The organism is Janthinobacterium sp. TND4EL3 (assembly GCF_900156175.1).
Taxonomy (GTDB): domain Bacteria; phylum Pseudomonadota; class Gammaproteobacteria; order Burkholderiales; family Burkholderiaceae_D; genus Janthinobacterium.
On record NZ_FTMV01000022.1, the window covers coordinates 1 to 56,044 of the forward strand.

53 protein-coding genes are annotated in these 56,044 nt (G+C 65.1%); 29 read left to right on the forward strand and 24 right to left on the reverse strand.

The genetic code is table 11. The features are described from left to right. Window positions 1-341: 341 nt before the first annotated feature. Window positions 342-1,820 carry an MFS transporter gene (locus BXA07_RS25485; protein WP_280175078.1) on the reverse strand — a complete coding sequence of 493 codons (1,479 nt, stop codon included), beginning with the start codon at window positions 1,818-1,820 and terminating at the stop codon, window positions 342-344. 128 nt (window positions 1,821-1,948) lie between these two features. Continuing rightward, the gene (locus tag BXA07_RS25490; protein ID WP_076572113.1) at window positions 1,949-2,533 is read right to left on the reverse strand and encodes a GNAT family N-acetyltransferase; all 585 of its coding nucleotides are present in this window, start codon (window positions 2,531-2,533) and stop codon (window positions 1,949-1,951) included. 118 nt (window positions 2,534-2,651) lie between these two features. On the opposite strand from BXA07_RS25490, the gene BXA07_RS25495 reads away from it, so the two are divergent. The 3 genes from BXA07_RS25495 to BXA07_RS25505 are packed head-to-tail and all read left to right on the forward strand — an operon-like array spanning window position 2,652 to window position 4,311. Further along, entirely contained in the window at window positions 2,652-3,512 is an 861-nt protein-coding gene (locus tag BXA07_RS25495) for a LysR family transcriptional regulator (RefSeq protein WP_244556405.1), read from the forward strand. Window positions 3,513-3,562: 50 nt separating this feature from the next. After that, the gene (locus tag BXA07_RS25500) at window positions 3,563-3,820 is read left to right on the forward strand and encodes a DUF6434 domain-containing protein (protein WP_244556406.1); all 258 of its coding nucleotides are present in this window, start codon (window positions 3,563-3,565) and stop codon (window positions 3,818-3,820) included. 32 nt (window positions 3,821-3,852) lie between these two features. Beyond that, window positions 3,853-4,311 (forward strand): hypothetical protein, encoded by a 459-nt coding sequence (locus BXA07_RS25505; RefSeq protein ID WP_244556407.1) that lies wholly within the window; start codon window positions 3,853-3,855, stop codon window positions 4,309-4,311. Window positions 4,312-4,314: 3 nt separating this feature from the next. Here the strand turns inward: BXA07_RS25505 and BXA07_RS25510 are convergent, their stop codons facing one another. After that, the gene (locus tag BXA07_RS25510) at window positions 4,315-5,370 is read right to left on the reverse strand and encodes an NAD(P)/FAD-dependent oxidoreductase (RefSeq protein WP_076572115.1); all 1,056 of its coding nucleotides are present in this window, start codon (window positions 5,368-5,370) and stop codon (window positions 4,315-4,317) included. 22 nt (window positions 5,371-5,392) lie between these two features. Then, complete coding sequence (locus BXA07_RS25515) at window positions 5,393-5,935, reverse strand: GNAT family N-acetyltransferase (protein WP_076572117.1); 543 nt, start codon at window positions 5,933-5,935, stop codon at window positions 5,393-5,395. Between the two features lie 100 nt (window positions 5,936-6,035). On the opposite strand from BXA07_RS25515, the gene BXA07_RS25520 reads away from it, so the two are divergent. The 6 genes from BXA07_RS25520 to BXA07_RS25545 all read left to right on the forward strand — a co-directional run bounded on the left by BXA07_RS25520 (window position 6,036) and on the right by BXA07_RS25545 (window position 10,842). Next, window positions 6,036-7,211 (forward strand): citrate synthase, encoded by a 1,176-nt coding sequence (locus tag BXA07_RS25520; RefSeq protein ID WP_076572242.1) that lies wholly within the window; start codon window positions 6,036-6,038, stop codon window positions 7,209-7,211. A gap of 45 nt (window positions 7,212-7,256) precedes the next feature. Then, the gene (locus BXA07_RS25525; protein WP_083708539.1) at window positions 7,257-7,745 is read left to right on the forward strand and encodes a MarR family winged helix-turn-helix transcriptional regulator; all 489 of its coding nucleotides are present in this window, start codon (window positions 7,257-7,259) and stop codon (window positions 7,743-7,745) included. A 27-nt stretch (window positions 7,746-7,772) separates the two neighbouring features. After that, the gene (locus BXA07_RS25530; RefSeq protein WP_070288367.1) at window positions 7,773-8,225 is read left to right on the forward strand and encodes a PaaI family thioesterase; all 453 of its coding nucleotides are present in this window, start codon (window positions 7,773-7,775) and stop codon (window positions 8,223-8,225) included. An 885-nt stretch (window positions 8,226-9,110) separates the two neighbouring features. After that, the gene (locus BXA07_RS25540) at window positions 9,111-9,509 is read left to right on the forward strand and encodes a hypothetical protein (RefSeq protein ID WP_139335755.1); all 399 of its coding nucleotides are present in this window, start codon (window positions 9,111-9,113) and stop codon (window positions 9,507-9,509) included. 426 nt (window positions 9,510-9,935) lie between these two features. Further along, a complete protein-coding gene (locus BXA07_RS30420) occupies window positions 9,936-10,337 on the forward strand; it encodes a hypothetical protein (protein ID WP_139335756.1) in 402 nt (133 codons plus the stop codon). Between the two features lie 133 nt (window positions 10,338-10,470). After that, entirely contained in the window at window positions 10,471-10,842 is a 372-nt protein-coding gene (locus BXA07_RS25545; protein WP_076572123.1) for a hypothetical protein, read from the forward strand. Between the two features lie 67 nt (window positions 10,843-10,909). Here the strand turns inward: BXA07_RS25545 and BXA07_RS25550 are convergent, their stop codons facing one another. Then, on the reverse strand, window positions 10,910-11,929 hold the full coding sequence (locus BXA07_RS25550; RefSeq protein WP_083708540.1) for a site-specific integrase: 1,020 nt from the start codon (window positions 11,927-11,929) through the stop codon (window positions 10,910-10,912). 222 nt (window positions 11,930-12,151) lie between these two features. Between BXA07_RS25550 and BXA07_RS25555 the strand changes: the two genes are divergently transcribed. Next, window positions 12,152-13,174: a DNA-binding protein gene (locus BXA07_RS25555; protein WP_170909738.1), complete on the forward strand. Its 1,023-nt coding sequence runs from the start codon at window positions 12,152-12,154 to the stop codon at window positions 13,172-13,174. Between the two features lie 104 nt (window positions 13,175-13,278). On the opposite strand, the gene BXA07_RS25560 is transcribed toward BXA07_RS25555, so the two are convergent. The 5 genes from BXA07_RS25560 to BXA07_RS25580 are packed head-to-tail and all read right to left on the reverse strand — an operon-like array spanning window position 13,279 to window position 15,859. Next, window positions 13,279-13,740 (reverse strand): DUF3592 domain-containing protein, encoded by a 462-nt coding sequence (locus BXA07_RS25560; RefSeq protein WP_170909739.1) that lies wholly within the window; start codon window positions 13,738-13,740, stop codon window positions 13,279-13,281. Between the two features lie 26 nt (window positions 13,741-13,766). After that, on the reverse strand, window positions 13,767-14,216 hold the full coding sequence (locus BXA07_RS25565; RefSeq protein WP_076572131.1) for a GNAT family N-acetyltransferase: 450 nt from the start codon (window positions 14,214-14,216) through the stop codon (window positions 13,767-13,769). A gap of 22 nt (window positions 14,217-14,238) precedes the next feature. Further along, window positions 14,239-14,790, reverse strand: a complete 552-nt coding sequence (locus BXA07_RS25570) for a hypothetical protein (protein WP_212592365.1) — start codon at window positions 14,788-14,790, stop codon at window positions 14,239-14,241. Beyond that, window positions 14,787-15,221 carry a DUF1801 domain-containing protein gene (locus BXA07_RS25575; RefSeq protein ID WP_076572135.1) on the reverse strand — a complete coding sequence of 145 codons (435 nt, stop codon included), beginning with the start codon at window positions 15,219-15,221 and terminating at the stop codon, window positions 14,787-14,789. Before BXA07_RS25575 ends, BXA07_RS25570 begins: the two co-directional genes overlap by 4 nt. Window positions 15,222-15,250: 29 nt before the next feature. Beyond that, window positions 15,251-15,859, reverse strand: coding sequence for a hypothetical protein (locus tag BXA07_RS25580; RefSeq protein ID WP_139335757.1), 609 nt, complete (start codon window positions 15,857-15,859; stop codon window positions 15,251-15,253). A 190-nt stretch (window positions 15,860-16,049) separates the two neighbouring features. On the opposite strand from BXA07_RS25580, the gene BXA07_RS25585 reads away from it, so the two are divergent. Continuing rightward, window positions 16,050-16,973, forward strand: coding sequence for a VirK/YbjX family protein (locus BXA07_RS25585; RefSeq protein ID WP_076572139.1), 924 nt, complete (start codon window positions 16,050-16,052; stop codon window positions 16,971-16,973). Between the two features lie 117 nt (window positions 16,974-17,090). Next, the gene (locus BXA07_RS25590; RefSeq protein ID WP_076572141.1) at window positions 17,091-18,443 is read left to right on the forward strand and encodes a serine hydrolase domain-containing protein; all 1,353 of its coding nucleotides are present in this window, start codon (window positions 17,091-17,093) and stop codon (window positions 18,441-18,443) included. 9 nt (window positions 18,444-18,452) lie between these two features. On the opposite strand, the gene BXA07_RS25595 is transcribed toward BXA07_RS25590, so the two are convergent. The 3 genes from BXA07_RS25595 to BXA07_RS25605 all read right to left on the reverse strand — a co-directional run bounded on the left by BXA07_RS25595 (window position 18,453) and on the right by BXA07_RS25605 (window position 21,975). Then, window positions 18,453-18,800 carry a hypothetical protein gene (locus tag BXA07_RS25595; RefSeq protein WP_139335758.1) on the reverse strand — a complete coding sequence of 116 codons (348 nt, stop codon included), beginning with the start codon at window positions 18,798-18,800 and terminating at the stop codon, window positions 18,453-18,455. Next, entirely contained in the window at window positions 18,797-20,365 is a 1,569-nt protein-coding gene (locus BXA07_RS25600) for an EAL domain-containing protein (protein WP_076572146.1), read from the reverse strand. The genes BXA07_RS25595 and BXA07_RS25600 overlap by 4 nt, the downstream gene beginning before the upstream one ends. Window positions 20,366-20,457: 92 nt before the next feature. Next, window positions 20,458-21,975 carry an MFS transporter gene (locus tag BXA07_RS25605; protein ID WP_076572148.1) on the reverse strand — a complete coding sequence of 506 codons (1,518 nt, stop codon included), beginning with the start codon at window positions 21,973-21,975 and terminating at the stop codon, window positions 20,458-20,460. An 84-nt stretch (window positions 21,976-22,059) separates the two neighbouring features. On the opposite strand from BXA07_RS25605, the gene BXA07_RS25610 reads away from it, so the two are divergent. Further along, window positions 22,060-22,944 (forward strand): LysR family transcriptional regulator, encoded by an 885-nt coding sequence (locus tag BXA07_RS25610; protein WP_083708546.1) that lies wholly within the window; start codon window positions 22,060-22,062, stop codon window positions 22,942-22,944. A gap of 48 nt (window positions 22,945-22,992) precedes the next feature. Here the strand turns inward: BXA07_RS25610 and BXA07_RS25615 are convergent, their stop codons facing one another. From BXA07_RS25615 to BXA07_RS25625, 3 genes are all read right to left on the reverse strand, one after another. After that, window positions 22,993-24,183: a low temperature requirement protein A gene (locus BXA07_RS25615; protein WP_076572153.1), complete on the reverse strand. Its 1,191-nt coding sequence runs from the start codon at window positions 24,181-24,183 to the stop codon at window positions 22,993-22,995. 97 nt (window positions 24,184-24,280) lie between these two features. After that, complete coding sequence (locus BXA07_RS25620) at window positions 24,281-25,234, reverse strand: 2-hydroxyacid dehydrogenase (protein ID WP_076572156.1); 954 nt, start codon at window positions 25,232-25,234, stop codon at window positions 24,281-24,283. A gap of 241 nt (window positions 25,235-25,475) precedes the next feature. After that, window positions 25,476-26,147 (reverse strand): hypothetical protein, encoded by a 672-nt coding sequence (locus BXA07_RS25625; protein WP_076572159.1) that lies wholly within the window; start codon window positions 26,145-26,147, stop codon window positions 25,476-25,478. A gap of 231 nt (window positions 26,148-26,378) precedes the next feature. On the opposite strand from BXA07_RS25625, the gene BXA07_RS25630 reads away from it, so the two are divergent. After that, window positions 26,379-28,580: a TonB-dependent receptor gene (locus BXA07_RS25630; RefSeq protein ID WP_076572161.1), complete on the forward strand. Its 2,202-nt coding sequence runs from the start codon at window positions 26,379-26,381 to the stop codon at window positions 28,578-28,580. A gap of 5 nt (window positions 28,581-28,585) precedes the next feature. Here BXA07_RS25630 and BXA07_RS25635 read toward each other — a convergent pair whose 3' ends face one another. Next, window positions 28,586-29,554, reverse strand: a complete 969-nt coding sequence (locus BXA07_RS25635) for an IS1595 family transposase (RefSeq protein WP_076572163.1) — start codon at window positions 29,552-29,554, stop codon at window positions 28,586-28,588. 161 nt (window positions 29,555-29,715) lie between these two features. Between BXA07_RS25635 and BXA07_RS25640 the strand changes: the two genes are divergently transcribed. The 8 genes from BXA07_RS25640 (at window position 29,716) to BXA07_RS25675 (ending at window position 38,107) form a co-directional block, all read left to right on the forward strand. Then, a complete protein-coding gene (locus tag BXA07_RS25640; RefSeq protein ID WP_076572165.1) occupies window positions 29,716-30,591 on the forward strand; it encodes a hypothetical protein in 876 nt (291 codons plus the stop codon). Between the two features lie 68 nt (window positions 30,592-30,659). After that, complete coding sequence (locus tag BXA07_RS25645) at window positions 30,660-31,817, forward strand: sensor histidine kinase (protein WP_076572167.1); 1,158 nt, start codon at window positions 30,660-30,662, stop codon at window positions 31,815-31,817. 128 nt (window positions 31,818-31,945) lie between these two features. After that, complete coding sequence (locus BXA07_RS25650) at window positions 31,946-33,400, forward strand: circularly permuted type 2 ATP-grasp protein (RefSeq protein ID WP_076572245.1); 1,455 nt, start codon at window positions 31,946-31,948, stop codon at window positions 33,398-33,400. Beyond that, window positions 33,394-34,338, forward strand: coding sequence for an alpha-E domain-containing protein (locus BXA07_RS25655; protein ID WP_076572169.1), 945 nt, complete (start codon window positions 33,394-33,396; stop codon window positions 34,336-34,338). Before BXA07_RS25650 ends, BXA07_RS25655 begins: the two co-directional genes overlap by 7 nt. Next, window positions 34,338-35,147 (forward strand): transglutaminase family protein, encoded by an 810-nt coding sequence (locus BXA07_RS25660; RefSeq protein ID WP_076572171.1) that lies wholly within the window; start codon window positions 34,338-34,340, stop codon window positions 35,145-35,147. The genes BXA07_RS25655 and BXA07_RS25660 overlap by 1 nt, the downstream gene beginning before the upstream one ends. A 90-nt stretch (window positions 35,148-35,237) precedes the next feature. Further along, window positions 35,238-36,116 (forward strand): proteasome-type protease, encoded by an 879-nt coding sequence (locus tag BXA07_RS25665; protein WP_076572173.1) that lies wholly within the window; start codon window positions 35,238-35,240, stop codon window positions 36,114-36,116. Window positions 36,117-36,224: 108 nt separating this feature from the next. Continuing rightward, window positions 36,225-37,577, forward strand: coding sequence for an alpha/beta hydrolase (locus tag BXA07_RS25670; RefSeq protein ID WP_076572175.1), 1,353 nt, complete (start codon window positions 36,225-36,227; stop codon window positions 37,575-37,577). 104 nt (window positions 37,578-37,681) lie between these two features. Then, window positions 37,682-38,107 carry a Fur family transcriptional regulator gene (locus tag BXA07_RS25675; RefSeq protein ID WP_076572177.1) on the forward strand — a complete coding sequence of 142 codons (426 nt, stop codon included), beginning with the start codon at window positions 37,682-37,684 and terminating at the stop codon, window positions 38,105-38,107. A gap of 12 nt (window positions 38,108-38,119) precedes the next feature. Here the strand turns inward: BXA07_RS25675 and BXA07_RS25680 are convergent, their stop codons facing one another. From BXA07_RS25680 to BXA07_RS25690, 3 genes are all read right to left on the reverse strand, one after another. Next, complete coding sequence (locus tag BXA07_RS25680) at window positions 38,120-38,635, reverse strand: GNAT family N-acetyltransferase (RefSeq protein WP_076572179.1); 516 nt, start codon at window positions 38,633-38,635, stop codon at window positions 38,120-38,122. A 175-nt stretch (window positions 38,636-38,810) separates the two neighbouring features. Then, window positions 38,811-39,797: a CobW family GTP-binding protein gene (locus BXA07_RS25685; protein WP_076572181.1), complete on the reverse strand. Its 987-nt coding sequence runs from the start codon at window positions 39,795-39,797 to the stop codon at window positions 38,811-38,813. Between the two features lie 13 nt (window positions 39,798-39,810). After that, the gene (locus BXA07_RS25690) at window positions 39,811-41,043 is read right to left on the reverse strand and encodes a GTP-binding protein (protein ID WP_076572183.1); all 1,233 of its coding nucleotides are present in this window, start codon (window positions 41,041-41,043) and stop codon (window positions 39,811-39,813) included. 377 nt (window positions 41,044-41,420) lie between these two features. Here BXA07_RS25690 and BXA07_RS25695 point away from each other — a divergent pair, with 377 nt between their 5' ends. The 4 genes from BXA07_RS25695 to BXA07_RS25710 all read left to right on the forward strand — a co-directional run bounded on the left by BXA07_RS25695 (window position 41,421) and on the right by BXA07_RS25710 (window position 46,348). Next, complete coding sequence (locus BXA07_RS25695) at window positions 41,421-43,517, forward strand: bifunctional 2',3'-cyclic-nucleotide 2'-phosphodiesterase/3'-nucleotidase (protein WP_076572185.1); 2,097 nt, start codon at window positions 41,421-41,423, stop codon at window positions 43,515-43,517. A gap of 55 nt (window positions 43,518-43,572) precedes the next feature. Next, a complete protein-coding gene (locus BXA07_RS25700; RefSeq protein ID WP_076572186.1) occupies window positions 43,573-44,265 on the forward strand; it encodes a tetratricopeptide repeat protein in 693 nt (230 codons plus the stop codon). A gap of 105 nt (window positions 44,266-44,370) precedes the next feature. After that, window positions 44,371-44,658, forward strand: coding sequence for a hypothetical protein (locus BXA07_RS25705; protein WP_139335759.1), 288 nt, complete (start codon window positions 44,371-44,373; stop codon window positions 44,656-44,658). A gap of 253 nt (window positions 44,659-44,911) precedes the next feature. Next, window positions 44,912-46,348 carry a catalase gene (locus BXA07_RS25710; RefSeq protein WP_076572190.1) on the forward strand — a complete coding sequence of 479 codons (1,437 nt, stop codon included), beginning with the start codon at window positions 44,912-44,914 and terminating at the stop codon, window positions 46,346-46,348. 86 nt (window positions 46,349-46,434) lie between these two features. On the opposite strand, the gene BXA07_RS25715 is transcribed toward BXA07_RS25710, so the two are convergent. Both BXA07_RS25715 and BXA07_RS25720 read right to left on the reverse strand, forming a co-directional pair. Further along, on the reverse strand, window positions 46,435-46,752 hold the full coding sequence (locus BXA07_RS25715; RefSeq protein ID WP_139335760.1) for a hypothetical protein: 318 nt from the start codon (window positions 46,750-46,752) through the stop codon (window positions 46,435-46,437). Window positions 46,753-46,854: 102 nt separating this feature from the next. Beyond that, complete coding sequence (locus BXA07_RS25720) at window positions 46,855-48,039, reverse strand: S1 family peptidase (protein ID WP_244556408.1); 1,185 nt, start codon at window positions 48,037-48,039, stop codon at window positions 46,855-46,857. Between the two features lie 250 nt (window positions 48,040-48,289). On the opposite strand from BXA07_RS25720, the gene BXA07_RS25725 reads away from it, so the two are divergent. Genes BXA07_RS25725 through BXA07_RS25735 form a run of 3 tightly spaced genes read left to right on the forward strand, consistent with a single transcriptional unit; the run spans window position 48,290 to window position 53,072 of the window. Then, complete coding sequence (locus BXA07_RS25725) at window positions 48,290-50,326, forward strand: serine protein kinase (RefSeq protein ID WP_083708543.1); 2,037 nt, start codon at window positions 48,290-48,292, stop codon at window positions 50,324-50,326. Between the two features lie 2 nt (window positions 50,327-50,328). Then, entirely contained in the window at window positions 50,329-51,567 is a 1,239-nt protein-coding gene (locus BXA07_RS25730; protein WP_083708544.1) for a DUF444 family protein, read from the forward strand. Beyond that, window positions 51,564-53,072 (forward strand): SpoVR family protein, encoded by a 1,509-nt coding sequence (locus BXA07_RS25735; RefSeq protein ID WP_244556409.1) that lies wholly within the window; start codon window positions 51,564-51,566, stop codon window positions 53,070-53,072. Before BXA07_RS25730 ends, BXA07_RS25735 begins: the two co-directional genes overlap by 4 nt. 367 nt (window positions 53,073-53,439) lie before the next feature. Here the strand turns inward: BXA07_RS25735 and BXA07_RS25740 are convergent, their stop codons facing one another. Both BXA07_RS25740 and BXA07_RS25745 read right to left on the reverse strand, forming a co-directional pair. Then, window positions 53,440-54,573 carry an SDR family oxidoreductase gene (locus tag BXA07_RS25740; protein ID WP_076572195.1) on the reverse strand — a complete coding sequence of 378 codons (1,134 nt, stop codon included), beginning with the start codon at window positions 54,571-54,573 and terminating at the stop codon, window positions 53,440-53,442. Continuing rightward, on the reverse strand, window positions 54,573-55,880 hold the full coding sequence (locus BXA07_RS25745) for a nucleotide sugar dehydrogenase (RefSeq protein ID WP_076572197.1): 1,308 nt from the start codon (window positions 55,878-55,880) through the stop codon (window positions 54,573-54,575). Before BXA07_RS25745 ends, BXA07_RS25740 begins: the two co-directional genes overlap by 1 nt. Window positions 55,881-56,044 lie beyond the last annotated feature (164 nt).

A 56,044-nucleotide genomic window follows, 5' to 3' on the forward strand; every position in this document is an offset into this window, starting at 1 on the left:
TCTACGAGCTGCTCGCCATCCATATAGAACTCCCGATAATTATGAATTTGCCGTCAGCCCGAAGCTGCCAGTCGGCGAAGGTCCGCTCCTGGCCGACAGCGGCAACAGAGCATAGCGAATTACCAAGGCGGAATTCTCACGCATTGTCACTCTGTTCTCAATGGCTGCTTCTGGCCGATAGCGACCGTTCCCGCAGCATGGCCGCCGGGCTCACGCGTGTCAATTTTATTGCTTGGTGTCTGATCCTACTGTCTTGCGTCTGACCGTTCGTCCAAAACCGAATCGTGCCGGCGCCGCCACTCATGGCGGCGTCAGCATTTTCCCTGGCCCCAAGGGGGCAATCAGGCGGCGCGGCGTGCCCGCAGATGCAAATGGCGGATGGCGGCGGCGGCCACCAGCAGGATGGTGGAAGCGGTTGCCAGCACGACAATAAATGCCTTGTCGAAGGCCGAACGGGCCAGTTCCGACACTTGCAAGCCCAGTTCGGCCGGCAACTGTTCTGCGGCCAGCAGCGCCGCATCGAGGGTGTCATGGGCGTTCGGCAGCAGGCCCGCGCTTTCCGGAATCACCAGGGTGGCGCTGTAGACGGCTGACATGATGGTGCCCAGCACCGTCACGCCGATCACGGCGCCCAGCTCGTACGACACTTCCTCGATCGAGGCGGCCATGCCGGCTTGCTGGGGAGCCACGTTGAGCATCACGGCGCTCGATGCGGCCGTCATGACGGCGCCCAGGCCCAGGCCCAGGATCACCAGGCTGGCCACCTGGGCCGAGACGGCGGCGTCATGCAGCAGCAGATACGATGCCATGCCGATGCCGGACAGCAGCAGCGAACCCCACAGGACCTTGGCCTTGTCGGCGCGCGGCAGCATGAAACCCGTCAGCGGTCCCGCAAACACGGACGCCAGCGGCAGCGGCAGCAGCAGCAAGCCCGCTTCCAGCGGCGACAGCTCGCGCACCAGCTGCATGTGCTGGCTCAGCGCCAGTTCCATGCCGATCAGGGCGGCGGACGCTACCATGGCGGCGGCCACGGCGCTGGAAAACGGCAGTTCGCGGAACAGGGCGAAGTCGATCAGCGGCCTGGCTTGGCGCTTCTGGCGACGCACGAATTTGAGCATGAAGAAGGCGCCCACGGCAAACGAGGCGGCGGCCAGCGCATACGAGGGCTGCGACTTGCCCAGCTCCTTGATCGCATACACGCCGCCAAGCAGACCCATCATGATTTGCAGCGAACCCTTCAAGTCCCACGGCTTGTCGCGGTTACCGGCCCGTTTCGGCAGGATGACGGTGGCCAATACCAGGGTCAGCAGCACGATGGGCACGTTGATCAGGAAGACGGAACCCCACCAGTAATGTTCCATCAGGAAACCACCGAGCACGGGGCCGAACGCGGCGCCGCCGGAGGCAATCGCCGCCCACACGCCGATGGCGAACGAGCGCTCGCGGTTGTCCGTAAAGGTCAGGCGGATGATGGACAGGGTGGCCGGCATCATCAAGGCGGCGCCGATGGCCAGCAGCACGCGGGCAAAGATCAGCCATTCGGCGGCGGGCGAAAACGCGGCGCACAGCGAGGCGATGCCGAACACGGCCAGGCCGGCCAGGAAAACGGGTTTGTGGCTCAAGCGGTCACCGAGGGTGCCGAGGCCGGGCAACAGACCGGAGACGACCAGCGCGTAGACGTTGATGATCCACAGTTTTTGCGAGGAAGTGGCCTGCAAGTCGCGCGTCAGCGCGGGCAAGGCGGTGTAGAGCACGGTCATGTCGACCACGATTAGGAACAGGGCGCTGGAGACGATGGCCAGCGTCAGCCATTTTTTCATTGGATGCATAAACAACTCATGGATTTTAGTGTAACTTTTAACAACTATCGGTGTGAATGAAACGGGTGCTGCGCAAATATTTACGTTCCAGGCTGCCACGGGCCTGGCCTTGTCGGGGGCGGCGGGCGTCAGCCACGGTCGCCATCCTTGTCATCCACGGCGGCACTCGCTGTGGCTGCGTCGAGTTCGCGCAGCATGACGACGGACACTTGCTTGAAGCGGCGGCCCTGGAAGAATTGTTGCGCCGTCAGGTTGTGCGCGCCGCATTCGAGGAACAAGCGGGCGATGCCGTGGTTGCGCAACTCATCGGCCACCCACTCCACCAGCAGGCTGCCGATGCCGCTGCCGCGCACGGAAGGCAGCAAGACCAGGTCGTCCAGCGCGGCGAACGATTTCGAGGCGCGCTGGCGCGTATCGATGGACACCAAGGCCATGCCGACGATGGCGTCGCCGGCAGTGGCGACGGCCAGCAGGGTCGAATCGCCATGCGCCCAGTCGTGCGACAGGGCGGCGCGGATTTCGCCGCGTATGACTTCCGGCAAGTCCGCGCGCCAGTTGCCCGGCGCGTCGGCGCGTTCGCCCTGCAGCTCCGAATGCGAGATATAGTCGGCGCTGACGTTGTCAAGGTAGAGCTTGCACAGCGCATCTTCGGCGCTCGCGTCGTGACACCAGCTGAAGCTGATGGCGGGGGTAAGGGTTTGGGCGTTTTTCATGGCGGATCTCATGTTATTGAATTAGTAAAAGCATTTTATGTCGCCCCTGGATGGCATTCAAGTTAAAATCCATCTGTAAAACAGATAGGTGGATGCCGTGCAATGGACTTTGGAACAAATGCGTTACTTTGAGGCGGCTGTCGCGGCCGGTTCTTTCTCGGGTGCGGCGCGCCGGCTGGGCCGCGCGCAATCGGTGGTCAGCACTTCGATCGGCTTGCTGGAAGCGGAATTCGGCGTGGAACTGTTCGACCGTTCGCGCCGCAGCGCCGTGCTGACGGAGGCGGGCAAGGTGATGCACCTGGAAGCGTGCGAACTGCTGCGCCAGGCCGAGCGCTTGCAGCTGCGCGCCCAACTGCTGAGCGAAGCGCCCGAAGCGCAGCTGACCCTGGCGCTGGACGAAGCCCTGCCCTACCTGGCCATCGGCACTTTGGTAAAAGAGCTGGCGGCGCGCTACCCGGCGCTGGAACTGGTGATGCTCAACGCCACGGCGTCCGAGGTGGCGCAATACGTGGAGCAGCAGCAAGCCGACGTGGCCTTCCACTTCGACCGTGGCCCGATCTCTCCCGTGCTGGAACAGCAGCACATCGGCAGCGTGGCGCAAGGCGTGTTCGTGGCCAAGGGCCACCCCATGGCGCACGGCCAGGAAGTGAGCCGCAACGAGCTGACCCGCTACCGCCAGCTGATCATGGATTCCGAGCTGAACCGCGAACACGCGTTCAGCCCCGCCGTCTGGTTCTCCGACAGTTTCTACAGCATCGCGGAAATGGTCGCCGACGAGCTGGGCTGGGCGATCCTGCCGCTGAATATCGCCAATTATGACAATTACAAGGGCTATCTGCAGGAAGTGCCCTGCCCTGCGCTCGCTTTATCCAGGCTGCCGGTGCGGCGGCTGGCTATCCATGGCAAGAAGCTGAGCGAGACGAGTTTGTGGCTGACGCACAGGCTGGCGGAGTTGCTGGCGGATGGGCCGAGGGGGTGAGACGGCTGGACAGTCGGCGCGCCGGCCCCCATGATCTGGCATGGCATGGCATGCTCTGGCCATTCAAGGGAACGCTGCAAAGGGAAAACAGCATGGAATTCGATTGGCACGGCGGAACTATTTCCCGCCACACTGTTGTCGATGGGCACTACAGGAATACGCAGAATGTCAGGCGCTTCCTGCTTGCCCAGTGCGGGCCGCAATTCCAATTCGACCGCGATTTCATGGCCTGGATACGCGACGGCGCCGCGAAAACCATGGGCGATGTTGCCGATGAGTGGCTACGCCGCCACCGCTTGGGCGGCTAGCCGCTTGCACGCACGAAAATAGAAAGATTGACATGACGCTATCAACGGTGCTCAGCAACTGGCTCACCATGGCAAAAGACGATGCCGTCGAGATTGATCCAGACGACATCAATCACGAAGCCAGGACCAATATGTGGAGCTTTTCGCCCACGGACGAGGAAACGCCGCAGATCCATGCGGCCGATATCGTTGCCTTCATTGGTGAGGTGATCGCGGCGCGCCGCAGCGCGCTCAAGGGAGAAGACATGCTGTTCTATTGCTGGCACGATGCGCAATGCCGCCAGCTGCGCTTCAGCCTGGTGTCGCGCTCGCATGGGCGGCTGCCGTTTCGCTGCACGCTGCGCGAAACGCAGGATCTGGCGCTGATCGCCGAGCGCGTGGTGAACGGGGACTGGCGCAACGAGGAGTTCATGCAGGCGCCGTCGGAGGACGGCGATGCGCACGAGCCGGCGCCGTTCGTCCTGCCCGTTTTCGCGGTAGCCGTGCCTTAACAGTCAGCACGCCAGGAAACGCGCGGGCCGGCACGCGTCCAGGGCCGCCGCCGGCTGGCCGTCGACGATTTCCCCGCTGGCCAGCTGGCCCACGATGGCCGCCAGCACGACGCCCGGATGCATGGCGCACACGTACGCGCCGCCCACCTGCGGCAGATAGCCGATGACGGGTACGCCGTCCGCGGGCATGGGGCGCAGGCCGACGCCCGCGAATTCCGGCGCGATGGCCTGCGCCCCCTCCAGTTCGTCCCGGATCGCGCTGGCCGTGCGTAGCGCCATGGCGGCGGGCTGGTTTTCCGGCGAGTCGCCCACATAATCTTCCGCCGCCAGCATGGTCCCGTCCTCGGCTTGCCGCACTTCCATTGCATGGCTGGAAATGATGCCGCGCACGAGGCCCGGCGGCGCCTGGTAGCGCAGGAAGATGGCGGGCGAGGCGTGGATCGGCAGGCTGGCGCCCAGCTTTTCCGCCAGGCTGGCCGTGCCCGTGCCTGCCGCCAGCACGACCATGTCGGCCTCGATAAGGCCCGCGACCGTTTCCACGCCAGTCACCTGCGCGTCCCGGACGGTAAAACCCAGCACGGGCGTGTGCGTGCGGACCGTCGCACCGAGCGCCTGGGCCGCCGCCAGCAAGGCGTGGGTGGCGGCAACGGCGTCGAGGGCGCCCTGCTCCGGCTCGTGGATAGCCTGTTGCGGCGGCCGCCGCAGTTGCGGTTCAAGCCGGGCGATGTGCGCGCGGTCTATCACGATGGATGCGGGCGACACGCGCCCATCCTGCGTGCCGTACGACAAGGCGCCATGCCAGCGTACCGTCAAGCCCGGCACCTGCGTTTCCAGCCGGCGCCAGGCCGCGATGGCGCCGCCGCGCAGGGCCGCGATGGGATCAATCCCCGCGCAGGACGTGTTAATCCACGCAAACGAGGTGCCCGTCACGCCGGACGCGATGCCGCCCGCCTCGACCACGGTGACTTGTGCGCCCTTGCTGGCCAGGTGGTAGGCGAGCGACGCGCCGACGATGCCGGCGCCGATGACAACGATGCGTTTTGCGCCTTCATGATTCATCTCTGTCAACTTTGCTTGTTTATCACAGGGCAGAGTCTACCCCAGCCGAGCGCAACTCCAGCGCATAGGCATGGCCATCGACAACCTTGCCTTCCACGATGGCGATATCGGGCACGGCCATTCCCTGCACGAAACCGCAGCGCTCCAGCATCCGGATCGACGCCGCATTGCCGTCGATGGCGTAGGCGCTCAGGCTCGCCAGCCGCCATTCGCCTTGCGCCAGATCAATCAGATGGCGCAGCGCGGCCGTGGCCAGCCCTTTTCCCGCCTGTAATTCCCCGATGCGGTAGCCGACTTCGGCTACGCCTTGCTCCCGCTCAATGTCCTTGAGGTTGGCCCGCCCGATCAGTTGCCCGTATTCATCCACGATGACGCAGGGGTGCATGCGTCCCTGTGCGTGCTGGTCCAGGCATTGCGCGACGTGGGCATGGACGCCGTCGACGCTGTAAAAATCGTCCGGGCGCCGGTCGATATGGCGCTCGAACCAGGCCCGGTTGGCTTGCTCGAAGGCCAGCAAGGGCGCGGCATCGCCGGGGCGCAGGGTGCGGATGGTAAATATGCTCATGAAGACTCCTGGAAAGGCATGAGTCTAGTGACGCGCCGTCCGGCCCGTCAATCTTGATTCCATCAATCAATATAAAGTGGCAGCCGCTACAATGGCCGCCATGAACAACGATCTGTCCGCTGCCGAGGCTGCGCGCCTCTTGAACGTCAGCCTGCCCACCCTGTATGCCTATGTGAGCCGGGGTTTGCTCGCTTCCGTCAGCCACGGTGCATCGCGCCGCAAGCGCTATCCGCGGGAAGACGTGCTGCGCCTGGCGGCGCGCAAGAACGACGCCAAACGCGGTGGCCAGACAGCCGTGGCCGCCATGCACTGGGGCTTGCCCGTGCTGGAGACGCAAATTTCCCACATTCTTGATGGACGACTGCTGTACCGGGGCTGCGATGCGACAGCATTGGCCGAGTCCGCGACGCTGGAAGCGACTGCCGGCCTGTTGTGGGACGATGGCCTGAACGACTATTTTCAGCAAGAAATCCCTGTCCTGCGGCAAGGGCTGGCCGGCGCGCCCGATGCGGCCCCGCTGGCGCGCGCCATGTGCGCCATGGCCATGCTGTCATCCATGCCAGTGTCAGCGGACATGCTGCACTCCGGCCCGGCCCTGATGCGCCTGCTGGCCGCCGCCCTGCTCAGCACGGCGCCGTCCGCACTGCCGCTGCACTTGCAACTGGCCCGGGCGTGGCAAGCCGATGTAGAGCAAACTGAACTGCTGCGCGCGGCGCTCGTCTTGCTGGCCGACCATGAATTGAACGCGTCCACGTTTGCCGTGCGCTGTGTCGCTTCGACGGGCGCCAGTCTGCCCGCCGCGCTGATGGCCGGGCTGGCGGCCTTGTCTGGCGGCAGGCACGGCGGCGGCAGTGCGGCGGCGCGGCGCATGTTGACGCAGGCGCTGGCCGCGCCGGATGCCGGGGCCGCCATCGTCGCCTATTACCAGACCATCGCCCCGGAATTTGCCGGCTTCGGCCACCCGCTGTATCCAGGCGGCGACCCGCGCGCCGTGTATCTGCTGGAACGCCTGTCGGCGCTGTCGCCCGGACACCCCCATCTGGCCGCCATCCTGGCCGTTTGCGCGGCGGCGGGCCAGCTGCTCGATGCGCGCCCGAATGCTGACCTGGCGCTGGCAGCGATGGAACTGGCGTTCGGCTGGCCCGAGGGCGCGGGCATGAGCGTGTTTGCGCTGGCCCGCTCGGCCGGCTGGATCGCGCATGCCGCCGAGCAGGCCGCCAGCGCGGCACTGATACGGCCCCGCGCCCGCTACGTGGGGCGCCACCAGAGCGACTGAAAAGAGTCGCTTGATTTATTACGCATACGTAGTAGTATATTTCGCATGCGTACCAATACCTCGCCCCAATCCGACCTTCCCGATGCCGCCTGCCCGCTGGGCGAGCGTTCGCCGCGCCTGTTCAACCTGCTCAACCTGGCGCGCCAGAACCTGTTCCGCTCGGCCGATGCCGTTTTCACCAGTGAGCTGGGCTTTTCCGGCACGCAAGTCGTCGCCCTGTTTGCCCTGAAGGGCGAGGAAGGCTGCCAATTGAAGGATCTGGGGCGGGCGCTGCAGCTGAAAAATTCGGCCGTGACGGGCCTGGTGGCGCGCATGGAAGAAAACGGCCTGATCGTGCGCGGCCAGTCGGCGCTCGACGCGCGTGCCGGCACCCTGCACATGTCGGCCAAGGGGGGCGAGGTGCTGGCGGCCGCCCTGCCCCTGCTCGACAGCCTGAATGAACAACTGAAGCTAGGCTTCAGCGAGGAAGAGCTGGCCATCGTCGCCCGCTTCCTGCTGCACGCCTCGCGCCTGCGTTTCAAGCAAGACATTTAACCTGACCATCACCCTACAGGAGTTACCATGCACCCCAACGACATGACCGGCTTGCAACTGATGCAAGCGTTCGCGCAAGGCCTGTTCCCCCGGCCCGGCATTTCCAAGACCATGCCCATGGATGCGCACACGATCGAGCACGGCAGAGTCATCTTCACGGCCACGGCGAATGAAAACCACACGAATCCCATGGGCGGCGTGCACGGCGGTTTCGCCGCCACCGTGCTCGACACGGTCACGGGCTGCGCCACGCATACGGTCTTGCCGGCCGGCGAAAGCTACGGCACGACGGACCTGAACATCAAGATGTGCCGTCCCCTGCCCTTCAACGTGACGGTCTTCGCGGAAGGCAAAGTCATCAATGCTGGCCGCAACCTGGTCATTTCCGAAGGCACGATCCGCGACGAAGCGGGTAAAGTGTACGCGCACGCGACGGCCACCTGCATGATCATCCGTCCCCGGGAACAAGCGGCCGCGTGATACGGCCCGGCACCATCGCAGAAGCCTGGCGCAGCTGCAGGACCGGCTGCAAGCTGGGATATGCCGCCGAGGATGGCTCCTTGTATAGCTGGCTAGGCGGCGTACTGTCCGCGCACCGCAATACGGGCCTGGCGCAGCGCCTGCTGGAAGACGCTACACTACCAAACACCGGCTCAACGATTTGAGCAGTGTGTTGCATTGATCGATTGAATCCGCAGCCAAGAACAGCCGTTCGCGTTGACGTGCAATGCCTGACTTTTCTCGCTAGGTATTTCGCGGTGCTCATGGGCCGCTGGAGGCCATAATCTGATTCCCGCCACTTCCGGGAAAAGTTGATTATTTGCAATGCGAGCATGAACTAGTTAAACTAATCGGATACTAACTTCCCCTCTTCAATATTCGTACCAGTCAACTTAAATTTTAGCGAGACAAAGCCATGGCACTTGATGGATTAATCGAGATTGCATTGCGAGTTGGCGCCGAAGTAATCATTGTCGGTATATTTTATTGGCCGGGATGGCTACTACTGCGGATAATTACGGTAGGTCGCTATCCACCTCCAATTGGCAAACCGCATAACCAAATGGATGTTGGCAGCTTCGGATTTTGTGTATTTCCCATTGTGCTGATCCTATGTATGCCAGGAGCACGTCAATAGATGTTTTTCATTCTAACTCGTCATTGCACACTGGTATTCTGCGTCACTGAATTTGGTCGTTGAGCGTGCACTTTGGCAAAGCAAAACAGACCGGTTTGGGTCGAATCTGGTCTGTCGTAGGGCGCGCTAGATTTTCCATCCGACAACCTGCTATGCTGGTCCGAACGGCCGGCTTCGGCCAGCATAGCAAACTTACCCAGCGTGCAGACTGATATGAGTATTTACTGGTGGCAACAACGGAGCGACAAGCAAGCCACCGAAGCGGATCTCCGCTTCGCCTCCACGGCATGAAGGCCGTGGTGCTGCGCAAAAAATCGACGATGAAATGGAATCAATGCATTTCCCTTTTAGTAACATTCGTTGGCAGCTTTATCGCATTTGCCTTCGTTTATTACCTGCTGGACCTTTCCTCAGGATTTCTTGCGCTAGGTCCCAACGGGAATAAGGAACCATTTTTCTTCCAGATAATGGATTTTCTTGATCGCGTTGGCGGCTTTTTTACCGGAGTTCCATTTCACAAAAGAAATGCCGGACGGGCAATCTTATTTTACGCAACAATATTTGCATTGTGGATAACCTTCTTGGATCACAAGAGAATGCAAAACCAAAAAAAGGACCGTAAATAATGGCTTTGTTGCACAAATAAACTGAGAGTGTAATAGCCCCTTACCCCAGACGGAATTAGGCCATAGCCACCGTCGTCGGCGTACCGATGAGTATTCTCATCAAACCGGACACCGATTCTTACACCAAGCTGGACACCGAATGGCATTTGAACCCGGACACCATGTCTCTTAGCCGGACAGTCACTGGAAGTCGCCGTTGCTGACGACCATGATGTGGATGTTCTTGCCGCCGCCCCGCAAGGCATGTGAACTTCCACGTACATTCCAGATTGGCAACATGTTATCCTTGGGCGCTAGTGCAGAGTTCGGCCATGAGCTGACATTTCACAAGCAGCCATCCATTGTTAGCGGCCCCAATACGGGACAAAAATATTTTCCTGACCTCTAGGCTAAATTTTTTCTCCGTTTAGTTACACCCCAGATATCTTGGTCATCGAGTTGCCGAAAGACAGTGCACGATTGAAAATTCAAGCGTTTGAATCAGAATGGGGACCTACGGATGAAATCCTCTGCTATTGGGATGGAATATTGTTCGGCCAAGCCACGCCCAACGATAATTTGAGGTTTGCAAAGTTGCTACCCAAGCTGGATCGTCAGAGGAATTATCATTGGCCAAGTGCCGATTCCTATGCATCTGCAATGGTAAGTTTGCTGACCCAATTTCCTCAACTTGAAGTTTGCTGTGAGCGGGACTGTGATCAGTATGATGTTGCCCGAATTGACACAATTGACGAACTGTTTGGACAGCTTGAATTAGTGCAGTCCTATGGTCTGAACGGCCGAATTCAATGTCCAAGTTTCTCGTATCGTCCCGTTGAAAAGAATTAACTTCGAAGTTCTGAACGAGCATATTCGGGAAAGTCCCGGATTGTTCAATTCGAATGCCAGGAAGTTCCAGGAGCGGACGTCCAAACCTGACGTGGCAAGAGATCATCTATTTTAAATTTATACCAGAGGTTGCATGCGCAATTGTCAGAGCGGAAGTTACTTTACGGCTTGTCTGAACATTCGGCCAACGCTACCATTCGAAGCCACGGTTGTCATTCTGGCCGAGGCACTTGGCATCAGTTTCTCGCCTGACGAGGAAGGGAAATACGAAGAATATCCGGCGTATCGCGCCTTCGCGCTTGGACTGGAAATCGCTCTGTTGGCACCTCCACCGCCGGATATAGATACGCGGGAGATACGCGACAACTGTTTTCAGCTAATTATCGATACCTGCGCGGACGTATCCGACGGCGGTGCGGACGTGGATCTGAGCGCTCTTATTGCGGCGCAATTAAGCTCCGCCACCGAGCTGGAAATTGAGCGTGTCGACGTAGTCCCTGCGTAATCCCTCAGGGCGCTGCGCCCGCATGGACGTTCGCTGACGGGCCGCTGCAAGATATTGCAGGGCACCCTCAGGCCGGCGGCTTCTTCTTCGCCTTCAACAAACTCCCCGCCGCATTTTCCTCGAAGCGCCCCGCCTCTTCTATATAGCCGTGCACGGTGCCGTCGTGGCGCCAGCCGCCCTGGCGCTTGATGGCCTGGAAATCGGCGCCGGCCCGGTGGGCGCTGGTGGCCATGCCGCGGCGCAGGCTGTGGCTCGATAGTTCCGGCACGTAATCGAGCCCGGCCAGCCGGGCACAGCCTTCCAGTATCGTGTTGATGCTGCTCGCGTGCAATCCCTTTCCTCCCACATGGCCCCACTGGTTGACGGTGCGCAAGAGCGGGCCGCCGGCGATGCCCGCCACGCCCAGCCAGGCGCGCAGGGCCGTGGCCGGGCAGCAGACGCCGTCGCCGAACGGGATCGCCTTGACGATGCCCTCTCCCAGTTGATCCGTTTTCGAACGGGGCAAGGTGATCACCAGGCCCTGCGGCTCCCAGCGGATGTCTTCCAGCATCAAACTTACCAGTTCGCTGCGGCGGAAAGCGCCAAAAAAGCCCAGCTGCAGCAAGGCGCTGTCGCGCAAGGCCTTGTTGGTGCCCAGGGCGGCCAGCCTGGCGACGATCAGTTCCAGGTCTTCCAGGGGCAGCGCCCTCGCCTTCTTCTTCGGCTTGCCGTGCAGGCGGGCGATGCCGGCCAGGGTCTTGCGCACGGTGGGCGTGGACGCGGGGTCGGCAAAGCCCTGGTACACATGCCATTGCGACAGGGCCGTCAGGCGCAGGGCCAGCGTGCGCGCGTTCAGGCTGTCCGCATACGCCATCAGGTAGCGGATGACGGTGGACTCGTCGGCAGGCAGCGCCCCGCCCCAGGCCTGGAAGTGGCGGATGGCGGAACGGTAGGTGCGGCGCGTGTTGTCGGACGTGGCGGCAGCGAGAAACGCCTGGTGGCGCGCGGCCAGCTCGGCATCGACGAGGGCGCCGCGTAACGGCACGGGAGCCAAGGCGGCGCTTTTGGGCACGGCAACACGGCGTTTAGAGAGCGGTAAATCGGGCATGGCGGCGGCGAAATCGGGGTTTTGTACTGGGAGACACACAGAATAGCACGCCAAGCACCCCCATAACACGCGATAAGCGATCTTATCGTGCCTTATATTTTTCAAAAAAAGATGAAAATTTATATCGTAATATTATGCTGTATTACGTATCATGTAATACGTTACTAAATTTCGCTCATAGGTGATTTCATGGCCCGCACCGGCATTCTGTACTCTGATGTTATGAAAGCAGCCCAGCTCGTCGCTGCCGATGGACGCAATCCCACGGTCGACAATGTGCGCGAAGCGCTGGGCAGCACGGGCAGCAAGAGCACCATCGCGCCCCTGCTCAAGCGCTGGAAGGAAGAGTTCCAGGGCGCGGGCGCCGTGAAAACGGAGGCAGGCTTGCCGGCCGAACTGATGGAAGCGATGCGCGGCGTCTATGACAAGCAGCAGCGCGACGTGGCGCAGCAGCTGGAAACGGGCATGCAGCAGCATCGCGCCGAACGCGACGCGGCGCTGGAAACACTGAAGAAGACGGAAAGCGAACGCTTGAAACTGACGGAGGCGCGCGCCGCCCTCACCCAGGAATTGCGCGCCACGCAACACGCGCTGGCGCAACTGAAGGAAGAACACCATTTCCGCGCCGTCACGCTGGCCACCCTGCACAGCGACAACGCGGGCCTGACGCAGCGCCTGGCCGACCGGGGCGAGGAAATCGCGGCCCTGAACCGCCAGCTGGCGCAGGTGCGCTCGCAGTTCGACCATTACCAGGAAGCGGCCGCGACCCAGCGCAGCGAGGAACGGGCGCAGGCGCAGCAACGGATCAGCCGCCTGGAGCAGGACAACGCGCAGCTGCAGCAGCGGCTGCAAGGCCAGCAGGCCACCCTGGTGCAGCAAGACATGCGCCTGGCGCAGCTGCAGGCGGAGCAAACACGCTTAAGCAGCGAAGCGGCCGCCGACCGCGAGGCGCTGGCCGCCGTGCGTCCCGAGCGCGACCAGTTTGAATTTCAATACCTGCAGGCGGCCGCGTCCGCCGACGCCCTGCTGGCCAAGCTCGATACGGCCTTGCTGGCGCTGAACGACGCCAGGGTGGCGCTGAGCGCGCAGGACAAGCAGCTCGACATGCTGGCGGAGAATAGCCAGGCAACGCAGCAGCGCGCCGAAGCGCTGGCGCAGGAACGCGACGGCTTGTTGCGCGACAACGCCGGCATGGCGGCCAGGCTGGCCCTGCTCATGGATAGCCAGGAGAAGCGCGCCGTTTGAACCGGTCTGCATGGCCTGGGATCTCCATGACGGTTCCGGGACGGGCCTGGCCAGCGTTCAAGGCTTGCTGCGCCCGGCATCGCCATTTGCCTTGGCGGAACGGATCAGGCGGCAGGCTCTCGCTTGCGTACCTCCGACACTCCCAGCACGAACAGGACGAGCGCCAGGCCGGCGCCGAAATAATCGAGGACATCGAGGCTGGCAAGGAAGACGGCGGTATCGGCCGGGTCGCCTGGCCGGTAATGCACCCGGATGCGGGCACCTGGCGCCATGCTGGCCAGGCGCCAAGTCGTGACGGCCTGGTCGCGGTGGCAGCCGGCATTGCCAATGCGCGAGACGCCGATGCGCGCACTTCGGTAGGCCTTGCCCTCCACAGTGTAGCGATAGGCCAGCTTGACGCACCAGTCCTGCGACTTGCCCGTGCGCTGATACATGCTGCTGCGCACGATTTCGGCGCTGGCCACGGGCCATGCGGGTGACGTGAACTTGTCGTACGCGCGCCAGAAGGAAAAATAGCCTGCCGGAATGGCCAGCAGGATCAGGAACCAGCCCATCATTCTTGCCATGGCCGGTTCCATCGCGCCAGGATCCTTCATCGCACCGGCCCTGCGGCCCGGTAGCGCACGCGTATCCACGCGCCCATGGCATCCACGCCGCCGTCGCCTGCGTCTTCGATCCAGCCCGCGCGCGCATACAGGCGCCGCGCGCCCGTATTGACCAGTTGCGTCTTCAGGCTCAGGCGGGGGCCGAAACGCGCCGCCACGGCGGCCAGCAGCTGCGTGCCCATGCCCTGTCCGCTGTGTGCCGGATGCACGTACAGGTGGTGCAGGAAGTACTCGGGCGCGTCGCCCGTGTACACGGCGGCAAAGCCGGCGACGGTGCCGTCGCACTCGGCAACGAGGAGGTCTTCGCCCTGCGTCGCGGCCATGAATGCGGCGCTGCCGGCGACAGGGCCGTAAGTGGTGCGCCCGGCCACGGCCAGGATGGCCGTGCAGGCCGCCAAATCCGCGCAGGCGTAGGGGCGAATCAGGCAGGTGGACATGGCTGGCGCACGCATCACAAAGCTACAGGCGCCGGTTCAGCACGGCGTCGATATCGTGGGTTTTCAGCTCGGCCCGGACTGCGCCGTCCTGCAGCCAGTAGCCGTCGCCTCCCCGCTGCAGCGCATCCATGTCGAGCGCGCCCAGCGCTGGCGGGATGACGCCGGCGAGAAGCCGCACCACATCGTCCCATGCCGCATACAGCAGCTTCAGGTACCAGCCGTCGTCGTGGGCAAAGGCGAGAAAGCGGCCGCGCAAGGCGGGTAACGGCCCGGGTGGGCCACGGTGGCCGAGCATCGCGGCCACGTCCGCGTCGCCCGAGGCCGGCGGCGCGCCATGATAATCAGCCCAGGCATGACTGCCGCAGGCGTACAGGTCTTCCCGGGCCAGGGGCGGCAGCTGCTGCCGCGCCACCGACTGCCAGGCGGCCGGTTTCCCGGCCGTCCCGGCGCCGCCCTTGCGCAGCACGATGCCGTCCGCGTCCAGCAGCGCGGGAATCACATCCTTGAATTCGATGCCGGAAGCAACAATCATGCGCTCTTCCGGGTCGTGCCAGAGATACAGATAATGTCTCAAGTCGGGGTCCGTTTTGATTTTGGCGCCGTATTGAGCGCCACGGCGGCGCGTATCAGCGCCTTGAACGCCGCAGTATCGAGGTGCGCGCCTTCATGCAGGTCGATGGCCCGGCGCGTGTTGCCGTCCAGGCTGGCGTTGAACAGGCCGGCCGGGTCGGGCAAGGCGGCGCCCTTGGCGAAGGTGAGTTTTACAGCCAACTTGTACGTTTCGCCCGTGCATATCATGCCCGCGTGCGACCACACGGGCACGCCGCGCCATTTGACTTCCTCGACCACGTCCGGGTCCGCCGCATGGATCAGCGCCCGCACGGCGGCCAGGGTTTTGCCGCGCCAGTCCGCCAGCGCGGCGATTTTCGCGTCGATCAGGCTGGCAGCCGACTCGCCGCCGGCCGCTTCTTCCCCGGGCGGCGCGCTGCTTGCTGCTTTTGTCATGGTTCCCGTCTCCTTCCTGTGCGCTTGCCTTACTGCGCAGGATCGGCCATGCAGCTGGCAAGGGTAGCAATCAATTGTGTACGCAGTGTCTGGTATTGCGCATCCGTCACAAAATCGCGCGGGTCGGCCGGCTGGTTCAGCAGGTAGGCCGTTGCCACCGTGCCGCTGGCGGCGTGCAGCAGCGTGTACAGGCTGATGATGCCTTGCGCCTGCGCGATACTGGCCTGATTCAATCCTAGCACTTCCACGCCATCGCGCGCGTCCGTTTCCAGCGGCACCTGATGCGGCGGCTTGCTGCCGGCCGACATCTCCTGCATTTGCGCCACGATGGTCTCGCGGTCGGAGGCAAACTGGCCTGCGGCGCTGCGTTCGATCTTCAGATTCACGAAGGGCAAGCTGCTCTTGCGGAACAGCATCAGCCGATAGCCGTCGGCCGTCGATACCCGGCGCTCTTCCGCCTTCATCTTGACGATGCGCGTCGTCGCGCTGGCCGGCAAGCGGTCCTGCGTTTTGAACTGGAACTGGCTGCGGTTGATGCATTGCGCCAACGGCCCCAGGGGATCGGCCGTGCGGTCCTGCGCCTGCGCTGCCAGTGCGGCAACGAGCATGGGAAGGGCAAGCAAATGGCGGTGTTTCATGGGGCGTGGTCATTTCATCGGGTCAGGGTGCAGCGAGCATAACCGTCTACATTGCCACAAAGCAAATGTTTAGTTGTCATCCTCTAAATACGCTTGAAGATAGCTTCTTAATATGAAATTCACCTGGCCCGCGTAGCATTCATCCAGGCAAGGCTCTCACTGTGCAGCGCCTGCCCTTACCGGCTCAATCATGAACGACATCGCTTTAACCCGGGGCAATAACGCCGCCCTGCCGCTTCCCGCCAGTGGACACCGGCTGAAAGCGGCGCTGGGCGCCCTCTTCTTCCCGCGCCAGCGTACGCGCTGGCTGGCCTTTCTTGGCAGCCTGCCCGGCCTGGGCGAGCTGGCGCGGCTGCATCCCTGCCTGCGCTTCAAGATCTACCGCCCTTACGCTTCGCGCCAGCTCGGCTGCGCGGCGCGCCTGGCCTTGCTGGAAGGCCATTACCGCTTCCTGTGGCAAGCCGGCGCGCGCCCGCTGGTCGAACGGGCGGCGCGCCAGCCCGTGCTGCTGGCCGCCTTCGACGGCAAGGATGGGGCGCTGTACCGCCTGCAGCTGACAGCCATCCATGACAGCTACCGCGAAGGCGAATTGTGCCTGCGCCTGACGCGCAACGGCCTGCCCCTGTACCTGGCCAGCTTTCTGTTCCTGCCGCGCGCCGACGGCGTCTCGCTGCAGCTGGGCGCGCTGCAAGGCTTGCGCTCGGAAGCGGGCAAGCTGGCCGTCCGGGACGCCACGCGGGCCCTGCACGGCTGCCGCCCGAAAAACCTGATGGTGACGGCCCTGCGCGATTTCGGCGACTTCTTTGCCTGCAACAGCCTGTTCTTGATCAGTAACGACAACCGCATCGCCCTCAATGCCCGGCGCCGGCGCCATATCGCCGCCGATTACGACCTGGCGTGGCAGCAATTGCATGCCTTGCGCATGCGTGACGGTAATTACCACCTGCCCTGCGCGCCCTACCGGGTGCCGGACCTGGCCACGGTGCCATCGAAAAAACGCGCCGATGCGCGCCGGCGCGGCGAATTGCTGCAAGGCATCGCCGCCGACATGCGCGCGCAGCTGGCGGCTTTGCTGGACACGGCTGCGGCCGGGAACTTCATGATATGGCAATAATGACATAAACCTCAGGCAAGCTTCATGTAAGCGGCCTATGCTCGGCATTCATCCCAGCCACTTTATCCGGGGGCTGGCGTGAACTTGCCTTTTCCCTCGATCACTTGACAGGTTCCCATGACACCCGCTTACACCCTCCTCCCCCTGTGCCTGCTCGGCGGCGCCGCCCTGGCCGCGCCCGCCCTCGACGACGCCGTGCGCCAGCGCGCGGAAGAACTGACGCGTGCGGGCATGCACGCCAGCATCGTCATCGCCGTGATCGACGGCAAGGAAAGCGCCGTCTATGGCTTTGGCAGCGTGCATGCCGGCAAGAACGCCAAGCCGGGCGCCGACACGGTCTACCAGATCGGCTCCGTCACCAAGACCATGACGGCCCTGCTGCTGGCCGACGCCGTCGTCGAAGGCAAGGTCAAGCTCGACGAGCCGGTGGCGGCATTATTGCCCGCCTATACGGTGCCCGCCTTCGACGGCAAGCAGATCAGCCTGCTCGACCTGGCCACGCATTATTCCGCGCTGCCGCGCCTGCCCGACAACTTCGCGCCGAAAGACCCCGCCAACCCCTACGCCGAATACTCGGAAGCGAAGCAACGGCAGTTTCTCGCCGCCTGCCGCCTGCCGCACGCGCCGGGCACGGCATTTGACTACTCGAACATCGGCTACGCCGTGCTGGGCACGGCCCTGGCCGCGCAGGCGGGCACCAGCTATGAAGCACTGCTGCAAAAGCGCATCGCCGCGCCGCTGGGCATGCGCTCGACGTCGAACACGCCCTCGCACGGCATGCTGGCACGCCTGGCGCCCGGCCATCTGCTGTCGGGCGAGGCCACGCCCGCCTGGGAGCTGAACGTGGTGGCGCCGGCCGGCGGCGTGTATTCGAGCGCGCGCGACATGGTTGCCTATTTGCAAGCCTACATGCTGCGCCCGCTGCGCCCGTATGCGCTGGCGATCCAGCCGCAGCGGCCCCTGGCGGCCGACAGCGCAACGAAAATCGGCCTGGCCTGGCTGCTGGAGCAGCAACAGGGACACAGCTACGCCTGGCACAGCGGCCAGACGGGCGGCTACGCCAGCTATGCGGCGTTTACCACGGATGGCAAGCGGGGCGTGGTCGTGCTGACGAATACGGCGCGCACCATCGACGCGCTGGGCGTGTCCGCCTTGCTGCCGGGCACGCCCTTGCCGCCGCTGAAAAAACCGCCGGTCGCCATCGAATTGCCGCGCGCCGCGCTGGCCGAGTACGTGGGCGAGTATGGGCTGGACAAGGATTTCACGTTGACGCTGAGTCTGGGCAAGCATGGCCTGGAAGCGGCCGGCACGGGCGTCGGCTCGGCGCCGCTGTTCGCCAGCGCCAGGGACCGGTTCTTTTTCCGCGCCATCGAGGCGGAACTGGCGTTGACACGCGACGCGGCGGGCAAGATCGCCGGCGCCGTGCTCAGCCAGGGCGGGCAGGACGTGATCTTGCCGCGCAAGCAATAAAGTGACGCATCAGGACTCGCGCATGTACTGCTCCACCCGCTCGACAAACGCCGCCTTGCTGCGCGTGCGGAACTCGCCCAGGAAGGCCTCGCTGCCCTTGAGCGCCTTGCCGTGGCGGTCATATTGCACTTTAGACATTTCCAGCACGAATTCGCCGTGCGGATCGTCTTCCGGCTCGAAGTGGGAATTGAAGGCGTGACCGCTGTCGCGGCAATGGCCCCACAGCAGCAGCGCGCTGCTGAACCACTGCATGGTGTCCGGACCCGGTTCCACCTCGAACAGGGTGTTGACGGTGATGTGCCAGCCGCCTGGCACGCGCAGCGGCTGCAAGGGATAGGGAAAGCGTGGCTGTTTCATGTGGACGATGGCAGGCGGCGGCTTGCGTAAAAGGCCAGGAAGTCCATGGCCGGCAGCGCCTTGGCGAACAGCCAGCCCTGGCCGAATTCGACCTTGCGTTCGCGCAAATAATCGGCTTGCTGCTGGGTTTCGATGCCTTCGGCCACGATCAGCATGTTCAGGGTGCGCGCCATGTCGATGATGTGCGGCGTGACGCTGCTCGTGGCCGCGTCCGTGCCGACGGTGTCGACAAACGATTTGTCGATCTTCAGGGCGTCGAGCGGCAGGTTTTGCAGGCTGGCCAGGCTGGAATAGCCTGTGCCGAAGTCGTCGATGGCCACGGCATGGCCGCGCGCCCTGGCTTTTTCGATGGTGGCGCGGGCCGCGTCCACGTTGATGAAGCCCCGCTCCGTCGCTTCCAGCCAGATCTGCTGCGCCTCGATGCCCGTGCCGGCCAGGGCCCGTTCGAGCACGTCGAGCACCCGGCCCGTCTCGATGTCGCTGGCGCACAGGTTGATGGCGATGTGCAGTGCGCGGTCGGCCACCAGCGCGGCGCGCATGTCGGCGATGACGCAGGCGATCACCTGGTCCGTGATGGGCAGAACCAGGCCGCTGTCCTCGGCCACGGGGATGAACAGGTCGGGCCGTATCATGCTGCCGTCGGGACGGCGCCAGCGTATCAGGGCCTCGGCGCCCACGCATACGCCCGTGTCGAGCGCGATGATGGGCTGATAGTGGACAGAGAATTCGCGCCGCTCGACGGCCGTTTCCAGTTCGCCGCGCAGCGACAGGCGCCGGCGCGACAGCCACACGACGATGCCGACGATGAAGGCGGCCATCAGCAGGCCCATGGGCAGGAGCAGCAGCTGTTCGCGGCGCAGCCTGTCATTGAGCTTGCTGCGCGGCTCGATCATGACGGCCGTCAGGCCGTCGCGGTACAGCGTCGCATGGATGCTGCCGTCGTGGCCCGCCGCGCCCATCGCCGGCAGCCCGGCGAGCAGGCTGTGCACCAGCGCGGGGTCGGGATGGTGCAAGGTGTCGAGCACGCCTTCCTTGCCGATGGCCACGGCCATCTGGATGTCGCTGTCGACGATGACGTCGGAAAAGCGCACGGGATCGATCAGCACCTTGTAGGCGCGGTACGACAGCCCCACCATGCGCTTGCCGCCGCTGACGACGGGACGCAGGTTGAAATCGATGCCCATGCCGTTGGCCAAGGTGAAATCGGCGGGCGCGACGGCGATGCGCGTCTCTTCGACGCCCGTGGAGGTGCACTTGAGCAAGCCATTTTCCACGTAGCCGATATCGTCGATGCTGCGCGTGGTGATGGTGATGCGGCGCAATTGCTGGATATGCGCCTCCGAACACGGCGCCAGCTCCAGCGCATCGGCGCTGCGCAGGGCGGCGCTGGCCGACGCGATGGAACGGTGGGCGCGCTCGAGCGCGTAGCCGGCCAGCAGGCGCAGGCGTTCCTGCTCGCCCTGCTCGGCGCGCACGGACGACAGGTAGAAGGCCAGGCTCAGGGGAGCGGCCACGCCGATGACGGCGACCAGCACGCTCGTGATGATAATGCGTTTTCTGCGCATGCGAATACCTGTGGTAGTTATATGATTGCTATGTATTGCTCGATGGCATCATATTACAAGCAGAGGCGGCGCACGCGGATCTTGCTGAAGAGTTACACTTTTTCCAGCTCTTTCTCCACGGTTATCGCCGGCCGCGCCAGCACGAACACCAGCGCCGCCACCACGGCCGCCAGTCCGCCCGCCAGGAACAAGACGCTGGCAAAGCCGTCGATGAAGGCGTGGCGTGCCGCTTCCTGCGCCACGGCCTGCAGCGCGGGCGGCAGCTGGCCGAAGGCCTCGGCCGCGTTGCCGGCGACGATGCGCCCTATCATCTCGGGCGACGCTTTCAAGCCATGCAGCCACGCCAGCCTGTCGAACGAGGCGGCCGTGCGCATGGCCAGCACGGCGCCCAGCGCGCCCACGGCCAGCACGATGCCGACGAAGCGCGTGGTGGTGCTGATGCCGGAGCCCATGCCCGTGCGTTCGCGCGGGATGCAGGCGAGGATGGCCTTTTGCGTCGTGCCGTTCAGCAAGCCGGCGCCCGCGCCCGTGACGACCATGCCGGCCGCCACCAGGCCGTACGACAGGCTGCCGGCGGCAAGGGCCGTGGCCACGTTGCCCACGGCGACGATCAGCAAGCCTGTCACCAGTATGCCGCGGTCGTCCAGATGGCGCATGGCACGGGGCGCCAGCCTTGACAGCACCACCATGGCGACGGCAAACGGCAGCATGGCGCAGCCGGCCAGCACGGCGGAAAAGCCGAAGCCGTTCTGCAGGTACAGCGGCAAGAACGTCATCATCACCTGCGCCGCGATGGCGTAGCCGAACATGCCCAGCACGGCGCCGACGAACACGCGCCGGCCGAACAGGCTCAAATCGACCATCGGCGCGCGCTGGCGCCGTTCCGCCAGCACGAACACCAGCAGCAGCGCCGCGCCGGCCGCAAAGCGCAGCATGGTGGCGCGGCTGGACCAGCCGGCCACGCTGGCATCGATCAAGCCCCAGATGATGCAGAACAGGCCGGCGGAGAACAGCGCCGCCCCCAGCGGGTCGAAGCTGGCGTTCGACGCATCCTTCGACTCGTCCACGTGCTTGCCTACCAGCCACATCAGGATGGCGACGACGGGCAGGTTCAGGTAGAAGATCCAGCGCCAGTTGATGGCGCTCGTGACCAGGCCGCCAAGCAACGGCGCCACCGTCATGGCCACGCCCATGGCCGCGCCCCACACGGACCAGGCCCGCGCCCTCTCCTTTTCCGCGTGAAAGGTGTGGCCGATGACGGCCAGCGCGGAGGTCAGCAGCAGCGCGGCGCCGAGACCCTTGACGGCGCGCGCCACGTTGAGCACGAACGGCGTCCACGCCAGCCCGCACAGCAGCGAGGCCAGCGCGAACACGGCCAGGCCATAGAGCATGACCCTGCGCCGCCCCAGGCGGTCGGCGATGCTGCCAGCCGGCAACAAAAACGAGGCGAACGCCAGCATGTAGGCGCTGACCACCCATTCCACGTCGACGAAGCTGGCGTTCAGGCTGCGGGCGATCGACGGCAGCGAGACGGCGACGACATTGGTGTCGAGCATGATCAGCGCGCACACGCCCGAGCACGTATATAAAGTCCAGTTGGTATTTTTCATGCCTGTATTTTAAGCAGGCTTGTATTATTTCCTGTTATAAGACAAGCGCCTTATAATTTACCCATGGTGAATACAGAGAAAGACATGGAATTGCGGCACTTCCGCTGCGTACTGGCCGTCGCGCACAGCCTGCACTTCGCGCGGGCGGCGGCCGAACTGGGCATTTCGCCGCCCGCGCTGACCAAGCAGGTGCAGGAAACGGAAAGCCTGCTGGGCACGCGGCTGTTCCAGCGCAGCAAGCGCGCCGTCGCCCTGACGGCGGCCGGCGAACTGTTCGTCATCGAGGCGCGGCGGGCGCTGGAGCAGCTGGCGCAGGCGCAGGAAACGGCGCGGCGGGCCGGACGGGGCGAGCTGGGACGGCTGGAAATCGGCTACGTGGCCTCGGCCGCCTATGCCGGCGTGCTGCAGGGCCAGTTTGCCCGCTTTCGGGCCAGCCACCCCGGCATCCGCATCGGCGCGCGTGAATACGCGATGGACGCCCTGCCCGGCTTGCTGGACCAGGGCCGGCTGGACCTGGCCTTCGTGCGCCCGCCCCTGCACCTGCCTGACGGACTCGACAGCGTGGTCTTGCTGCGCGACCGCTTCGTGCTGGCCGTGCAGGCGGACAGCCCGCTGGCCCGGCAGCAAATAGCGGCACCGACGGCGCTGGCGCAGCAGGCCTTCATCGTGCCGGAACAGGAACTGGGAACATTGGAAGTGAGCCGGCGCGGCGGCTTTGCGGCGCAGGTGGTGTCGCGGCCGGGCAGCCTGGTGGCCGTGCTGACGGAAGTGTCGCTGGGCGCGGGCTGCGCCATCGTGCCCCATTCCGTGATGGCCAGCGTCAGCCTGCCCGGCGTGGTGTTTCGCGAACTGGCGGGGCCGCAGATCAGCTCGGAGATCGCGGCAGCGTTTCGCCGCCACGAAGCGGCGCCCGCCGCGCGCGCCTTTATTGCCCAACTAAAAATAACAGCGCTGTCCTTGCTCCGCTAATGCGGCGCCCGGCCAAACCGCAGGGCAGCAGCTTAGTCCAGCGCTCCCTCAAGGGTCCAGTTCCGGCGGCGGACGGCGCAGGGCCAGGTGTTCCCACACGGCCACCAGGACCAGCACGCAGCTGGTGATGCAGGCCAGGGTCAGCGGCGAATACAGGCGTCCGTAGGCCATCGGGATCAGCGCGAGGATGATCAGGATGCCCAGCAGGTGCGACAGCGGCGGCGCGGCGCGCTCGCTGCTGACCCATTTGAACAGCGCATTACCCAGCAGATACAGGATCGGGCCGCCCAGCAAGGCGCTGATGCCGGCGAAGCTCGCTTCATCGGCATGCACGAGGGCCAGTTCGTCGGCCACGGCGGACACGATCACGCCGCCCACGATCAGCACGTGGATGTAGGTATAGGCGACGCGGGCGACGCGGCCCGGGTCCTTCGAATGGGCGATGCTGTGGTGGCCCGCCTCGGCGCCCGTGTCAAAATAGATCCACCACATGGCGATGCTGCCGACTAATGCCGACAGGAAACCGAGCCAGTTTCCGGCCGTCCACTCCAGGCCGGCGAAGGTGGCGCCCGTCACCAGCAGGGACTCGCCGAGGGCGATGATGACGAACAGGCCGCAGCGTTCGGCCATGTGGCCGCCATCGACGTCCCAGTCGGCCGTCGACGAGCTGCCCAGGCCCGGCACGCCGAAGCGCAGCCACGGGCCGGCCAGGTCGATGGCCAGGGCCAGTCCCCACCAGAAGATGCGCTGTTCGGGCGCGGCGATGCCGCCGGCGATCCAGAACAGGCCGGAAAACACGGCCCACAGGCTGATGCGCTGGAAATTGCGGCGGCGCGACACGGCGTCATGGCGCACGGCCCACCAGGCAAACAGGGGACGGCCCACCTGCATGGCCACATAGGCGGCCGCGAACGCCAGGCCCCGCGTGCCGAACGCCTCGGGGATCGAGGCCGACATGACGAGGCCGCCCAGCATCAGCGCAAACAGGCTGATGCGCACGGGAATGCGCTCGGGGTCGAGCCAGTTGGTGATCCACGACGTGAAAATCCACACCCACCAGACGGCCATCAGCAGCAAGCCCGTCTGCAGCCAGCCCATGGCGCTCAGGTGGCCCAGCAAGCCGTGCGACAGTTGCGTTACCGCAAACACGAACACGAGGTCGAAGAACAGCTCGATCATGCCCACCTTGCCGCTGTCCTGCCCGCCGCGCTTGCGCAGCAGCGATTTTGTCAATTCCATAAATCTCTTTCATTCATACTGGTACAACGTTGAAATCCGGGCGTGCTGGCAGGATGCGGACGCCCGGGGAAGGGATGTGGCGCTGCGGCCCGGCCGCTTACGGCCTGACCGGCGTCAGCAGCGGCAGGCCGGCGAAGTGCGCCTGCAGATTATCCACCACCAGCTGCCCCATGGCGTGGCGCGTTTCCACGGTCAGGCTGCCCACGTGGGGCGTGAGCACCACGTTGGGCAAGGCGCGCAAGGCGGCGGGCACGCGCGGTTCGTCCGCAAACACGTCGAGGCCGGCCGCGCCCAGGCGGCCATCGCGCAAGGCGGCAATCAGCGCGTCTTCGTCGATCAGGGCGCCACGGGCGATATTGACCAGCGTGCCTTGCGGACCGAGCGCGTCGAGCACCGCGCGGCCGATACTCTGGCGCGTGGCCGGCGTACCCGGCGCGCAGACGAACAGGTAGTCGCTTTCCCGGGCCAGGGCCGGCAGCGAGTCCGAACGCGGCACGTCGGTGCCGGCAACGGCGCGCGGCTGGAAGTAGCGGACCTGGACGCCGAAGACGGCCAGGCGCCGCGCGATGGCTTGCCCGATCTGGCCGAAGCCGAAGATGCCGGCCGTCTTGCCGCGCAGGCTGGACGCCGGGGCGATGGCTGCGCGGCGTTCCCAGCCCCCGTCGCGCACGAAACGGTCGAGCGCGGCAATGTGGCGGGCGCTGGCCAGCAGCAGGCCCAGCGCCAGGTCTGCCACGTCGTCCGTCAGCACGTTCGGCGTGGTGGTGACGGCGATGCCCCGCTCGCGCGCCACGTCCAGCGCCACGCCGTCGAGGCCGACGCCGTTGACGGCGACGATTTCCAGCCGGGGCAGCAAGCCCATGTCGGTGGCGTTCAGGCCCAGCGCGCCCGTCGTGACGACGGCGCGGATGGCAGCCCCCCGTTCGGCCAGCCAGGCCTGGCGCTGCTCCGGCGCGATTTGCCAGGCGTGATGACAGGCATACTGCCGTTCCAGCTGCGCGTTGACGGCAGCCGAAGGGCTGGGAGCGAGGATGAGGAGATCGGGTGGCATGGGCGTCCGGGGCATGTGTATGGATTTGCAGACGCAACTTAGCATATTTGACGCCCGGCCGGGGGTGGCATAGCCTATTACAGCCCCTAAAACCCTGCCCGCCTCACGGTCTTTTCCTGCGTGGGCCTACCCGATTCAATCGTAGGTCGGCTTAGCCCGCAGGGCACAAGCCGACAAGCGCCGCCGCGCAGCTTGTCAGATTACGCTGCGCTAATCTGACCTACATAACCTTCAAACACGCTCAACCCGGGCAAGGCACGCGCTTGACCTTGCCGCCAGTCCTGCCGGGGTCGGCGCCCGCGCCCGGGTTCGCGTCCAGGCCGTAGCACGTGGCGCCGCCGGCGCTGACGATGCGCGTGACGGGCCGGCCGTCGGCCGTCAGGTATTCCTCTACGCGAAGGATGGGGCCGCCGCGCCAGGCGGAGGCGACCAGTTTCTGGAAGCTGCTTTCGCTCTTGAGGTCGGCTGCGGCCAGCCAGGGCTTGTCTTGCTTGAGTTCGCCGCGCAGGGCCTTGTCGGCCGCGCCGGCGGCCAGGCGGGCGCGCGTGCGCAAGTCGGCCGTGACCGGCGCGGCGGGCGCGTCTTCGGCAGGTACGGCGATGCTGTCCGCTGCCACGGCGGGCGCCGCGAGGATGGCTGGCGGCGTGGCCGGCGGCGTACTGCTGCGCGCGCGCGGCATGGGAGCCGGCATTGGCATCGGCAAGGCCATGGGTGGCGTGCGCGGCACGGGCCGGGGCGGCAGCAGGGTCATGAAGGCCACTTCCGTGTACTGCTTCAGTTGCCGCGCCGGCAGCAGCAGGAAGTACAGGCCCAGCGCATGCATGGCCAGGATCAGCGCGACGGCCGCGCCCTTCAGGTTCAGGCAGCGCCGCAGGCGCATGGCGGTGGAACGTGGATGGTGGTGCAATGGCATGCGGTGTCCAGGAGGCGCGGCGCGCGGTGGCCTATTTTAGCGAAACCTGGATCTGCACATTAACAAATCCGCAAGGTATCGCCTGGCGCGCCTTTTTTCGCCAGATTCCGGCACTTTCACGGGCACGGTGTTGCAGGCATGGCGCATTTTTGTCACTTTCTCACACTTTCTCACACGCGGCGTAGCGCTGGAATATAATGATAATCATTCTCATTATTATCGAACAAGACCATGCCCGCCTTCCACCTCGTCCCTACCCCGTTCGCCCTGGCCGCCTTCCTGCTGGCCAGCAGCGCCGCCCACGCCCAGAACACGCCGGCCGGCGGCGACGCGCCTACCATGCCGACCGTCGTCGTGAATGCCTCGGCCGATGCGTCGGCGGAGGGCTTGTCGAAGGCGTATGCGGGCGGCCAGGTGGCGCGCGGCGGACGCATGGGCATCCTCGGCTCCGTGGACATGATGGATGCGCCATTCGGCAGCACCAGTTATACGCAGCAATTCATTGCTGACCAGCAAGCGCGCAGCGTGGGCGACCTGCTGCAGAGCGATCCGGCCGTGCGCATGTCGCGCGGCTACGGCAACTTCCAGGAAGTGTATGTGATACGCGGCTTCGCCCTCGATTCCGATGACGTCGCGTACAACGGCCTGTACGGCGTCCTGCCCCGTCAATATGTCTCGCCGGAGCTGCTGGAAAGAGTGGAAGTGTTCCGCGGCGCCAGCGCCTTCCTCAACGGGGCGGCGCCCGGCGGCAGCGGCATCGGCGGCGCCATCAACCTGATGCCCAAGCGCGCCGGCAATGCGCCGCTGACGGAATTGACCGTGGGCGTGGAATCGGGCGGCCACGCCTATGCCGCCCTCGACGTGGCGCGCCGCTTCGGCGAGAACAAGGAATGGGGCGTGCGCGTGAATGCCGCCAAGCGCCAGGGCGCGACGGCCATCGAGCGCGAAGACCACGACGTGGGCATGTTTTCCGTCGGCCTCGACTATCGCGGCCGCAATTACCGGCTGTCGGCCGACGCCGGCTACCAGAATTTCAGCCTGACATCGCCGCGCCCGTCCGTCGGCATCGGCAGCGTGGCCGTGCTGCCGTCCGCGCCCGATGCCGCGAAGAACTTTGCCCAGCCGTGGAGCTACTCGAAGGAACACGATGTGTTCGGCACGGCGCGCGCCGAAGTCGATCTGGCCAGGGACGTCGTGGCCTGGGCCGCATTCGGCAGCCGCTCGACGAAGGAAGCCAACAGCCTGGCCGAACCGTCCTTGACCTCGGTCAATGGCGACGCCACGGTGTCGCGCTTTGACAATGCCCGTAAGCAAGAAATCCGCACGGGCGAACTGGGCGTGCGCGGCAAGCTCGTTATGGGCGCCGTCAAGCACACCGTGGTGGCCAGCTGGTCCGGGCACTGGAATGAAGCGAAGAACGCGTATGCCATCGGCAACGCCTTCGCCACCAATATCTACGCGCCCATCGACGTGGCCGCGCCGGCCACGCCGTACACGGGCGGCATCATGCGCGACCCGCGCATCACCCAGAAAACCATCCTGGGCAGCTACGCCCTGGCCGACACCATGGCCTTCCTCGATGAGCAGCTGCTGCTGACCGTGGGCTTGCGCCGCCAGCAGATCAAGGATGCCGGCTACGACTACAACACCTCTGTACTGCAAGGCAAGGCCTATGACGAGAGCGCCACGACGCCCGTGGCGGGCATTGTCTTCAAGGCCAGCAAGGACGTGTCGCTGTACGCCAACTACATCGAGGCGCTGGTCAAGGGACCGGCGGCCAGCGGCACCTACGAGGAAAACGGCCAGCGGCGCAATGTCGACAACATGGGCGAGGTGTTTGCGCCCTACAGATCGAAGCAGAAGGAAATCGGCGTCAAGTATGACGGCGGCAGGCTGGGCATGAGCGCCGCCCTGTTCACGACGGCCAAGCCCTTGCTGGCCGTCGTCGGCACGCGGGCGGAAATGGCCGGCGAACAGCGCAACCGCGGCCTGGAATTGTCGGTGTTCGGCACGCCGCTGCAGGGCGTGCGCCTGCTGGGCGGGCTGACCTGGCTCGACGCGCAGCAAAGCGGCACCGACGTGGCCGCCAACAATGGCAAGCGCCCCATCGGCGCGCCGCGAACGCAAGTGAGCGCGGGCGGCGAATGGGACGTGCCCGGCGCGCCAGGCCTGAGCCTGAACGCCCGCGCCATCTACACGTCGGCGCAGTACGCGGACCTGGCCAACAGCAAGCAGTTGCCGTCGTGGACGCGGCTCGACCTCGGCGCGCGCTACCTGACGCAGGTGGCGGGCCATGACGTGACCTTGCGCGCCCGCGTGGACAACGTGGCGGACCGCAGCTACTGGTCCTCGGCCGTGTCCTCGTTCAATGTCGGCTCGCTGGTGCTGGCCGCGCCGCGCACCGTCGTCGTCTCCGCCGCCGTCGCCTTTTAAGAAGGCTATGTCACCGTCAGGTGTGGGAATGCTCCCACCGTTGCTTTCAATAACGCTTCTGGCGAGCGGATGCGTCTGGCGTCGAGGATCCAGCGCCATCCCAGGTAATTCGGCAGGTAGCGGCTGGCCACGCCATGGAAGATGCGCAGCCAGCCGCGCAAGCGGCTGTGATACGCGTTGACGTTCTGCACGTGGGCGGCGCCCTGCACGCGGATGCCGGCACGCAGGTTGACGGCCTGGTGGCTGATGCCCGCTTCCGCAGCGAAATCCCGGTAGGCGGCATGGCCGTCAGTGACCAGCAAGACGTCCTTGTCGATCACGGGTGGCAGGCAGGCATGCAGCTGCACCTTGGTCAGCGCCCCTTTTCCCGTGACGAAATCGAGGGTTTGTCCCGTGCGGTCGCGCGCCACCACGATGCAGACTTGTTCACTGGAAATGCCGCGCTGGCGGGCGTGGCCGCCCCGGCGGCGTGCCGGACGCGTCAGATGCCTGGATCCCTTTTCCGATTCCAGCAGATACAGCTCGTCGGCCTCGGCGATGCCGTGCAGGCACAGCGGCCGGTCCGTCCTGGCGAGCGTCAAAAATCGGTGGCGCCAGCGGAAGGTGGTGTTGCGGTGCACGTTCAGCTGTCGCGCTGCCTGGCGCACGGAAGCCGATGCCAGCAGGCAGCCGGCGTAGGCCAGCCACAGCGATTTATGGCGCAGGCGGGCCAGGGGCGTGCCGGTGAGCGCATTGAAGGTGCGCCCGCACGGCACGCAGCGGTAGCGCTGCAGTCCGTGCGCATGGCCGTGCCGGTGAGCATGGCTGCTGTGGCAGGCGGGACAAGCCAAATGTGGCTGCGCCACGCTTTCAAGCAATGCGACGGTGGCGTCCTGTGGCGTGTTGCCACGCAGCCGGGCAATGCCTGCCTGCCGCTGGCGGCGGCTCAGCTGGGCAAATTGCGCGATAAAACGGATCCATTTGGCATGCTGCATGGAAGGCTCCTGTTTGTCTGATATAGACAGTCAGACAGCCGGGGCAGAGCAAGATTCCTGGAAATCCCCTACTTAACGGAGACAGAGCCTTTAAGAACCGGCAGGGGCGCGGCACCGCGTGCGCCCCTGTGCAATCCTTTGCGCTTCGGCGACAATGCGGCATGAAACGACTGCCCGCCCTGCTGCTACTGCTTTGCCTGTCCCTGCCCGCTGCAGCCCAAAAACAAGCCGCCTGCCCGTATGCCGCCTGGAAAAGCGGCTTCAAGGGCGATGCGCGGGCGCAAGCGACTTGCTTGCTGCGTCCCGTCAAGCTGTACGCGCGCCTGGGCGACAGCGCGCCGCTGCCTCGCTTTCTCGACAGCCGCGTCGGACGGCGCACGGGCATCGCCCCGGCCCGGCTGCGTGGCTGGCTGGCCGAACAAGGCATCGCGGAAAACGACGTGGGCGGCCCCATCGACGCACCGCTGTCGCGCGCCACGGGCCGGCTGGCCGCGCCCATGGCACGCTATTTCGTCATCCACGACACGAGCTACCCGAATTTCTTGCTAGAAACTATTCCCGGCCATATCAACGACGCCAGCTGGGATTTCAATGATTTCAGCCTGCGCAATCCCGCGCTCGGTGGCGGGCCGAAAGGCCATGTCTATGTGAACCGCCTCGGCGATTCGCTGGCCGTGCGCGACTTCGGCACGGCCGGCTATGCGAGCAAGCTGGAAAAGGACAAGCCATCGCTGACGGGCCTGTTCCTGCACGTGGAACTGGTGCAGCCGCGCCATTCCGTGCCCGGCGGCGGCAAGGGCAACGACGGCCTGGCGCCCGATCCCGGCTTTACGCCCGCGCAATACGACCGGCTGGCCTTGCTGTACCTGGCCGCCAGCGTGCGCAAGGGCACGTGGATGATTCCCGCCTTCCACGCCGTGCTCGATACGGGCTACGCGAACGGTCATGACGATCCGCAGAATTTCTCGTTGGCCGACTGGTCGCAGGCGCTGGACCGCCTGCATGCGGCCGTGCGCCAGGCCGATACTGGACAATAAAGCGTTTCCCCGACGGCTGATTAGGCGCATACTATTGCAAGCATAGTCACTGCGGTCAGGGAGGCCAGGTGAACATCAGCACGGATCAGCACGCGGGTCGCCAGGCCGGCGCGCACCAGCCATTGCAGCGCGCGCAGCGCATCTTCGCCATGCGCGACGCCGTCCTCAGCGCCTGGGAGCAGCGCGTGCGCACCAGCGTGCGCGGCGCCGACCAGTTGCTCACGCCCATACTCATCAATACCTTGCCGGCCTTTTTCGACAATCTGGCCGAGGCCCTTACCCCGGGCCACCCGCGCGAGAATGCCACCAGCAACAGCAACGTGCCCGCCGTACATGGCAATGAACGCGCGCGCATGACCAATTACGGGCCGGAACAGGTCATCCAGGAATACCAGATCTTCCGCGACTGCTTTGCCGAAGTCGCGCATGAGTCCGGCATCACCCTGCGCAGCAAGGACTGGCAAGTGATCAACGAATCGATCGACTCGGGCATCCGCGAATCGATACGCGAATTTACCAGCATGCACGAAAGCTTCCGGCGCCGCATGGCGGCCGGCCTGTCGCACGATATGCGCAATCCCCTGGCCGTCATCAGCACCAGCGCCCAGCTGCTGCTCAGGCCGGCGGACCCGGAACGGGTGGTATTGCTGGCGCGCAAGATTGCCGAGCACAGCAAGCGGCTCGACAGCATGATCGAGGAATTGCTCGATGGCCTCAGCTATCATCAGGGGCAGCAGTTGCCGCTGGTGCTGAGCCAGTTCGACGTACTGCCGCTGGTGCACGCCGTGGCCAGCCAGGTCAACCTGCAGCGGCCCGACAAATGCCAGGTCAGCGGGCAATCCGTCGTCGGCTGGTGGTGCGAGAATTCGCTGCGCCGCGCGCTGGAAAACCTGCTCGGCAATGCCATCAAGTACGGCGACGACGCGCCCATCAGCGTGCACGTGGAAGCGGTGCACGAACGCCTGATCCTCACCGTCCACAATAGCGGACGACCCATCGCGCCGGAACAGGCGGAACGCATCTTCGACTACCTGCGCCGCGAGAACAACTGCCCCGCGCCAGGCTGGGGCATCGGCCTGCCCTTCGTGCAGAGCGTGGCCGAAAGCCATGGCGGCAGCATCGCCGTCGACAGCGCGGCCGAAACGGGCACCAGCTTCATCTTCGACGTGCCCGTCGATTGCCGTCCCTTCGTCCCGCCCGCTGGCGTCCCCAACAGTGACAGCTAGCGCACCAAATCGGTGCGACGGATGGCGCAACGCCACAAAAGTGGTCATATTTGCACCGGTTCGCACCTGCCCTGTTGGCACGCTTCCTGCTGAGCTATACCCAGACACGGCTCAAGGGACATCACAACATGGCAAATTTTTTCAATGAAATGACTGCGGATGACGTGGGGACGGACGGCAAGGTACGCGAACACTATCGTGAATTCGACAACTGGCTGGCGCAGCAATCGCCGGAAACCATCGCCCGCAAGCGGGCCGAAGCCGACCTGACGTTCCGCCGCGTCGGCATCACCTTCGCCGTCTACGGCGACGATGCCGGCACGGAACGCCTGATTCCGTTCGATACCATCCCCCGCATCATCCCCGCCGCCGAATGGGCGCAGATGCAGACGGGCCTGGTGCAGCGCGTGCAAGCCTTGAACATGTTCATCCATGATATTTATCATGAGCAAAACATCATCAAGGCGGGCATCATTCCCGCCGAACAGATCTACAAGAATGCCCAGTACCGCCCGGAAATGCAGGGCATCGCCGTCGCTTCCGACATCTACGCCCACATCGCGGGCGTCGACATCGTGCGTGCGGGCCAGGGCGAATTCTATGTACTGGAAGACAACCTGCGCGTGCCGTCCGGCGTGTCCTACATGCTGGAAGACCGCAAGATGATGATGCGGCTGTTCCCGGAACTGTTCGCCCGTAACCGCATCGCCCCCGTCGACCATTACCCGGACATGCTGCTCGACAACCTGCGTTCCGTCGCGCCCATGGGCATCGATGACCCCACGGTCGTCGTCATGACGCCCGGCATGTACAACTCCGCCTACTTCGAACACGCCTTTTTGGCTCAGCAGATGGGCGTGGAACTGGTGGAAGGCAAGGATCTGTTTGTCAACGACAACTCCGTCTACATGCGCACCACGCGGGGGCCCAAGCGCGTCGACGTGATCTACCGCCGCGTCGACGACGATTTCCTCGACCCGCTGGCCTTCCGCTCGGACTCGTCCCTGGGCGTGCCGGGCCTGCTGTCCGTCTACCGCGCCGGACGGGTCACCCTGGCCAACGCCATCGGCACGGGCGTGGCCGACGACAAGTCGATCTACCCTTTCGTGCCCGACATGATCAAATTCTACCTGTCGCAGGAACCGATCCTCAACAATGTGCCGACGTATCAATGCCGCAAGGCGGCCGACCTGTCCTACGTGCTGGCGAACCTGGCGAAACTGGTGGTCAAGGAAGTGCACGGCGCGGGCGGCTACGGCATGCTGGTGGGGCCGGCGTCCAGCCTGGCGCAGATCGAGGATTTCCGCCAGCGCCTGCTGGCCAATCCGGGCGGCTACATCGCCCAGCCGACCCTGGCCCTGTCCGCCTGCCCCACGTATGTCGAGGCCGGCATCGCGCCCCGTCACATCGACCTGCGTCCTTTCGTGCTGTCCGGCAAGACAATTTCCATGGTACCGGGCGGCCTGACCCGCGTCGCGCTGGGCGAAGGTTCGCTGGTGGTCAATTCATCGCAAGGGGGCGGCACCAAGGATACCTGGGTACTGGAAGCCACATCCGCCTTTGCAGGAGAGAAAACATGCTGAGCCGCACTGCCGATCATTTGTTCTGGATGGCCCGCTACACGGAGCGGGCGGAAAACACGGCGCGCATGCTCGACGTCAACATGCAAACCTCGATGCTGCCCCAGTCCGAGCAGGATGCGGAGCAAGGCTGGCGCGCCACTCTGGGCATTTCCGAGCTGCAAAGCGCGTACGACCACAAATATGGCCGCTTCCACACGCGCGACGTGCTCGATTTCATGGTGCGCGACCCGAACAACCCGTCGTCCATCCTCGCCTGCCTGACGGGGGCGCGCGAAAACGCCCGCGCCGTGCGGGGCACCCTGACGACGGAAGTGTGGGAAATCCAGAACGCCACCTGGCTCGACATGCAGAAGCGCTTGAAAAGCAATCTGCTGGAAACGGACCCCAGCGCCTTCTTCGAATGGGTCAAATACCGCTCGCACCTGTCGCGCGGCGTGACCCTGGGCACCATGCTCAAGGATGAGGCCATCCATTTCATCCGCCTGGGCACCTTCCTGGAGCGGGCCGACAACACGGCGCGCATCCTCGACGTGAAGTTCCACGGCGCGCGCGACACGTCGAAGGACGTGGCCCAGCGCGACTTCTACTACTGGGCGGCCCTGCTGCGCTCCGTGTCCGGCTTCGAAATCTACCGCAAGGTCTACCGCGACGTCATCACGCCGGCGCGCGTGGCGGAACTGCTGATGCTGCGCGGCGACATGCCGCGTTCCCTGCTCGCCTGCATGGATGACGTGGTGGAAAATCTGAAGCATATCCGCAACGACGTGTCGGCCGATACGGAGCGCTTCGCGGGCAAGCTGCATGCGGAGCTGAAATTCGGCCATATCGACGACATCATGAAGGCGGGCTTGCACCATACCCTGACGGAATTTCTGGAAAACATCTATGACCTGGGCAACCGGGTCAGCCGCGACTTCCTCGTTCCACTGGCGGCCTGATGCAGCTCACCATCCGCCATGAAACCCGCTACGCCTACAGTGCGCCGCTGGCCTACACAATACAGCAGCTGCACCTGACGCCGCGCATCGAGCCGCAGCAGCGGGCACTCTCCTGGCAGATTTCCACGCCGGGCCAGTGCCACGCCTACACGGATGCCTACGGCAATCTGTCGCACATGCTGACCATCAATGGCAGCCATCAGTCGCTGAGCCTGGTGGCGCACGGCGTGGTGGAAACCATCTATCCGCACAAGGGACGGCTGAACCTGGTCGATACCCTGTCCCCGCTGTTGTTTACCATGCCGACGCCGCTGACGCAGGCCAACCCTGCCATCGTGGCGCTGGCGGCCGCCAGCCTGCCGGACCGCAGCGTGACGGCGGGCACCGGGCACTTGCTGCGCCTGGCCGAACACATCGTCGGCAAGGTGGCCTATGAGAGCGGCGCCACCATGGTCACCACCACGGCCGGCGACGCCCTGGCGCTGGGGCGCGGCGTGTGCCAGGACCACGCCCATCTGTTCCTCGCCTGCTGCCACGCCTGGGGCATCCCGGCCCGCTATGTGTCCGGCTACATCGATCCGGGCACGACGGGCCACGCGGCCAGCCACGCCTGGGTCGACGCCTGGACGGAAGACGCGGATTTTGCGGGCTGGGTCAGCATCGACGTCACGCATGCGCGGCTGATGACGGACGCGTATTGCCGCCTGGCCATCGGACGCGACTACGATTCGGCCGCGCCCGTGCGCGGCGTGCGCCAGGGCGGCGGCACGGAAACCCTGCACGTGGACGTGCAGATCGTGCCCGTGTAGATGGGCAAGAATGAGGCTGGCCGGGCCTTGCAGGCGGAAGGCCCGGCCCGGCTGGTGTAGAATGCTCCCCTTTTGATTTGATTTACGACAATGACTTATTGCATAGGCATGCGCCTGAACGAAGGCCTGGTCTTCCTGTCCGATTCCCGCACCAACGCCGGCGTGGACCAGGTGGGCACCTTCCGCAAAATGAGCGTCTTTGAAAATCCGGGCGACCGCATGCTGGTGCTGATGACGGCCGGAAACTTGTCGATCTCGCAAGCGATCCGCCAGCTCGTCTCCGACCACGTGGATGCGGACGGACGCAGCATCTGGAACGTGGCCAGCATGTACGACGCGGCGCGCATCGTGGGCGACGCCGTGCGCGCCGTGCACCAGCGCGAAGCGAAGGCCCTGGCCGACTGCGGCATCGATTTTAACGTCAGCATCATTTTGGGCGGCCAGATCGGCGCAGAGCGCTGCCGGCTGTTCCAGGTGTATTCGGCCGGCAACTTCATCGAATCGCACGATGAAAACACGTATTTCCAGATCGGCGAAGCGAAATACGGCAAGCCCATCATCGACCGCGTGATCAATCCGGCAACCCGCCTCGACGAAGCGGCCAAGTGCGCACTCATTTCCATGGATTCCACCCTGCGCTCGAACATTTCCGTCGGCTTGCCGCTGGACTTGCTCGTCTACACGGCCGGCAGCCTGGCCGTCACGCGCTTCGTCGCCATCGATGAAAAGAACCAGTATTTCCGCATGATCCGCGACACCTGGGGCGAGCAGCTGAAACAGGTGTTCGAAGGCATCGCCGATCCCGTGTGGAACGCGGCGCCGGAAACCACGGCGAACGTGCTGTCGTCAAGCAATATGCAGGGCAAGCCCGTGCGCGTGGCCATTCCTGCGCACGTGAGCCGCGGCGGCGCCACGGTGGCGCCCCTGCAATCGCTGGCGCAGCAGTTCAGCGACGACAAGCAACATTGATCTGCCGCGCACCGCTTGCGCGCAGTGCTGGACAAGTCGCTATTGGCGTGCTTTTATGGCAATATGAGTTGACATGCGATTCATATGTATCAGAGAGGCAGGTGGCCCATGGACTTGATTACTTCCGCCGTCGTCGCGGCCATCGAACATGGCGCGCCCGGCCTCGCGCCGGCAGCCGTCGCCAGCCACTATCAGCGCCTGAAGCAGGCCATCGCCAAGTTCGACAGCGCCGCCGCCATCCTGGCCGCCATCGCCGCGCTGGAAGCCGAGCCGGGCAATATCCAACTGCAACTGGCGCTGTCGGCCGCGCTGGTCACGGCGAAAGTGCCGGACGACATGGAAACCCTGTTTGCCGCGCAAGGCGTGCTCGATGCGCTGCAGCGCCCGCCTGCACCGCTGCCGCAGGTGGAAGCGGCGCCCGCCCCGGCCGATAAAAGCACCGTCGTGTCGAACTATGCCGTGGTGAAGGTGTATTTCGCCACGGACCGCCAGCGCGACGTGGGCAAGCCGCCGGCACAGCGCTTCAGCGGCGAACGCAGCCTCACGGGAGGCAATGGCGGCAGCGATGGGGCGCTCAGCTATGGCAGCTGCGACATCAGCATCCCGCGCGACCACCGCATGGGCCAGCTGGAATCGCCGTCGCTGTGGCGCCTGGAATTCCGCGAAGACCCGGCCAAGCACGTCGTGCTGCTCGACGCCACGGTGCAGGACCATGACAGCTTCTTCGCCGCCCTGAAGACGCAGGTGCGCGCCTCGGCCGGCAAGAGCGCGTTTATTTTTGTCCACGGCTACAACGTGACGTTCGAGGATGCGGCCAGGCGCACGGGGCAGATGGCCTACGACCTGGGCTTCGATGGCGCGCCCGTGTTCTACAGCTGGCCGTCGAGGGGCGACATCGCCGCCTACACCATCGATGAAAACAATATCGAATGGAGCACGCCCCACCTCACGGCCTTCCTGGCTGACTTCCTCGCCAACACGGCAGCGGCGCAGGTCTACCTGATCGGCCACAGCATGGGCAACCGGGGCATGACGCGGGCCGTGGCCGAACTGCTGGCCACGCAGCCGCTGCTGGCACAACAGATCACGGAAATCATCCTGACGGCGCCCGACATCGACGCGGCCGTCTTCAAGCACGACATCGCGCCGAAACTGGCCGGCGCGCGCCATCCCGTCACCTTGTATGCCTCGTCGCAAGACCTGGCGCTGGCCGCCTCGAAAGCCGTGCACGGCTACCCGCGCGCGGGCGACAGCGGCGCCGGCATGCTGATCGTGGCGGGCGTGGAAACCATCGATGCCACGGGCGTCGACACGAGCTTCATGAAGCACGCATACTTCGCGGAAAAGCGCTCGGCCCTGTCCGACATGTTTTATCTGATACACAACAATGCGCGCGCCGACCAGCGCTTTCTCGAGCCCGTCGACACGGTGGCGGGCCGCTACTGGACGTTCAAACCATGACGCGGCTTCATGCGGCGCGGCACGCATGCTAAGATACGGCCCAGAGGGTGCCAGGGGCACGGCGATCACGCCGCCCGCCCGTCCACCCGTAAGCAGGCCATATTATGTTGACATCTTCTTCTACACCGCAAGCCGAATCGCTGATCCGCAACACCAACGCCCGCGTCACCAAGACGCGCGTGAAGGTACTCGACTTTCTGATGGCGCAAAGCCGTTCGCTGACCCACCATGAAATCCAGCAGGCGCTGTCGCAGGACAGCGATATCGATTCCGTCACCTTGTACCGCGTGCTGGAATGGCTGACGGAAAATGAACTCGTGCACCGCATCGCCGGTGCCGACCAGGTGTGGCGCTTCAGCGCGGGCGCCGGCCACCAGGCGCACGAACACGCGCATTTCCAGTGCACTAAGTGCGCCAACGTCACCTGCTTCAATGAAGTCAAGCTGCCCACGCCCGTGGCCCTGCCGGAAGGCTTCAGCGGCGACGAGGTCGATTACCTGATCAAGGGCCTGTGCCCGCGCTGCAAGTAGCTCCCTTCGGTATCACTTGAGCAGCAAGGCCAGGTGATGCTCGTCATAAAACAGCTCGCCCACGCGCATGGACCTCGGCTCCGTGCCATAGTGAATGAAGCCCAGCGATTCATATAATTGCCGCGCCGAATTGTTTTCCGCATTCACGCTCAAGTGCACCTGCAAGATGGCGGGATCGTTCTCTGCCAGCGCGATACAGGCGGCGACAAGCCGGCGCGCCACGCCCTTGCCCCGCTGGGGCACATCGACAAAGACGCCCCACAGCAAGGCCTTGTGCGACAACTGCCGCATGGCTTCGCGGCGCAAGCCCGCAAAACCGACCATGCGTGCGCCGTCGAAGGCGCCAAACGCGCGCTGCATGGCGCCGGCGATGCGCTGCACGTGTTCCTCGGGGGTGCGGGCCAGTTCGTCCTCGCGCGACGAGGAAAACGAGCTGGGCGAGTTCTCGATGGCGCGCAGGCGCAGCGCGCAAAAGGCGGCGGTATCTGCTGGCGTCAGCAGGCGGATGACGATATCGGGTGCGGGCATGGGAAGACTCGGCAGTTTTTTTCCAATTATACCCACGCCCTTTCATCGTGCACGCACGCGGCGCACGCCGTACCGGGTCCAGCCGTACAGCATGGCCATCGGCAGCGGCATGACGGCGGCCATGCGGTCGGCCATGGGCGCGCCGGGGCGAGGATCGGCAAGCCCGCTTCCACGCTCACGCCGCCACCGTTGCCGCGCAGCGGTCCAGGCCCCGTGTCAGCATGTCCTGCGGCAAGTCGCGGCCGATGAAGATCATGGTGCTGGCGCGCGGCTCATCGTCGCGCCACGGCGCGCCCAGTTCCGAGCCCATCAGCATGTGCACGCCCTGGAAGACGGCGCGGCATGGCAGGTCGACAACATACAAGATGCCCTTGTAGCGCATCAGCTGGCTGCCGAACAGTTGCACCACGGCATCGAGGAAGTGTTCCACCTGCAGCAGATCGAGGGGCCGGGACTGGTGATAGACGAACGATTGCACGCCGTCGCCATGGCGGTGACCCAGCTCCCCAAGGAAATCCGGCTCCCGCTCGACGATGGCGTTCAGGTTGAAGCCGCGGATGTGCAAAATGTCGCGCAGCGGCACATTGCCGAAGCGCACTTTCTGTATGCCGGCGCGGCCATTGATGGCGATCAAACGCTGGCGCAGCGCGGCCAGTTCATCCTTGCTGACCAGGTCCGTCTTCGACAGCAGGATGCGGTCGGCAAAGCCCACCTGCTCCTGCGCCTCCCTGTGCAAAGTCAATTGCTGCTGCGCATGGCGGGCATCGACCACCGTCAGGATGGCGTCCAGCAGATAGCACTCGCTGACGGATGGCTCGGCAAAGAAGGTCTGCGCCACGGGACCGGGTGCGGCCAGGCCCGTCGTTTCGATGATGACGTGATCAAACGCGATCGTCCCGGCGCTGCGCCTGGCGTGCAATTCTCCCAGGATGCGGATCAGGTCGCCCCGCACGCTGCAGCAGATGCAGCCATTGTTCATTTCCACGATCTGCTCGCCGTTGTCCTGCACCAGCAAGCCGTGGTCGATGCTTTCGGCGGCGAATTCGTTTTCGATCACGGCGATGCGCAAGCCGTGATCGCCCTGCAATATGCGCTTGAGCAAGGTGGTTTTCCCGCTGCCGAGAAAGCCCGTGATGATGGTGACGGGGATCGGTTCTGTCATGGCGCGTTCCTGTTCAAGCGTGATCTTCGAGTTCTTCCATCCGCTGCCATTGCGGGAACGGGTCGGGCAGCTGGCGCCAGGCGGCCATGCCCCGGCCCGTTTCCGTCGCATCGAGTTGACATTTATTTAAGTCCGCCTCGATGGCGGCCTGGTCCATGTCCCGGCCGATGAAGACGAGCTCCTGGTAGCGGTCGCCGTAGGTTTCGCTCCAGCCCGCCTTGATCTCCGCCAGCGCGGCCGCATCCGTGGGCCAGCGCTCCCGCGGCACGGCCGCCCACCACAGGCCCACGGGCTCGATATTCACCAGCTTGCCCGCGCCGGACAAGCTGGCCACCCATTCGGGGCGGCTGGCCAGCCAAAAGTATCCCTTGCTGCGCACCACGCCCGGTATCGGCTGCGACATGAAATCGTACAGGCGCTGCGCGTGGAACGGTTGCCTGGCCCGGTAGACGAAGCTGGCGATGCCGTAGGTTTCCGTCTCCGGCGCATGCACGCCGGCCAGGGCCAAAGCCCAGCCCGGCATGCCGGCCGCCTGCTCCAGGTCGAACAGCTGCGTGCCGAGGATGGCGTCGAGCGGCACGATGGACTGGCTGGCTTCGATGATGCGCGCGCCGGAATTGAGGGCTTTTACAATGGCCAGCACGCGCAGGCGCTCGGCCGTATCGACCATGTCGATCTTGTTGAGGACGATGACATTGGCAAATTCGATCTGTTCCGTCAGCAGGTTGGCCAGCTGGCGGTCATCGCCCTCGCCCGCCGTTTCTCCCCGCTGCGCCAGGCTGTCTTCGCTATGAAAGTCCGCCAGCAGGTTGGCGCAGTCGACGACGGTGACCATGCAGTCGATGCGGGCCACGTCGTTCAGGCTGTCGCCGTGCTCGTCCTCGAAGTCGAAGGTGGCGGCCACGGGCATCGGCTCGCCCACGCCCGTCGATTCGATCAGCAGATAATCGAAGCGGTCTTCCAGGGCCAGGCGCCGCACTTCCTGCAGCAGATCGTCGCGCAGGGTGCAGCAGATGCAGCCGTTGGACATTTCCACGAGTTTTTCTTCCGTGCGCGACAGCGCCGCGCCGGCCGCCTCGGCGCTGTCTTTTACCAATGCGGCGTCGATATTGACTTCGCTCATGTCGTTGACGATGACGGCCACGCGCTTGCCTTCGCGGTTGCGCAATATATGGTTGAGCAAGGTGGTCTTGCCGGCGCCGAGAAAGCCGGACAGGACGGTGACGGGGAGTTTGCGCTGGCGCATGGGGTTCCTTCGGAGGGATCGGTTAAGGGAGGCAATGCACGGCCACTTTACATGCAAGTCTGTTGCGTTTGAAATTATAATGCAACCCACTTGCGTTTGTGCGGCAATCTTTGCCTGCCTTGCCACACGCCGGGCCTTGCCCCAGTCCGCCGGGTGCCGCGCCCTGCCGCCGCAGCGAGCTGCCCCATTCACATATTTATGCTTTAAATCAATGGCTTGCCATGTTTTTTGCGAGTGAACTCTCAAGTCCGGTGCAAGCAGAAGCCCGGCCACGGCCGCCTGCGCGGAGCCTGCATCCATGCGCCTTGCCACGCTGTCATGGTGGCGTCATATGGCGGCGGTACAGTCGCGTCCTTTGAATCTTTCCGAGGGCGGTAATGAAAACAAATTGGATCATGCTGGCGGCGCTGGCAAGTGTGGGCTTGACTGGCTGCAACGGCGGTTCGACGACGGCGCAGGTCATTCCGGAAGGTACGACGGTCACCGTGGCGCTGCTGGAAACGACGGACATCCACTCGAATGTGCTCAGCTATAACTATTACGCGCTGGCCGAAGACACGAGCCTGGGCCTGGAGCGCACGTCGACCCTGATCCAGGCGGCGCGCGCGGAAAATCCGAACAATGTGCTGCTCGACGATGGCGACGTCATCCAGGGCACCCTGCTGGCCGACCTGCAGGCCGTGGCCGCGCCCGTTCCTTGCAGCAGCACGCTGGCCGTGCACAAGGCCATGAATGCGCTGAAATACGATGCGGGCGGCATGGGCAACCATGAATTCAACTATGGCCTCGCTTACCTGAGCCAGATCACCAACACGGACTTTGGCATACCGGGCGTGGCCAAGCCGACGGGCAACTGCGGCGCGCCCGCCTTCCCTTCCGTGCTGAGCAACGTCGTCGGCGTGGCCAGCGGCAAGCCCATCTTCCAGCCCTACGCCGTGCTGCCCCGCGATTTCACGGCCGTCAAGCCGGACGGCGGCAAGCTCGACGTCAAAATCAATGTGGGCGTGCTGAGTTTCGTGCCGCCGCAAATCCTCGAGTGGGATCAGAAAGTGCTCGCCGGCAAGGTCAGCGTGACGGGCGTGCAGGAAGCGGCGAAACAATACGTGCCGGAATTGCGCAGCAAGGGCGCCGACATCGTCGTGGCCCTGTCCCATGGCGGCCTGGACACGAGCGCCTACAGCCCGAAGATGGAAAACGGCAGCTATCACCTGACCAGCACGGGCATCGATGCGCTGATGATAGGCCACTCGCACTTGATCTTCCCGAAAGGCAAGGAAGAAGGCGCGGCCGCCCTGGACGCCTCGTTTGCCGCCTTCCCGGCCAGCGCGAAGATCGACGCCGTCAACGGTTTTGTCAACGGCGTGCCGACCGTCATGGCACAAAGCTGGGGCCGCCGCCTGGGCATCATCAAGCTGACCCTGGCCTTCCAGTCCGGGCGCTGGGTGGTGCAGCCGGCAAAGACGACGGTCGAATCGCGCGGCTTCAAGTACACGGACGGCAAGACGCTCGTGAAAGCCGATCCGGCCATCGCGCCGCTGGTGGCCACCGAACACGCGGCCACCATCGCCTACGCCAAGCAGCCGCTGGGCATCAGCACGGATTTCGAGATGTCCGCCTATTTTGCGCTGGTGGGCGACGTGAGCGCCATCCAGCTGGTGAACCAGGCGCAGCTTGACTACGTGAAGAACTTCATCGCCACCAGCACGGATGCGACCTTGTCCAGCTACAAGAATATCCCCGTGATCTCGTGCAGCGCGCCGTTCAAGGCGGGCCGCAACGGGCCGTCGGACTTCACGGACGTAGCGTCCGGTGCCTCGCCGGCCGCGCCGATCGGCTTGCAGGTGCGCAATCCGGGCGATTTGTATTTATATAGCAATAACAACCTGCAAGCCGTCAAAATCAAGGGTGCCGACTTGAAGGCCTGGCTGGAAACGTCGGCCAAGCAATTCGCGCAGATCGATCCGAACGCCACGGCCGAGCAGGACCTGGTGCCGTCGTATGGCACGATTTATAACTATGACGTGTTCTATGCGGAAAACAACGCGCTGACGTACCAGATCGACGTGACGAAGAAACCGGGCAGCCGCATCGTCAACCTCGCGTACAAGGGTGCGCCGGTGGCCGACGGCGATGACTTCATCGTCGCCACCAACGACTATCGGGCGGGCGGCGGCGGCGCCGTGCCCGGCATCGACGGCAGCAAGACCATCATCAAGTCGCCCGATGCCAACCAGGCCGTGGTCAGCAACTACCTGGCGTCGCTGAGCACCAAGGGCGGCAAGGTGACCCTGGCCAACAATGGCAGTGCGCGCAGCTGGAGCTTCGTCAAGACGGCCACGGCCGGGCCCGTGATCCTGCGTTCGGCGCCGGGCCGCCTGGCGCTGGCGAAGAGCAGCGGCATCGCCAATGTGGCGTCCGAAGGCGGGCTCGACGCCAGCGGCTTTGCCAAGTACGGCATCGACCTGAGCAAATAAGGTCCACGGGCCGGGGCTGCTGGCGTCCCGGCCCGCGTCATGAAAGGTAAACAAGATGAAACAAGCGCTCTCCCTCCCCGCCCTCGTGCTGGCCGCTGTCCTGGCCGCCTGCCAGGCGTCGCCGCCGCCCACGGCGGCCGAGATCGAAGCCGTGGCCATGCATGCGCGCCAGGCGGGCGACCGCCAGGCCGAGCGCCGGGTGCGCAGCTGGGCCGGCAAGGACATGCCCGTCGCCGAGCGCGAACTGGCGCTGATTTACCAGTCCCGGCCCGAGCGCCGCGCCGAGGCCTTGAGCCTGTTCGAGCAGGCGGCCCGCGCCGGCGACACGGAAGCGGCGTTCGAACTGGGCCAGATGCTGCGCGCGGCCACGCCGGACCAGGCCTGGCCGTGGTACCGGCTGGCAGCGCAGCAAGGCCATGCGAAGGCGGCCCTGATGCTGGGCTTGCTGGCGGCCAATGGCGAAGGCGTGCCGAAAGATGCCGCGGTCGCCGCGCACTGGCTGGCCAAGTCCAGCGAACTGGGCAATCCACACGCCATGTTCCTGCTGTACAACGCCTACCGCGAAGGGCGCGGCGTGCCGCGCGACCTGGCCAAGGGCCGTGCGTTGCTGGAAGAAGCGGCCCACCATGAATACCCGCCCGCCATCCAGGAACTGGCCATGACGGTGCAGGCCGACGACGCCCTGCGCGCCGGCCACCTGATGAAGGAAGCGACGGAGCACCGGCACAATAACTGGAACAAGTTTTAAGCCAGCTCAAGGCCGGCCCATATTTCCGGGTGAAATGTGTTCCAGAAGCATACGCTATGCCTGGCACGCACAGCTGTGCGCGCACAATCTCAGCGCGAGGCAGGCATGACAGATCACCGCTTGGGCCCCATGAAACAGGGCGACTTGCAGTTCAGCTACCCCGATGGCCCCACGGACGGCGACGACCCGGCTCGGCGCGCCATCCCCGACAGCGTCCTGCTGAACCGCCACGAGTGGTATGAAGTCCTCTACAGCTGCAACAGCTGGTCGGGCGGCAGCCTGGCCACGGCCTTGAAGTGCGAGCGGCTGATCCAGCGCCACTTGCCGGCCGACATACGCAGCCATGCGGCCGTGCTGACCTGGCTGCGGGCCAACTGGGCCAGCTACCGCTGACATGCGGGGCTGTCACCCCCTCCTTTGTGCCAGATCAATCGTGTTGGGCTAGACATTGCTGACGAGCTATGATGGGCATGCTGCCTTTCACCAGGCGGCGGGGAAGCAGCACGCCCCGATATGGCACACTGTATTTGCTTTTTAGAAATTTGTTACTCTGGACCAGCCTCGGTGAGCGCCTTTACGCTCGTCCCAGCCAGTGTTTGGGCAGGCCCTGGCTCGTCCGTCGTCCTCCCTATAAAGAAAGAGTCCAATGAAAAAGCTGACCACCGCCTTTGGCGCGCCTGTCGTCGACAACCAGAACATCCAGACGGCCGGCCCCCGCGGCCCCGCCCTGCTGCAAGATGTCTGGTTCCTGGAAAAGCTGGCCCACTTCGACCGCGAAGTCATTCCCGAGCGCCGCATGCATGCCAAGGGATCGGGCGCGCATGGCACGTTTACCGTCACGCACGACATCACGCGCTACACGCGGGCGAAGATTTTCGGCGCGGTGGGCAAGCAAACCCCCATGTTCGCGCGCTTTTCCACGGTGGCCGGCGAACGGGGCGCGGCCGACGCGGAACGCGATATCCGCGGCTTCGCCCTGAAGTTTTATACGGAAGAAGGCAACTGGGACCTGGTCGGCAACAACACGCCCGTGTTTTTCATGCGCGACCCGCTGAAATTTCCCGATCTGAACCATGCCATCAAGCGCGACCCGCGCACGGGCTTGCGCAGCGCCAACAGCAACTGGGACTTCTGGACCTCGCTGCCCGAAGCGCTGCACCAGGTGACGGTGGTGATGAGCGACCGGGGCTTGCCGCGCAGCTTTCGCCACATGCACGGCTTCGGCAGCCATACCTTCAGCTTCCTGAATGCGCAAAACGAGCGTTTCTGGGTCAAGTTCACGTTCAAAACCCAGCAAGGCATACAAAACCTGACGGACGCCGAGGCCGAGGCGCTGGTGGGCAAGGACCGCGAAAGCTCGCACCGCGACCTGTACGAGAGCATCGAAAACGGGGATTTCCCCCGCTGGACCCTGTACGTGCAGATCATGCCGGAACAAGAGGCGGGCACCTACCACCTGAACCCCTTCGACCTGTCGAAAGTATGGCCGCACGGCGACTATCCGCTGATCGAAGTGGGCGTGCTGGAACTGAACCGCAATGCCGACAACCATTTCGCGGAAGTGGAACAGGCCGCCTTCAACCCGGCCAATGTCGTGCCCGGCATCAGCTTTTCGCCGGACAAGATGCTGCAGGGCCGCCTGTTCTCGTATGGCGACGCGCAGCGCTACCGCCTCGGCGTCAACCACAGCCATATCCCCGTCAATGCGCCGAAATGCCCGTTCCACAGCTACCACCGCGACGGCCAGATGCGGGTCGACGGCAACCAGGGGGGAACGCTGGGCTATGAGCCAAACAGCGCGCAGGAGTGGGCCGAGCAGCCCGACTTCCGCGAGCCGCCATTGAGCATCGAGGGCGCGGCCGACCACTGGAACCACAGGGTCGACGAGGATTACTATTCGCAGCCGCGCGCCCTGTTCCGCCTGATGACCGCGGCGCAGCAGCAAGCCTTGTTCGACAACACGGCGCGCGCCATCTCGGGCGCCTCGGAGCAGGTCAAGCAACGCCACATCGGCAACTGCACCCTGTGCGACCCGGCCTATGGCGCGGGCGTGGCCGAGGCGATAGGCCGCCTGAGCAAATAAGGCCGGCCGATACACGGCAGGCGGCAAGACTGCATGGAAGGCCTGGCAACAGGCTTTCCATGGCCGTATTTTGCGGCAGCCAGGGCCTACCAGCGCTGGATATCGATCTGGCCCGTGATGCTCGTTTCCACCGGATAACCCTCGACCTGCGGCGGCACCCGCCGCTTGACGGAAGAGTCGCGCAGATACACGACGATGGCCTCGCGGCCCATGGCGGTCTGCCCCAGGCTGACGCCTTCCACGCCGTCGATGGCCATCAGCGCCCGCTCGTTGCGCCGCCTGGCCGCGTCCAGTCGCCTGTGCTGCGCGTCAACATCGGGCTGGCCGGCGCCCTCCGGCAAGTAAGGCATGGCGGCTTCTTCGAAGGCGCCGAAGGGCGACTCCATGAATTTACTGTTTGACATGACAACCCCTTCCGATACTGCTCCTGACACCATCATCATCGTGCAAAAGGCAGCGTTATGCAAGGCGGCATGGCGCCTGCCCGCCTGCGCCTGTCAGCCTGCTCACGTGTACAGATTGATGTCGAGCGCCGCCACGACGCGCCGCAGCTGGTTGGCAAACGTGATGTTGTTGCCGCCCGCAAACAGCAGCCCGACGGGATTGCGCTGCTGGTTCCAGGTCCAGATGGACGAACCTGAATCGCCGCCCGCGCTGAAGGCGCCGCTCACGCCCGTGATGGCGATCTGGTCCTGGAACAGCGCGATCCTGCCGCCGCCGTAATTGACGTTGATGGTGGCGCCCAGGCCCGTGATGCGGCCCTGCGTCAGTTGCGTCGTGCGTCCCGATTTGCCGACCAGCATGCCCAGCGCGGGCGCCACCAGCGCATTGCTGATGCGGAAATACGCGGGCACGCCGCCGCTCAGGTAGACCAGTTCCGGCCGCACGCGGTCTGGCCAGGCCCAGCCGGTGGCGCAATCGACGAAATTGACGCCGCCGCTGAAGTTGATGGGCACGAAACGTTCGAGCACGGCGATCTGGTCTTGCGGACAGCGGCCGCCGTCGATGGGACCGGGCTGCACGATGCAGTCGTTGAACACGCCGCCGTTGGCATTGGCCAGCACGTGATTGTTGCTCAGGATCATCAAGCGGGTGTTGCGCGGCGGCGTGCGCCCCACGGCCAGGCAGGCGATGGTGCCGGCCGTGATGCGGAAATGCCCGACCGACACGCCGCCCGGGGCCGGGCGCAGGCGGAAACGGTGGGGCTGCGCGTCGATCACGCCCGTGACGACGATATTGACGGGCACCTTGTCGCTGGCCACGGCGCGCACGCCCATGGCGCCCACGATGGCGGCCTTGGCGCGGTCGACCGAGGTGGGCTCGGCCACGTACAGGGTCAGCGCCGGCATGCCCGGCTCGCCGGACGAGCTGTCGCTGGCGCCCTCGCCCAGGCCGATGGACACGCCCTGGATATTGCCCGCATCGCTGAAGGCGTCGGCCGCGCGCACGCCCGCCGCCTGCGATATCGCCTGGCGCATGCCGTCCTCGATGCTGCGCTTGATTTCCAGCAACTCCATGCTGACCCCGCTCAGGGCGTCGGGCACTTCCGACACGGAAGCGCTCTCGATATGGCCGTCGTCATCGCCCGGCGCGGCGAACTGCTGCGGCGCTTCTTCATCGTCCGCACTCTGTCCCCTGCCAGGCGCATTGCCGGGCGGGGCGCTGAAACCATTGTCATTGCCGATCATCATGTTCTCCTCGTGGGTCGCTGCGAACGTCCAGTGTGGGCCGGCGGCGCCGGCCGGTATTGATCTGGATTGAAGCGGCGCAGCTGCGGGACGGGCGGCCCGCCCCTGTGCTAACTGCGCCGGAAATAGTTCCCTTTTCAGGCTTGAGCCAGATCAGGCGTGCAACCAGGCTGCGCGCCGTATACTGGATCGGCTGGCTGCGAGCATGGCCTGCACCACGGCAGTGCGCGGCAATGGCAGGAATGGAGAAACGATGACGAGCTCAGGTACGACACGCCTTTCCAGCGACAACGATGCGCCCGCGCCTGCGGCGCAGGCGGACGGGGCCGACCGCCACGACGGCCAGGAACCGGCGGACGACGCGGGCCGGCGCAGCCGCTTCGTGCACGGCCTGGCGGCCTATGCGGCGCAGCATCGCGGCAGCCCCTGGCGCGGCAGCTTTGGCGACTTCCTCGAACACATCCTGCCCACGGGCGCCGCCCTGCTGGCGCGCAGCGCCCACCAGTATCTGTGGGACATGATGCGTGCGAATGGCGACACGGATGGCAGCGGGCGCTTCCGCTGCCGCCTGTTCGACGACGAGCTGTTCGGCATTGACGAGGCAATCGACCGCGTGGCCGCCTACTTCAAGGCGGCCGCCGCCGGCTCCGAGGTGGGCCGGCGCATGCTGCTGTTGCTGGGTCCGCCGTCGGGCGGCAAGTCGACCATGGTGATCCTGCTCAAGCGGGGCCTGGAAGAGTACAGCCACAGCAGCGAAGGCGCGCTGTACGCCATCGCCGGTTGTCCCGTGCACGAATCGCCGCTGCACCTGGTGCCGCACAGCATGCGCGCGGGTTTTCGCGCCAGCTATGGCCTCGACCTGCACGGCGAGCTGTGCCCCCATTGCATGGCGCGCCTGGAAGAACAGTACGCGGGCGACTTCCTGCGCATGCCCGTCGAACGCCTCTATATCTCGGAAGCGGGCCGCTGCGGCATCGGCACGTATGCGCCGCACGACCCCACGACGGCCGACCTGGCCGACCTCGTCGGCTCCGTCGACCTGTCGAAGGTGGCGCAGTACGGCGACGAGGGCGACCCGCGCGCCTGGTCGTGGTCGGGCGCCGTCTACGCGGCCAGCCGGGGCATGCTCGAAATGATCGAAATCCTCAAGGTCAAGCGCGAATTCCTGTACCTGCTGCTGACACTCACCCAGGAAAAGAACGTCAAGGTGTCGCGCTTCCCCCTGATTTACCTCGATGAAACCATCCTCGCGCACACGAATCTGGCGGAATTTCGCAAATTCCTGCAAGAAAGCGAGAACGAGGCCCTGCTCGACCGCATGGTCATCGTGCAAGTGCCCTACACGCTCAATTACCGCGAGGAAGCGCGCATCTACCGCAAGCTGATCCTGTCGGCCGCGCCCGCCTTCCGTGGCGTGCACCTGGACCCGCACGTGCTGCATGCGGCGGCCGTGTTCGCCATCCTCAGCCGCCTGCCCGAGGGCGACGACAAGGAGGCGGAACTGGTCAAGAAGCTGCGCATCTATGCCGATGAAGACGTCGATGACTTGCAGCATGCCGAGGTCAGGCGCATCCGCGAGCGCGACAGGGCGCCCGACGAGGGCCTGGCCGGCGTCTCGCCCCGCTTTGTCATCAACGCCCTGTCGCACGCCATCATCGCCGCCCAGCGCAACAGCCTGACCACCATGGACGTGCTGCTGGCCCTGAAGGACGGCATCGAGAGCGATGCGCGCATCGAACCGCGGCGCAAGCGCAAGTGGATCGACTATCTGGTGCTCACGCGCAAGGACTTCTATAACCGCTGGGTCAAGGCCGACGTGCACAAGGCCCTGTTCGTCTCGTTCGAGCACGAGGCGCAGGACTTGCTGAACAAGTATCTCGATGAAGTCGAGGCCATGCTCGACAACCGGCAGATCCGCGACCCCATCACCAGCGAAGAGCGGCGGCCCGACGAGCGTTTCCTGCGCGCCGTGGAAGAAAAGATCCAGATCAGCGATTCTGGCAAGCAATCATTCCGCCAGGAAGTGGTGCGCAAGGCCATGGGCGCCTTCAAGCGGGGCGAAGCGTTCGGCCTGGGCAGCCACGCTCAGCTCAACGACGCCGTGCAGCAGTATCTGTTCGAGCAGCGGCGCGACGTGCTGCGCCTCGTCAGCTCGGCCAAGCGCCCCGACGACGACGTGCGGGCGAAGATTTCCGCCGTCGAGCAGCGCCTCGTCGACGAATACGGCTACGACGCCCACAGCGCGCGCGAAGCGCTCAACTACGTCACCACCCTGCTGGCCCAGGAGTAGCCATGCCCGCCGCCGCCACGCCAGACAGGGACAGCCGCGACGCCGCGCCGGCGGCGGAGGGCGCAGCGGCCGCGCCGGCCGGGCGCCCCGTGGCCCAGCCCTGGTATGCGCTGTTTTCACGCGGCGCGCGCGACTGGCTGCGCCACAACCAGAAGGTGCGCGCCGCCGTGCAGGCGCACTTGCCCGAGCTCATCGCCGGCCCTGACCTGATCGGCGGACCGCAGCAGCGCACGGTGCAAGTGCCCGTGCGCCTGCTCGAACATGCGCGCTTCCGCCTGGCGCCGGCGCGCAACAGCGTGGGCGCGGGCCAGGGCGAAGGCGAGCCCGGCGATATCCTGCGCGCGGCGCGCCCTGCCGGCGCGGGCGATGGCGAGGCGCAGGGCGAAGGCGGCAATGGCGAGGGCGAGGTGCGCCTGCTGCTCGAATTTGCCGTCGACGACATCCTCGACTGGCTGTGGGACGAGCTCAAACTGCCGCACCTGAAACCGCGCCACCTGAGCGCCATCGACGAGGTGCAGCTGCAGCGCGCCGGCCTGGACCGCCATGGCGCGCGCTCGCGCCTGGACCGGCGGCGCACCGTGAAGGAAGCCATCAAGCGGCGGGCCCTGCAGGCCCGGCCCGTCCCCTTCACCAACGACGACTTGCGCTACCGGCAGGTGCGCCTGCGGCCCCGGCCCAGCGCGAACGCCGTCGTGTTTTTCGTGCTCGACGTGTCGGCCAGCATGGCGCAGGCCGAACGCAAGCTGGCCAAGTCCTTCTTTTTCTTTGCCTTGCAGGGCTTGCGCCGCAGCTATGCCAAGGTGGAAACGCGCTTCATCGCCCATACGACGCGGGCCTGGGAATTTTCCGAAGCCGAGTTTTTCCAGGTCAACGGCATGGGCGGCACCATGGCATCCGGCGCCTTCCGCCTGAGCCTTGAACTGTTGCAACAACACTATGCACCCGGCCGCTACAATGCCTATCTGTTCTATGCGTCCGACGGCGAGAACTTCAGCGAAGACCGCAGCGCCGCCAGCCGGACCCTGGCCGAACTGGCGCCCCTGCTCAATTACATGGGCTATGTGGAAACCGTGCCCGGCACGCCGCACAGCCTGGAAACGGAAATGCACCGCCTGTGGGCCGAGCAGGAACGCCAGGGCTTGCCCTTGCACAGCAGCATACTGGCCAGGCCGGACGACGTGTGGGCCGCCATCCGCACCTTCTTCCGCCACGAAGCGGCCAGCATCGAGGACGCGGCATGAGCGGCCGCCATGCCACGCCCGAACCTGCCACGGGCCGCGCCATGGCGCACGCGGGCGACAGCGCAGCCCTGGCCCGCCATGCGGCCCGCATCGAAGCGCTGGCGCAGGAACTGGGGCTGGTGTTTCCTCGCGTCGATTTCGAGCTGGTGCCCGACAGCTTCATGGCCGAGATCGCCATCTATGGCTTGCCCGTGCGCATGCGCCACTGGTCGTTCGGCGTGCGCTACATCCACCAGCTCGTGCACCAGAAGATGGGCAACTCGCATATCTTCGAAGTCATGTTTCCCGGCGATCCCTGCCACGCCTACATGGCCGAACACAATTCCGTGGCCGAAAACACCCTCGTCACGGCGCATGTGCTGGGCCATGCCGACTTTGCCAGCCGCAACGAACTGTTTTTGCGCTTCGGCGCCATGGCCGGCAAGAACATCCTCGAACAAAGCGCGGCGCGGGCGCGGCGCATCGAGGCGGCCCTGCAGCGCCACGGACAGGACCAGGTCGAAGCCGTGCTCGACGCGGCGCTGGCCCTGGAGCAGCACGTCGACATCCACGCCCCCCTGCACCGCCTGCCTTATCCCGACACGGGCGGCGCGGCCGGGGTTGGCCACGCCGCCAAAGCGGGCGACGCCGGCCCCTTCACGCGGCGCTACCGGCGCCTGCCCGGCGAAGCGGCCGCGCTGGCGGCGCACGAGGCGGTGCGCGAGCGGCTGGCGCAGCGTCCACTGCTGCCGCCCCAGGCCGAATATGATCTATTGTGGTTTATCGCCCGCTACGGGCCGGAACTGGCCGACTGGGAGCGCGACATCTTCCTCGCCGTGCGTGAAGAGTCGTTCTATTTCTATCCCGTGTATGCGTGCCAGATCATGAACGAAGGCTGGGCTTCGTACTGGCATGCGCGGCTGCTGCGCGAAGCGCGTTTCCTGCCGCCGGAACTGTATCTGTCCGCCATCAAGTCCCATTCCGACGTCGTGCGCCCTTATGCGGGAGAACATCAGCTGGCGCTGGCCGTCAATCCCTACCACCTGGGTTTTTGCATGTGGGAACGCATCATCGACAGGCAGGGACTGGCGCGCGCGCGCGAAATCTGCCGCGATGACGACGATTTCAGCTTCATCCGCAACTACCTGGACGCGGAGCTGGCCGACCGCCTCGGCCTGTTCGTGCACGAAAGCCGCCGCGACGGCGAGACCCGCCTTGCCAGCCGCGAGCTGGCGGCCATCCGCGAAGCGATCCTGGCGCCCAAGTACAATTACGGCGCGCCGTGCATTGCCGTCACCCTGCTCAACGACGACGGCAGCCTGGTGCTGCGCCACGACCACCAGCGCGATGGCCGCGGCCTGGACCTGGAACGGGCGCAGCAGGTGCTGGCCTACATCGCCCGCGTGTGGCGCCGGCCCGTCACGCTGCACACGGCCGATTTCCGCGGCACGCCAAAAGTGCTCAGCAGCAAAAAGGACGGCGTGCCGGAACCGCCCGCGCCGACCCCGGCCCCCGTGCCGCGCTGAAAGGCGCCCGCCCCGCCCCACCAACTGGCTGCCGGCTGCATTGCAAGCCGGGCGCGATGCCGTGCCGGCAGCCGGGGCAATGGCTCCAAACTCTGACGCTCTCCGAGAGCTATCCGATGTTATGCGCTGTTGTACGGTGATGGACGATGTCGGGCCATGTCAGAAGGCATTTTTCGAGATTCTCCGCGATTCTCCGAGGTTGACGGCGGGGCCATGGCCGGTCCGGCCGGCGCGTAGCCGGGGCGGCTGGCACTGGCGAACGGCCGGGGCCCCGGGACCCCGCATGCGCAGCGGCGTCCATCCCGGCGTCCGTGCCGCGCCTTTGCTGCCATCCTGGCTGCGCTTGCGCTGGCATCCTCGCTTGCGCCTACGCCGGCGCCGGCGCCTGCGCCACGTACCAGGCGATGGTCTGCCGCAAGCCTTGCGCCAGGTCATGCGTGGGGGCGTAGCCGAGCAGGCGGGACGCCTTGGCGATGTCGGCCTGCGAGTGGCGTACGTCGCCGGCGCGGAAGTCGCCATAGTCGGGCGCCAGCGGCCGGTGGCGGGGACAGGCGGCCAGCAGCATGCGCTGCATGGTCGCGTGCAGCTGCGTCAGGCTGGTGCGGGCGTTCACGGCCACGTTGTAGACCTGGTTGACGGCCGCCGGGTCGGCGCAGGTCGCGGCCAGGATGTTCGCCTGCACGGCGTTCTGCACGTAGCAGAAGTCGCGGCTGGTGGCGCCGTCGCCGTGGATCTGCACGGCCCGCCCGTCGAGCATGGCGGCGATCCAGCGCGGTATCACGGCCGCATACGCGCCCAGCGGGTCCTGGCGCGGGCCGAAGACGTTGAAGTAGCGCAGCCCCACCGTTTCCGTGGCGTAGCAGCGCGCGTAGATTTGCGCGTACAGCTCATTGACGTATTTACTCAGGGCATATGGCGACAGCGGTGCGCCGATGTGCTGCTCCACCTTTGGCAAGGCCGGGTGGTCGCCATACGTGGCGCTGGACGCCGCATACACGAAGCGGCGCACGCCGGCGTCGCGGGCGGCCGCCAGCATGCTGAGAAAGCCGCTGACATTGACGGCATGGCACAGCAGCGGGTCTTCCAGCGAGCGGGCCACGGAGCCGAGGGCGGCCTGGTGCAGCACGTAGTCGACGCCGGCATGCGCTGCGCCGCCGGCAGCACCGCCTGTGGCGGCAGCCCCCGCGCGCGACGGGCCGGCGCCGCACGCGGCCGCGCAAGCCTGCGGATCGCGGATGTCGCCTTCGATGAAGGTGAAGCGCCGCCACGCCGCTTCGCCCACGCTGGCGCGCACCTGTTCAAGATTGTGGCGGTGGCCCGTCATGAAGTTGTCCAGGCCGCGCACTTCCTGGCCCAGTCGCAACAGGATTTCCAGCAGGTGCGAGCCGATGAAGCCGGCCACGCCCGTCACCAGCCAGCGCTGGGGCGTTTGCGCCAGCTGCGCGCAGGCCCGGGCGCAGGCGCTGTCGCCGGCGGCCGGATGCGAGGTATCGGCCGCCATCACAGCCGCCACACGTGCAGGCCGCCGTCCTGCAGCTGGCGGGGGTCGAAATGCGACTTGATGTCGATGAAGCAGCCGTTTTCCACCACCTTGGCCCGGTAGTCGGCCAGCGGGCGGGCCAGCAGGGCCTGGTGCGACACGGCGCTGATGATCGCTTCGGCCTGCGGCAGCTGTTCCCAGCTGTCCAGGGTCAGGCCATATTCCTCCAGCGCTTCGCGCCCGTCGGCGACGGGGTCGTGCACGTGCACCTGCACGCCGTACGATTGCAGTTCGTGGATCATGTCGACCACTTTCGAGTTGCGCAAGTCCGGGCAGTTTTCCTTGAAGGTCAGGCCCAGCACGTTCACGCGCGCGCCTTTGAGCTTGAATCCGGCGCGCACCATTTCCTTGATGGTTTTTTCCGCCACGAACTTGGCCATGCCGTCGTTGATGCGGCGCCCGGCCAGGATCACGTGCGGGTGGTAGCCGAGCATTTCCGCCTTGTGCGTCAAATAATAGGGGTCGACGCCGATGCAGTGGCCGCCCACGAGGCCCGGGCGGAACGGCAGGAAATTCCATTTCGTGCCGGCCGCCTGCAGCACTTCCAGGGTGTCGATGCCGATGCGGTCGAAGATGATGGCCAGTTCGTTCATCAGCGCGATGTTCAGGTCGCGCTGCGTGTTTTCGATGACCTTGGCCGCTTCGGCCACGCGGATGCTCGAGGCCCGGTGCACGCCGGCCTCGACCACGCCTTGGTACAGGCGCGCCACCCGCTCCAGCGTGGCGGCGTCGTCGCCCGAGACCACCTTGCGGATGCTGTGCAGGGTATGGTCCTTGTCGCCGGGGTTGATGCGCTCGGGCGAAAAGCCCACGTGAAAGTCTTCCTTCCAGCGCAGGCCCGAATGCTGTTCCAGCAGCGGGATGCAGATTTCCTCGGTGGCGCCGGGATACACGGTCGATTCGTAGATGACGATGGCGCCGCGCCGCATGTGGCGCCCGACGGCCGCGCTGGCGCCGGCCAGGGCGGAGAAATCGGGATTGTGCGCGCTGTCGACGGGCGTGGGCACGGCCACGACGATGAAGTCGGCCAGCTGCAGCTCGGCCGGATCGCAGCCCACGCTCAGCCATTGCGCCGCCAGCAGCTGCTCCGTGCTCACTTCGCCCGTGGGATCGACGTGGCGCCGGTAGCTTTCCACCTTGCGCGCCGACAAATCAAAACCTATCGTGCGCTGGCGCTTGCCGAACGCCACGGCCAGTTGCAGGCCCACGTAGCCCAGGCCCACCACGGCCACCACCTCGCCACCGCTGATTTCCACCTTGCTGTCCATATGCCTGTGCTCCGAATGGTTGCGGCCGGACTGTCGCCGTCCCGGAAATTCTACGGTCGCAGGCCCGGCCATTCTTGAGCAGGAACAAGAAACACGGAGCGGATGGCGTCTGCCGCGCCATCATTCGGCGGCCTGTTGAGCGCAATCAATGAGCGCACAGGCCA

Bases quoted from the DNA above. Each gene is read 5' to 3' on its own strand.
- BXA07_RS25485 (WP_280175078.1), bottom strand. From the start codon at position 1,820: ATGAAAAAATGGCTGACGCTGGCCATCGTCTCCAGCGCCCTGTTCCTA.
- BXA07_RS25490 (WP_076572113.1), bottom strand. From the start codon at position 2,533: ATGAAAAACGCCCAAACCCTTACCCCCGCCATCAGCTTCAGCTGGTGT.
- BXA07_RS25495 (WP_244556405.1), top strand. From the start codon at position 2,652: ATGCGTTACTTTGAGGCGGCTGTCGCGGCCGGTTCTTTCTCGGGTGCG.
- BXA07_RS25500 (WP_244556406.1), top strand. From the start codon at position 3,563: ATGCTCTGGCCATTCAAGGGAACGCTGCAAAGGGAAAACAGCATGGAA.
- BXA07_RS25505 (WP_244556407.1), top strand. From the start codon at position 3,853: ATGACGCTATCAACGGTGCTCAGCAACTGGCTCACCATGGCAAAAGAC.
- BXA07_RS25510 (WP_076572115.1), bottom strand. From the start codon at position 5,370: ATGAATCATGAAGGCGCAAAACGCATCGTTGTCATCGGCGCCGGCATC.
- BXA07_RS25515 (WP_076572117.1), bottom strand. From the start codon at position 5,935: ATGAGCATATTTACCATCCGCACCCTGCGCCCCGGCGATGCCGCGCCC.
- BXA07_RS25520 (WP_076572242.1), top strand. From the start codon at position 6,036: ATGAACAACGATCTGTCCGCTGCCGAGGCTGCGCGCCTCTTGAACGTC.
- BXA07_RS25525 (WP_083708539.1), top strand. From the start codon at position 7,257: ATGCGTACCAATACCTCGCCCCAATCCGACCTTCCCGATGCCGCCTGC.
- BXA07_RS25530 (WP_070288367.1), top strand. From the start codon at position 7,773: ATGCACCCCAACGACATGACCGGCTTGCAACTGATGCAAGCGTTCGCG.
- BXA07_RS25545 (WP_076572123.1), top strand. From the start codon at position 10,471: ATGCGCAATTGTCAGAGCGGAAGTTACTTTACGGCTTGTCTGAACATT.
- BXA07_RS25550 (WP_083708540.1), bottom strand. From the start codon at position 11,929: ATGCCCGATTTACCGCTCTCTAAACGCCGTGTTGCCGTGCCCAAAAGC.
- BXA07_RS25555 (WP_170909738.1), top strand. From the start codon at position 12,152: ATGAAAGCAGCCCAGCTCGTCGCTGCCGATGGACGCAATCCCACGGTC.
- BXA07_RS25560 (WP_170909739.1), bottom strand. From the start codon at position 13,740: ATGGCAAGAATGATGGGCTGGTTCCTGATCCTGCTGGCCATTCCGGCA.
- BXA07_RS25565 (WP_076572131.1), bottom strand. From the start codon at position 14,216: ATGTCCACCTGCCTGATTCGCCCCTACGCCTGCGCGGATTTGGCGGCC.
- BXA07_RS25575 (WP_076572135.1), bottom strand. From the start codon at position 15,221: ATGACAAAAGCAGCAAGCAGCGCGCCGCCCGGGGAAGAAGCGGCCGGC.
- BXA07_RS25580 (WP_139335757.1), bottom strand. From the start codon at position 15,859: ATGAAACACCGCCATTTGCTTGCCCTTCCCATGCTCGTTGCCGCACTG.
- BXA07_RS25585 (WP_076572139.1), top strand. From the start codon at position 16,050: ATGAACGACATCGCTTTAACCCGGGGCAATAACGCCGCCCTGCCGCTT.
- BXA07_RS25590 (WP_076572141.1), top strand. From the start codon at position 17,091: ATGACACCCGCTTACACCCTCCTCCCCCTGTGCCTGCTCGGCGGCGCC.
- BXA07_RS25595 (WP_139335758.1), bottom strand. From the start codon at position 18,800: ATGAAACAGCCACGCTTTCCCTATCCCTTGCAGCCGCTGCGCGTGCCA.
- BXA07_RS25600 (WP_076572146.1), bottom strand. From the start codon at position 20,365: ATGCGCAGAAAACGCATTATCATCACGAGCGTGCTGGTCGCCGTCATC.
- BXA07_RS25605 (WP_076572148.1), bottom strand. From the start codon at position 21,975: ATGAAAAATACCAACTGGACTTTATATACGTGCTCGGGCGTGTGCGCG.
- BXA07_RS25610 (WP_083708546.1), top strand. From the start codon at position 22,060: ATGGAATTGCGGCACTTCCGCTGCGTACTGGCCGTCGCGCACAGCCTG.
- BXA07_RS25615 (WP_076572153.1), bottom strand. From the start codon at position 24,183: ATGGAATTGACAAAATCGCTGCTGCGCAAGCGCGGCGGGCAGGACAGC.
- BXA07_RS25620 (WP_076572156.1), bottom strand. From the start codon at position 25,234: ATGCCACCCGATCTCCTCATCCTCGCTCCCAGCCCTTCGGCTGCCGTC.
- BXA07_RS25625 (WP_076572159.1), bottom strand. From the start codon at position 26,147: ATGCCATTGCACCACCATCCACGTTCCACCGCCATGCGCCTGCGGCGC.
- BXA07_RS25630 (WP_076572161.1), top strand. From the start codon at position 26,379: ATGCCCGCCTTCCACCTCGTCCCTACCCCGTTCGCCCTGGCCGCCTTC.
- BXA07_RS25635 (WP_076572163.1), bottom strand. From the start codon at position 29,554: ATGCAGCATGCCAAATGGATCCGTTTTATCGCGCAATTTGCCCAGCTG.
- BXA07_RS25640 (WP_076572165.1), top strand. From the start codon at position 29,716: ATGAAACGACTGCCCGCCCTGCTGCTACTGCTTTGCCTGTCCCTGCCC.
- BXA07_RS25650 (WP_076572245.1), top strand. From the start codon at position 31,946: ATGGCAAATTTTTTCAATGAAATGACTGCGGATGACGTGGGGACGGAC.
- BXA07_RS25655 (WP_076572169.1), top strand. From the start codon at position 33,394: ATGCTGAGCCGCACTGCCGATCATTTGTTCTGGATGGCCCGCTACACG.
- BXA07_RS25660 (WP_076572171.1), top strand. From the start codon at position 34,338: ATGCAGCTCACCATCCGCCATGAAACCCGCTACGCCTACAGTGCGCCG.
- BXA07_RS25665 (WP_076572173.1), top strand. From the start codon at position 35,238: ATGACTTATTGCATAGGCATGCGCCTGAACGAAGGCCTGGTCTTCCTG.
- BXA07_RS25670 (WP_076572175.1), top strand. From the start codon at position 36,225: ATGGACTTGATTACTTCCGCCGTCGTCGCGGCCATCGAACATGGCGCG.
- BXA07_RS25675 (WP_076572177.1), top strand. From the start codon at position 37,682: ATGTTGACATCTTCTTCTACACCGCAAGCCGAATCGCTGATCCGCAAC.
- BXA07_RS25680 (WP_076572179.1), bottom strand. From the start codon at position 38,635: ATGCCCGCACCCGATATCGTCATCCGCCTGCTGACGCCAGCAGATACC.
- BXA07_RS25685 (WP_076572181.1), bottom strand. From the start codon at position 39,797: ATGACAGAACCGATCCCCGTCACCATCATCACGGGCTTTCTCGGCAGC.
- BXA07_RS25690 (WP_076572183.1), bottom strand. From the start codon at position 41,043: ATGCGCCAGCGCAAACTCCCCGTCACCGTCCTGTCCGGCTTTCTCGGC.
- BXA07_RS25695 (WP_076572185.1), top strand. From the start codon at position 41,421: ATGAAAACAAATTGGATCATGCTGGCGGCGCTGGCAAGTGTGGGCTTG.
- BXA07_RS25700 (WP_076572186.1), top strand. From the start codon at position 43,573: ATGAAACAAGCGCTCTCCCTCCCCGCCCTCGTGCTGGCCGCTGTCCTG.
- BXA07_RS25705 (WP_139335759.1), top strand. From the start codon at position 44,371: ATGACAGATCACCGCTTGGGCCCCATGAAACAGGGCGACTTGCAGTTC.
- BXA07_RS25710 (WP_076572190.1), top strand. From the start codon at position 44,912: ATGAAAAAGCTGACCACCGCCTTTGGCGCGCCTGTCGTCGACAACCAG.
- BXA07_RS25715 (WP_139335760.1), bottom strand. From the start codon at position 46,752: ATGTCAAACAGTAAATTCATGGAGTCGCCCTTCGGCGCCTTCGAAGAA.
- BXA07_RS25720 (WP_244556408.1), bottom strand. From the start codon at position 48,039: ATGATGATCGGCAATGACAATGGTTTCAGCGCCCCGCCCGGCAATGCG.
- BXA07_RS25725 (WP_083708543.1), top strand. From the start codon at position 48,290: ATGACGAGCTCAGGTACGACACGCCTTTCCAGCGACAACGATGCGCCC.
- BXA07_RS25730 (WP_083708544.1), top strand. From the start codon at position 50,329: ATGCCCGCCGCCGCCACGCCAGACAGGGACAGCCGCGACGCCGCGCCG.
- BXA07_RS25735 (WP_244556409.1), top strand. From the start codon at position 51,564: ATGAGCGGCCGCCATGCCACGCCCGAACCTGCCACGGGCCGCGCCATG.
- BXA07_RS25740 (WP_076572195.1), bottom strand. From the start codon at position 54,573: ATGGCGGCCGATACCTCGCATCCGGCCGCCGGCGACAGCGCCTGCGCC.
- BXA07_RS25745 (WP_076572197.1), bottom strand. From the start codon at position 55,880: ATGGACAGCAAGGTGGAAATCAGCGGTGGCGAGGTGGTGGCCGTGGTG.